Origin of the sequence: Mycobacterium sp. IS-1556, assembly GCF_001499985.1 — a bacterium.
Taxonomy (GTDB): domain Bacteria; phylum Actinomycetota; class Actinomycetes; order Mycobacteriales; family Mycobacteriaceae; genus Mycobacterium.
In genome coordinates this window covers 172,789-229,843 of sequence record NZ_LQIM01000038.1, presented here as the reverse complement: position 1 = coordinate 229,843, position 57,055 = coordinate 172,789, and the positions used below count along the sequence as shown (strand labels likewise).

Sequence of the window (57,055 nt, the reverse complement as noted above, 5' to 3'; positions counted from 1 at the left end):
CGCCGGTCGACCACCTCGGCGATGCGAACCCGTTCCTCGTCGGTGGTCAGCCGAAGCGAGGACCGCAGGCATTGCTTGACCGCGGAGTCGCACCCGGCGCGCGAGAAGATGAACGTGATCGCCGGCAACAGCCCTTCGCGGTCCAGCGTGCCGATCACATCGGGGCGCGACGGCGGGCGGTACATGCTCGGCCGATCCCGGTAGCGGCCGCGGCCGCGTGGCTGCCAGTCGACCAGGCGGTCGGCTTCGCGCCGATGTGCGATGTGTCGCAACAACTCCGGGTCGACGAGCAACTCCCGGCCCTCTGCTCTCGATGCGCGGGATGCTCGCGTGGCGCGGTAGTCGAACAGGTCGAACAGGCGCCTGCCAACCAACACGTGCTGCCACAGCGGGACGGGCCGGTGCTCGTCGACGACCACCGTGGTGTCGCCGCGCACCGTCTGGATCCAGCCACCGAACTCCTCGGCGTTGCTGACCGTCGCCGACAAGCTCACCAGCCGCACCTCGTCGGGCAGATGCAGGATGACCTCCTCCCACACCGCACCGCGCATCCGGTCGGCCAGAAAGTGCACCTCGTCCATGACGACGTACGAAAGCCCGTGCAGCGTTGAGGAATTGGCGTAGAGCATGTTGCGGAGCACCTCGGTGGTCATGACCACCACGTCGGCGTCGCCGTTGATCGACTGGTCGCCGGTGAGCAACCCGATCTTGTCCGGCCCGTAGCGGGTCACCAGGTCGTTGTGCTTCTGGTTGCTCAGCGCCTTGATCGGTGTGGTGTAGAAGCACTTGCCGCCCGCGGCCAGCGCGAGGTGCACCGCGAACTCGCCCACCACGGTCTTGCCCGCGCCTGTCGGTGCGCACACCAGCACGCCGTGCCCGTTCTCCAGCGCCTCACACGAGCGGCGTTGGAAGTCATCGAGCGCGAACGTCAGCTGCTCGGTGAAACGGGCTAGCTCGCAGCCCAATTCACTAGGTGGCATCGTCATCGACCACGTGCCGCGCCGACGTCGGCACGGTGCTGGGCGCCTCGACGGGCTCGGCGGGTCCGATCGGCGCCGCGACGTCGTCGGGCACATCCTCGAGCGCGGCGCGGCGGGCCTTGCGCCGGTCGTGAAGCCGCGCGATCTGGATCGCGAACTCGAGCAGCACCGTCAATGCGAACGCCAGCGCCAGCATCGAGAACGGATCCGACCCGGGGGTGAAGAGCGCGGCGAACACGAACATCGCGAAGATGAGCCCGCGCCGCCACGCCTTGAGCCGCTCGTAGGTCAACACGCCGACCGCGTTGAGCATCACGATCAGCAGCGGGAACTCGAAGCTGAAGCCGAACACCAGCAGCAGGTTGATCAGGAAGCCGAAGTACTGGTCGCCGGACAGCGCGGTGACCTGCACGTCGCTGCCGACGGTCAGCAGGAAGCCCAGTGCCGTGGACAGCACGATGTAGGCGAGCACCGCGCCGGCGATGAACAGCGCGGCGCCGACGGTGACGAACGCGACCGCGAACCGGCGCTCCTTCTTGTACAGGCCGGGGGTGATGAACGCCCACAACTGGTAGAGCCACACCGGGCAGGCCAGCACGATGCCGGCGGTGAGACCGACCTTCAGGCGCAGAAGGAACTGATCGAACGGCGAGGTTGCCAACAACCGGCACGCCCCGTCGGCGGTGATGTCCGCGCGGGCCGAGGCGGGCAACTCGCAGTACGGACCGCGCAGCCAGTCGCCGAGGCTGGGCAGCCCCAAGACGCCGTGGGTGTACCAGAGGAAGCCCAGGATCGTGGTGACCACGATCGCGGCCGCCGAGATCAGCAGCCGGGTGCGCAGCTCGTGCAGGTGTTCGACCAGCGACATCGTGCCGTCGGGGTTGACGCGGGAGCGCCGCCGGCGAGGATCGAGTTTCTTGAGGAGTCCTGGAGTCTGCACGGCATGCCTACTGACGCGGCAGCGCGGCCGCGGCTAGGTGATCGGTGACGATCAGGCCGGACGTTTGTCCGACGGCTGCTCGGTCTCCGGCGCCGTCTCGACCCGCTCCGAGGCGATCGGCGTCGGCGGAGCCGTTCGGCCGGCGGCATCGGACTCACGCGTGTCCGATTTCGAATCGGCCTGCATCTCCTTGATCTCCGATTTGAAGATCCGCATCGACTTACCGAGCGAGCGCGCCGCGTCCGGGAGCTTCTTGGCACCGAAGAGCAGCACGAACACAGCGATAACGATCACCCAGTGCCAGGGTTGTAGACCACCCAATTTGGTCACCTCCAGACGTCGCGGCCAGTCTACTCGTTCACCCCATACTCGCTCAGCGCCGCGGCGGCCGAGTCGCGCACCCGGGCAGCCAGCCCGGCGGGCTCGAGCACGCGCACGGCCGAGCCGAAGCCGAGCACGAACCGGGCCATCCAGTCGTCGGAGGCATACGTCATCGCGGCCTCGCAGGCGCCGTCGGGCAGTTCCCGGAGGACCCGCAACGGGTAGTAGTCGAACATCCAGGCCGCCGAGCGGTCGATCAGCAACGTCGCCGACGGCAGCGAGGGGTCGGCGTCGAACAGCGAGGTGTCCGGTTCCGCCTGCACGGCCGGAGGCGGCGGCGCCGACGGCTCGTCGAGGACGTGCGCGTCGACGATGCGGTCGAATCGGAACAGCCGCACTCCCTCCGCCGACCGGCACCAGGCCTCCAGGTAGCTGTGGTCGCCGACCAGCACGACGCGGATCGGGTCGACGGCCCGGCTGGTCAGCATGTCGTGCGACGCCGAGTAATACTCGATCGACAGCGCACGTCCGTCGCGCACCGCCTGCCGCACCGCCGCGGCGGCCTCGCTCTCCACGGGCGCCGGCTCGTCGACCGCCGCGCCGCCGTGGCCCACGGTCCCGGCGGCCGACTCGATCTTCGCGATCGCGCTGCGCGCGGCCTCCGGGTCGACCATGCCCGGTATGTCGGCCAACGCCCGCAAGGCGACCAACACGCCGGTCGCCTCCGGCGAAGTCAGCCGCAGCGGGTGGTCGATACCCGCGGTGAACGTCACTTCGATTGTGTCGCCGGAGAATTCGAAGTCGATCAGGTCGCCGGGTCCGTAGCCCGGCAGGCCGCACATCCACAGCTGGTTGAGATCGTCGCGCAACTGCTTGACGGTGACGCCGAGGTCCGATGCAGCCTCGGCGTAGGTGATCCTGGGGTTGGCCTGGAAGTACGGCACCATGTTGAGCAGCCGCACCAGCCGTGTCGACACGGTTGTCATGCGCTATCCGCCTGGGCTCGCAACCTGGCCAGCACGTCCTCGCGTAGCGGCTCGGGCTCGAGCGCCACCGCGTCGGGCCCGTAGCTGGCGACCTCGCGAGCCAACCGGTCGAACATGCCGATGTCGATGGTGATGACCTCGCCGGCCCGTCCGTTGTGCGTGTGCGGAGCGACCGAGACGGCCCGTCGCCGCAGCGCAGTGCCCCTGCCCTCGGCGATCCAGACCCGGGCCTGCCCGCCCGACGGCCAGTCGCCGACCGCGCGCCCGACGATCTCGCGCAGATCGACGTCGGGCGGGCGCCGTACCGCGCCGGGCGGCCCGATGGCCGCCACCTCGCCGATCCGGGAGAGCCGAAACGTCCGGGTGGCGTCGCGGTCGCGGTCGTGTCCGACCAGATACCAGCGGCCCTTGTCGGTGACGACGCCCCAGGGCTCCACCGTGCGGGTGGTGTAGGGCTCGCTTCGCGAGGGTCGGTGCGAGAACTGCACTGCTTGTCCGGAATCGATGGCCGACAACAGGATTCCCAGTACCTCCTCCGAGCCGCGCAATCCCGGCAGCGTCGCGGTCGACGTGATCGCGGGCGCGGCGTCGACGGCGTCGATGTCGATGCCGGCCGCGCGCAGTTTCAGCAGCGCGCCCTGGGTGGCGGTGATCAGTTCGGGCGACTCCCACAGCTGGGTGGCGACGGCGACGGCTGCCGCCTCGTCGGGCGTCAATTCGACCGCGGGCAGCGCGTAGGCGTCGCGGTTGATCCGGTAGCCCTCGGTGGGATCGAACTGCGAAACGCGGCCGGTTTCCAGCGGGATGCCGAGGTCGCGCAACTCGTTCTTGTCCCGCTCGAACATGCGCGAGAAGGCCTCGTCGCTGGGGCTGTCGGAGTAGCCGGAGACCGTTTCGCGGATGCGCTCGGCGGTGATGAAGTTCCGCGTCGACAGCAGCGCGATCACGAGGTTCATCAGCCGCTCGACTTTGGAGATCGCCACTCGGCTCAGCCTAGTGTGGGTGGCCCACGGCGAGCGCTCACCCTGGTACGGATTTTCGCGCCGAAACCGTACTTGGTTGAGCGCTCATGCGGCCATCGTTCGCGTGAGCTGGACACGAATGCGGCGGACCATCACATCGGGCTGCCTCCGCACATCGTCGCTGACGATCGACATCACCCCCCAGTCGATCTCCTCGAGGGCAGCCCGCTTTTGGCGGTCCTTGCGTAGCGATTCTCGCGAACTGTGGTAGTCGAATCCGTCGAACTCGACGGCAACCTTGCGATCCGGCCAGGCGAAGTCGACCCGCCACAATCGACCGTCTCGGTCGACGATCTCGTGCTGCAGGGCCGGATGTGGTAACCCGCCATCGATCATGACGAGACGGGCCTCGCTTTCCATCGGTGACTCGGCTTCAGGCCGGGCCAGCGGTATGAGCTCTCGGACGGTCACGACGCCGCGCCGGCCGGCCTGTGCTTGAGCGGCTGCCAGCAGGTCGAGGCGATCGCACGTCTGACTGCGCAAGGCGGCATCGAGCGTCGCCAAGGCCCGAGGGCGGTGCAGGCTTCGCGCCACCTCGACCGCAGTCCAACCCGGCGCGGTGAGCGGACGGCCACGGTAGCTGGTAAGGGGCGCGCCCTGCCTCCGATGCACTCGAAGGCCCGGCTGGTCCCGCAGAAGGCGGCTCTCCGGGTTGAGGACATGCAGGTCGGTGACGTTCTCGGTGTCGAAACCGAAAAGCGCCGCGGCGGTGCCCAGACACACCGCAACCCGACCACCGCAGCGCAGGTCCAACCCGTGCAGACGAGTAAACGCATCGGGTGCACCACGGCTGTAAATACCAGGAAAGATCTTGACCAGTTCGGCGGTCCTCAGTAAGCGCTGCAAACCGCGACGGCTCAGGTGATCCAAGATCTGCGAATAGGTTGCGACTCCGCCCTGCGCAGCGAAGACGGCGCAGAGCTCTGGCGGCATTTGCGCATTGTGTGTTGAGCCGCCACGAAATCGCCAGCAGGGCCTGTGGATAACTGCCGAGCGCTCACCCTGGTACGGATTTTCGCGCCGAAACCGTACGTGGTTGAGCGCTCGAGCTAAATGGCTGAAGACCTACATCGAGGCGATGAGTCGCTTCACCCGCTCGTCGACCGAGCGGAACGGGTCCTTGCACAACACCGTGCGCTGAGCCTGGTCATTGAGTTTCAGGTGCACCCAGTCCACGGTGAAGTCGCGACCAGCCTCCTGCGCGGCGCTGATGAACTCCCCGCGCAGCTTGGCCCGCGTGGTCTGCGGCGGCGTGTTGACCGCGGCCTCGATGTCCTCGTCGGTGGTGATCCGCGCGGCCAGTCCCTTGCGCTGTAACAGGTCGAACACGCCGCGACCACGCTTGATGTCGTGATACGCCAGGTCCAGCTGGCTGATCTTCGGATCGGACAGCTCCATGTTGTAGCGGTCCTGGTAGCGCTGGAACAGCTTGCGCTTGATCACCCAGTCGATCTCGGTGTCGACCTTGGCGAAGTCCTGACTCTCCACGGCATCCAGTTGGCGTCCCCACAGGTCCACGACCTGCTGGATCTGCGTATTCGGCTCCCGCGTCTGCACGTACTCCACCGCGCGGGAGTAATACTCGCGTTGAATGTCGAGCGCGCTGGCCTGCCGGCCGCCGGCGAGCCGCACGGGGCGCCGGCCGGTCAGGTCGTGGCTGACCTCGCGGATCGCCCGGATGGGGTTGTCCAGCGAGAAGTCGCGGAACGCGATCCCGGCCTCGATCATCTCCAGCACCAGCGACGCCGTGCCGACCTTGAGCATCGTGGTGGATTCGCACATGTTCGAGTCGCCGACGATGACGTGCAGTCTGCGGTACTTCTCGGCGTCGGCGTGCGGCTCGTCGCGGGTGTTGATGATCGGGCGCGACCGCGTCGTCGCAGACGACACCCCTTCCCAGATGTGCTCGGCGCGCTGGCTCAGGCAGAACGTCGCCGCCTTCGGCGTCTGCAGGACCTTGCCCGCGCCGCACAGCAGCTGACGGGTGACCAGGAACGGCAGTAGCACATCCGAGATGCGCGAGAACTCGCCCGCGCGCACGATCAGGTAGTTCTCGTGGCAGCCGTAGGAGTTGCCCGCCGAGTCGGTGTTGTTCTTGAACAGGTAGATGTCCCCGCCGATGCCCTCGTCGGCCAACCGTTGCTCAGCGTCGATGAGCAGGTCTTCGAGCACCCGCTCACCCGCCCGGTCGTGGGTGACCAACTGGCTCAGGCTGTCGCACTCGGCGGTGGCGTACTCCGGGTGGCTGCCCACGTCCAGGTAGAGCCGGGCGCCGTTGCGGAGGAAGACGTTCGAACTGCGGCCCCACGACACCACCCGCCGGAAGAGGTAGCGGGCGACCTCATCGGGGCTCAGCCGCCGGTGGCCGTGGAACGTGCAGGTGACACCGAACTCGGTCTCGATGCCCATGATCCGTCGCTGCACCTCATCGAGACTACTGGTTGCCCGGCGGCCACGTCGGGCAAGCCGCGCCGAAGATCGCGGCGGACATCGGCGTTGACAGGGCGTTGACACTGTCGGCGCGGTCCGTCACGGCCGGCCCTGTGGATAACTTCGGCACGGTTGGCCCCGGTTCTGTCAGCATGAGCCATGGGGGAAATCGTTGAGGTCGACGTGTCGCAGCTGCGCACCGTCGCCGACAGAGTCATGACCGCCGCCGAACGGATCGCCGAGACACCGTGGCCCGAATTGGATGCAGACGCCCTGCCCGGTTCAGCCGTCGGAAACGTCACGGCACCCACGCTCGGCGCGGCGCGGCTCGCCGGGGTGGTCGCCGACATGCGCCGATGGGCCCTGGCGGCCGAGAAGTCGGCTGATGCGTTCGAGCGCGCAGAAGAACGCAACGTCGACCGTCTCGGACGGTGACGCGGCCGACCATCGGCCAGGCCGAAGCCTGGCGACCCGACGCGCTGCACGTGTTGGCAGCGGAATGGGACCGCCACGCCCGGCTCGTGTCGGCTCATGCCGACACCCTGGCCGCCGAGTTCGGCTTCTGGTCCGGCGCGGCCGCCGACGCGGCTCGCATGCAGGCGAAAACCATTGTGGCAACGGCCGATACGGTTGCTCGCGCCCTTGTGTTGGGGGCCGCCGCGGCGCGCGACGGAGCGTCTCAGATCGCCTCGGCGCGCGCCGAGGTCATGGCGTTGGCCTCCGCGGCCACCGCTGACGGGTTCGCCGTCGACGACGCCGGATCGGTGTCCGTGCAGGCGGACCCCTCGGAGCTGCTGGTCGCGTTGTCCGGTGGCGTCCCGGCCGTCGCGGTGGAGATGCTCACTGTGCGGGCGGCCGAACTGACCAGCCAGCTCGGTCAGGCGCTCGATCGCCTGGACGCCGCGGACGCCGACGCCGCGAACGACATCGTGGAGGCGTTCGCGATGCGGGCCGCCGGCGACGTGGGAGCGGAAGCCGACGTCGTCGCCGCGTGGCCGACCTCGAGCCAGGACCGGATCGCCGACCAGATCACGACGATGACGCCCGAGCAGCGGCAGCAGTTGGTCGACGCGTTCCCTGCGCAGGTCGGCAATACCGACGGCGTGCCGTGGGAGATGCGGATCGAGGCCAACCGGACGAACGTCGCACAGGCTGTGCTGCGTGAACCCGATCCCGACCGCCTTGCGCTGTACCGGGGCCTGTTAGCCGAAATCGACGATCCGGCAGGCGAACACGGCCGCATCGACCGCCAGCTGCTCGCGTTCGACCCGGCCCGGGCGTCGCTGGTGGAACTGCACGGCGACGTCGCGTCGGCGTCGAGCGTCGCGGTGCTGGTGCCGGGTTTGAACACGACGATCGCCGGTTCGGCGGCGAACGCGCGGACCGCGCGCCGGTTCGTCTCGGCGACCCGCGGCGACACCGCGACGATCACCTATCTCGGTGGCCCGTTTCCGCGCGGCGACAATCCGGCGAGCGCGCTGGCGGCTGCGGCCGATCCTCGGTACGCGCTCGCCATGGCGCCGCGACTGGTCGCGTTCAGCGAGGACGTCGACCGCACCGTGGACGCGACCGGCCGCCGGGTGCCGGTCACGGTCATCGGCCACTCCTATGGCGGGTCGATCGTGGGCACGGCGGAATCGTTGGGACTGACCTCCGACCGCACGTTGTACGTGGCGGCCGCCGGCGCGGGTGTCGGGGTAGACGATCCCGGTGACTGGCACAACCGCAACCCGGATGTGGTGCGCTTCTCGATGACGCCGCCGGGCGATCTCATCGCGCTGGTGCAGGGCGTTCCTGGCGGCCCGCACGGCGCCGACCCCGACGAGATGCCCGGTGTGATCCGGTTACCGACCGGACGTTACGACGACGGGCGGCCGATGGCCGGTCCGGGTGCCCACTCCGACGTGCTCAACGCGCCATCGGACTCATGGCGGGCGATTCTGGGGGTGATCACCGGCGATCTCGGAAGGGATGGCGCAACCGCGCAACAAGCGGGTTGACATCCGGCCAGAATGAGCCGATGTGGTCCCGTAGCTCTCCTGTCGACGGGTTCCGGCTCGCCTACGACCGGTTCGGCATCCGGGGCGCGCCGCCAGTGGTTCTGCTGCACGGTTGGCCCGGCAACCGCCAGGACTACCGCCGGGTGATACCGCTGCTCGGTGATGCCGCCGATGTCGTCGTGCCGGACCTGCGCGGGTTCGGCGGCTCGGACAAACACGCGGTCGCGATCCGGCATTTCTACAGCGCCACCGCGCAGGCGGGCAGCGTCATCGGCCTGATCAAGGATCTGGAGCTGTCGCAGGTGGTGCTCGCCGGCTACGACGTCGGCAGTCGAGTCGCGCAGAGCGTCGCCCGCATGCAGCCGGATCTGGTGCGCTCGCTGGTGCTGTCCCCGCCGCTGCCCGGCGCAGGGGACCGCGTCCTGACGGCGAAGGCGCAGAGCGAGTTCTGGTACCAGGCGTTTCATCAGCTGCCGTTGGCGGCGCAGTTGATCGACGGCAATCCCGACCTCGTCCGCGACTACCTGCGGCACTTCTGGACGCACTGGTCGGGTCCGGACTTCACTGTCTCCGATGATGATCTGGAGCGGCTGGTGTCCGACTACGGCCTGCCCGGCGCGTTCACCGCCTCGATCGCGTGGTACCGCGCGGGCGCCGGCATGATCGCCCAGTCGTTGACCGAACTGCCACCGGAACGAGCCATCAAGATCCATGTGCCCACCGATGTGGTGTGGCCGCGCCATGATCCCCTGTTCCCGGTCGAGTGGTCGGACCGGCTGGGGCACTACTTCACCGATGTGGAGCTGCACTTCGCTTACGATGCAGGGCATTTCACCCCGCTCGAGTGTCCCGAGCAGTTCGCCGAGCTTATCCTCATTCGGGCTCGACCCGCACCGGCCGCGGGTTGACCGCGTCGGTACGAGTAAAGAGTTACTCGCCCGAGCTCTCGGACGTCTCCGAAGACGCCTCGGTCGGGAGCAGCGATTCCAGTGCGGCGCCGGTGATCCGGCGGAATGCCCGGCGCGGCCGGTTGGCGTCCAGAATGGCCACCTCGAGCGTCGACGGCCCCAGCGTGCGCTGTTCCGAGCCGCCGTTGCCATCGACCTTCAGTGCGTCGACGGCGATCTTCACCGCGTCCTGCAGCCCGGCGTTCTCGGTGTAGGACTCCTTGAGCGCCGCGGTGATCGGATCAGTCGTACCGCCCATCACCACGAAGTGCGGTTCGTCGGCGATCGACCCGTCGTAGGTGATGCGGTACATCTCGGGCGGTTTCGTTTCGCCGTAATGGGCGACCTCCGCGACGCACAACTCGACCTCGTAGGGCTTGGCCTGCTCGGTGAAGATGCTGCCGAGCGCTTGGGCATACCTGTTCGCGAGCTGGCGGCCGGTGACGTCCCGACGAGAATAGGCATAGCCCTGGGTGTCGGCGAGCTGAATGCCGCCGCGGCGCAAGCTGTCGAACTCGTTGAACCGCCCGACGGCCGCGAAGCCGACCCTGTCGTAGAGCTCACTGACCTTCTGCAGTGAGCGAGACGGGTTCTCGGCGACGAACAGCACGCCGTCGGCGTACGCCAGCGCCACCACGCTGCGTCCCCTGGCGATGCCTTTGCGCGCGAGCTCGGAACGCTCGCGCATCGCCTGCTCAGGCGAGATGAAATAGGGAAAGCTCACGAATCTCCCCGCGCGTCGGTCGAACGGTGGACGGCGTCCGGGCCGAAGGTGTCAGAGCGCGAACGGTTTTCGATCACCTGCCGGGCGAACTCGGCGATGCGCTCCTCGGACACCTCCTCGGCGCCGTCGGCACCGATGATCACCGCGGTGGGATAGATGCCGCGCACCAGGTCGGGCCCGCCGGTCGCCGAATCGTCGTCGGCGGCGTCGTACAGCGCCTCGATGGCCACCCGCAGCGCCGAATCCCCGTCGGTCACCTGCGAATACAACTTCTTCATCGACGACTTCGCGAAGATCGAGCCCGATCCCACCGACTGGTAACCCTCTTCCTCGATGTTCCAGCCGCCGGCCGCGTCGAAGGACACGATGCGCCCGGCCGCCTCGGGGTTCGCGTCGTCGAGGTCGTAGCCCGCGAGCAACGGCAGCGCGACGAACCCCTGCAGGGCGGCGCCGAGGTTGCCGCGCACCATGGTGGCGAGTCGGTTGACCTTGCCGGAGAAGGTCAGCGCGACGCCTTCGAGTTTTTCGTAGTGCTCGAGCTCGACGGCGTAGAGCCGGGCGAACTCGACCGCGATCGCCGCGGTCCCGGCGATGCCGGTCGCGGTGTAGTCGTCGGTGATGTAGACCTTCTGCACATCGCGGCTGGCGATCATGTTGCCCTGGGTGGCGCGGCGGTCACCGGCCATCACCACGCCGCCGGGGTACTTCAGCGCGACGATCGTGGTGCCGTGCGGCAACGCATCCGTGGCGACGGCGTGCTCGTTGACGGGCAGGAGTTCGGGCGCCTGTCGGCGCAGCAGTTCAGAAAAGGACGACAAGTCCACGGGTACGGAGAAAGCTCCTGGTAGAGGTGTGGGAAAGGCCAGCTGATCGCGGTGCGGCCAGGTCACTGTCCACCTTTCTGGACGTACGCGCGGACGAAGTCCTCGGCGTTCTCCTCGAGAACGTCGTCGATCTCGTCCAGCAGGTCGTCGGTTTCCTCAGCCAGCTTCTCGCGACGCTCCTGCCCGGCGGCCGTGCTGCCGGTGGGGTCGTCGTCATCGCCGCCGCCACCGCCACGCTTGGTCTGCTCCTGAGCCATCGCTGCCTCCTGCGTATGTCATCGGCGGCTCACTGCTGCCCGCCGTCACTCCACATTACCGGTCGCCGCGCGGAATTCCTGCGATAGCGCGCTCAGGTGGTGAGCTGTTCCACCAGCTCGACGGCGCTGTCCACCGAATCCAGCAGCGCCCCGACATGGGCCTTGCTGCCGCGCAGCGGCTCCAGCGTCGGGATTCGGACGAGCGAATCACCACCCAGGTCGAAGATCACCGAGTCCCAGCTGGCCGCGGCGATATCGGCCCCGAACCGGCGCAGGCACTCGCCGCGGAAGTAGGCGCGGGTGTCGGTCGGCGGGTTGTCGACCGCGTCGAGCACCTGCTGCTCGGTGATCAGCCGCTTCATCGATCCGCGCGCCACCAGCCGGTTGTACAGGCCCTTGTCCAGCCGGACGTCGGAGTACTGCAAATCGACCAGGTGCAGCCGCGGCGCCGACCAACCCAGGTTCTCCCGGTGCCGGAAGCCCTCGAGCAGCCGCAGTTTGGCGGGCCAGTCCAGCAGCTCCGCGCATTCCATCGGGTCGCGCTCCAGCAGGTCGAGCACATTCGCCCACGTCTCGACGATGTCGTTGGCGCGGGGGTCCGGGTCGCGGCTGTCCACGAGCTTGGCCACCCGGTCGAGGTACATGCGTTGCAGCGCAAGGGCGGTCACTTCGCGGCCGTCGGCCAGTGCAACGGTGGCGCGCAGCGACGGATCGCGACTGATCACATGGACGGAGTGCACGGGACGGGCCAGCGCGAGATCGCTGAGCTCCATGCCCTCCTCGATCAGATCCAGCACCAGCGCCGTCGCGCCGAGCTTGAGGTACGTCGAGGTTTCGGACAAGTTCGCATCGCCGATGATCACGTGCAGCCTGCGGTACTTGTCGGCGTCGGCGTGCGGCTCGTCGCGGGTGTTGATGATGCCGCGCTTGAGCGTCGTCTCCAGGCCGACCTCGACCTCGATGTAGTCCGCGCGCTGCGACAGCTGGAACCCCGGCTCGTCGCCCGAGGGACCGATGCCCACCCGGCCCGAGCCGGTGATCACCTGGCGCGACACCAGGAACGGGGTCAGGCCCGCGATCACCGCGGAGAACGGGGTCTGCCGGCTCATCAGATAGTTCTCGTGCGACCCGTACGAAGCGCCCTTGCCGTCCACGTTGTTCTTGTACAGCTGCAGCCTCACGGCGCCGGGCACGCTCGCGACGTGCCGGGCGGCGGCCTCCATCACCCGTTCGCCGGCCTTGTCCCAGATCACGGCGTCGAGCGGGTCGGTGCACTCCGGCGCGGAGTACTCCGGATGGGCGTGGTCGACGTACAGCCGCGCGCCGTTGGTGAGGATCATGTTCGCCGCGCCGACCTCGTCGGCATCGACCACCGGGGGCGGGCCGGCCGACCGGCTGAGGTCGAATCCGCGGGCGTCGCGCAGCGGTGATTCCACCTCATAGTCCCAGCGCGTGCGCTTGGCCCGCTGGATCCCGGCGGCGGCGGCGTACGCCAGCACCGCTTGGGTGGACGTGAGAATCGGATTCGCGGTCGGGTCGGACGGCGACGAGATGCCGTACTCGACTTCCGTTCCGATAATCCGTTGCATGTCGCCAAGCGTAGGTGACGGCGCGAAGTAGCCTGCGACCGTGCCTTCCGATGGGGCTAATCCTTCATTGGTCGACGCGGCGCAACGGCGCGCGGCCGACCGCTGGTTCCTCGCGCACGGGCTGCCGGCGGTGCTGCGGCCGGGCCGCCTGGTGCGCCGGCTGTGGTCCCGGTCGGCGCCGGCCCTGGCAGGCTTCGCCGTTCTGATGGCGACCTCCGTGGTGGTCGTGGCGGTGACCGGCAAACACGCCGTGGACATCGACGGCAGGCCGACGCGTGCCGAGTGGTTCGTGCTGGCGCTGCTGGTGCTGGTGCTCCCGGTCGCGGCGGCCGTCGGCTGGTGGGTGTCACGGATCGTGTCGCAGAGCGGTCGCTTGCTCGCCTCGGCGGGCGCCGTGGGCGTTTCGGTCGTCGGCGCTGTCTTCGGCGGCCCGAGTTCGTACCTGTCGAGCAATCTGGTGCTGGTGGCGGTTTCGGTCGCAATCACGTTGGCGCTCACCGCATCCGGGGTCGGCTCGATTCTGGGTTGGGCCGCTCACGTGACGCTGAGCCATCTCGCTGCGGCAGGGTCACTGCTGCTGCGCGCGCTGCCCGTGCTGCTGCTGACCATCCTGGTCTTCTTCAACTCGCCGGTGTGGCTGATGGCGGCGACGGTGTCGCGTACCCGGCTGTGGTTGGCGCTGTGGTTCCTCGGCGCTGTCGCGGTGGCATTCGTCGTGTCGGTGACGGTCGACCGAATGCGGCCGATGATCAACGCGGCCGAACCCGACACGCGACACGTCGCGAAGCTCGACGACACCCCATTCGCGGGGATGCCGGATCCCACGGAGGTCAAGCCGCTGGGCCGCGCCGAGCGGTTGAACGTGTACTTCGTGCTGGCGGTGTCACAACTGGCCCAGATCCTGGTGGTGGCGGTGGTCACGGCGTTGTTGTTCTTCGTACTGGGTTTGATCCTGCTCTCCCCCGAACTGCTTGCGGCGTGGACGCGCAACGGGTCCAGCGATGGCCGGTTCCTCGGGATGACCATCCCGGTGCCCGAGGCGCTGATTCAGGTCACGCTGTTCCTCGGCGCCTTGACGTTCATGTACGTCAGCGCCCGGGCGGTCGGCGACGACGCTTACCGCGACCGTTTCGTCACTCCGCTGATCGACGGACTACGGCTCACGCTGACCGCCCGCAACCGGTACCGGGCGGCGGTACCGGCGCGGTAACCGCACCGACCATGTGTGTGTGCGGAACTTCCGACGGGGTCTTTACGCCTGCAGTGAGTAACTGTTGGCCAGATCGTCCTGCGTCACGCAGGCGGCCTCGGTGGCGGTGTCCACAACCAGCGGCGATGTGAGCATGCGCGGTTGGTAGGACCATCCCGCGGGCAACGACAGCCGCTCGGCCAGGCCGGCGAGGTCGGTCAAGGACAGGGCCGGGTCGACGGTCTGGCTGTACGTCTGCATGACCCACCGCCTGCCGTCGGGGCCGACGAGTTCGTAGATCTCACGTCCGGCATCGAAGGTGAAGACCGCCTTGCGGTCCACCCGGTTCAGTTGGTACGGCGCCGGGTTCATCGCAGCGAGCTTGACGGTGGCCTGCCGCAGCATCTCGATTCCGCCGAAACTCTTGCGCTCCAACGTGTCTCGACCACGCTTGCCGATACTGCTCATCAACCAGTGCCGCGGCCCGTTGAGCAGTGCGGCGACGGCGCCGGTTTCCGCGGCGATGGCTTGCGGGTCGAGTGCATTCCACAGGTCCGCCGGGCAGTCGTTGAGCGGGAACGTGTTGTACACCGTGGCCTCGGGTCCGGACGGTGTGGAAGCGACGAGCAGCACTTCGCCGTAGCGCTTGCCGAACACATCGCCGGTCACTGACAAGTCCCCGGACATGTGCGCACTACAGGTACTGGCCCAAGTTGCTCTCGGTGTCAATGGCACGGCTGGCCGACGAGCTCTTGCCGGTGACCAACGTGCGGATGTAGACGATCCGCTCGCCCTTCTTGCCCGAGATCCGTGCCCAGTCATCGGGATTGGTGGTGTTGGGCAGGTCCTCGTTCTCGGCGAACTCGTCGACGATCGAGTCCAGCAGGTGCTGGATCCGCAGCCCTCGCTTGCCGGTCTCCAGCACGGACTTGATCGCGTACTTCTTGGCCCGGTCGACGACGTTCTGAATCATCGCGCCGGAGTTGAAGTCCTTGAAGTACATGACCTCTTTGTCGCCATTGGCGTAGGTCACCTCGAGGAAGCGGTTGTCGTCGATCTCGGCGTACATCCGGTCGACGACCTTTTCGATCATCGCCTTGATGGTCAGCGACCGGTCGCCGCCGAACTCCGCGAGATCGTCTTCGTTGACCGGTAGTTCCTCGGTGAGGTACTTGCTGTAGATGTCTTGCGCCGCTTCGGCATCCGGCCGTTCGATCTTGATCTTCACGTCGAGGCGGCCGGGCCGCAGGATCGCCGGGTCGATCATGTCCTCGCGGTTGGAGGCGCCGATGACGATGACGTTCTCCAGGCCCTCGACGCCGTCGATCTCCGAAAGCAGCTGCGGCACAACCGTCGTCTCCACATCCGACGAGACGCCGGTGCCGCGGGTGCGGAAGATCGAGTCCATCTCGTCGAAGAACACGATCACCGGCGTGCCTTCGGACGCCTTCTCCCGGGCGCGCTGGAAGATCAACCGAATGTGACGCTCGGTTTCGCCGACGAACTTGTTCAGCAGTTCCGGGCCCTTGATGTTGAGGAAGTAGCTCTTCGCCTCTCGGGCGTCGTCACCTCGGACCTCGGCCATCTTCTTGGCCAGCGAGTTGGCCACCGCCTTGGCGATCAGCGTCTTGCCGCAGCCGGGCGGACCGTAGAGCAGGACACCCTTGGGCGGACGCAGCGAGTACTCCCGGTACAACTCCTTGTGCAGGAAGGGCAGTTCGACCGCGTCGCGGATCTGCTCGATCTGCCGGCCCAGGCCGCCGATGTCGTTGTAGCTGACGTCGGGCACCTCTTCGAGCACCAGATCCTCGACCTCGGCCTTGGGGATGCGTTCGAACGCATAACCGGCCTTGGTGTCGACCAGCAGCGAGTCGCCAGGACGCAGCTTGCGGGGCCGGCTGTCGTCGAGGTCGTCGTCGTAGCCCTCGGGCAGGTGTTCGGCCGCGACCAGCGGCTCGGCCAGCCAGACGATGCGCTCCTCGTCCGCGTGGCCGACCACCAGCGCGCGGTGCCCGTCGGACAGGATCTCGCGCAGCGTGCTGATTTCGCCCACCGCTTCGAAGTTGCCGGCCTCGACGACCGTCAGGGCCTCGTTGAGTCGGACGGTCTGGCCCTGCTTGAGCGCCTTGGCATCGATGTTCGGTGAGCACGTCAGCCGCATCTTGCGCCCGGAGGTGAACACATCGACCGTGTCGTCGTCCTGAACGCCCAGCAGCACCCCGTAACCACTCGGCGGCTGTCCGAGTCGATCGACCTCTTCGCGCAATGCGAGCAGTTGCTGACGGGCCTCCTTGAGCGTCTCCATCAGCTTGGCGTTGCGGGCGGCGAGTGAGTCGATCCGTGCCTCGAGCTGGTGGACGTCTCGGGCGCTGCGCAAACCACTTTGCGGGCCGACCGCGTTCTCCAACTGCTCGCGCAGAATTGCGGCCTCGCGGCGGAGCTCTTCGAGCTCGGCCGCGTCCTCGCTGGACATGCCTGATTCGTGGGTGTCGAAGCCTTCTGGGTAGGCTTCAGAACGCTCTGATTCACTCATGTTGCGCCCCTCCCCGCACCGAGAGTTGGTGCAGTAACAACATCAACGCTACCGGCGATTCAGCCATTGTGTGCGGTGTAGCAATTCGACACACCAGCACCACTTGTTAACCTCTCTGCTGAGTTGGGCCCATCGAAAGGAAAATCGTGACCCTGAAATCCCTCGTTACCGGCGTCGCAGCGGTCGCTGTCGTCGGCGGTGCCGCGGCAGGTGTGACATCCATTGCATCCTCCAATGTCGCCTCCGCACCGGCCGTCACCCCGGTCGTGTGGGACATTCCGATGCCGCAGACCCCGGCCCCCGAACTCGAAGGCCCGCTGGTGCAGACCCTGCAGGCGCTCGGCTCGGGCGGCACCTCCGCCGGCAAGGCGCCCTACGTTCAGGGTGGCATCGGGCGGATCGAGGGCAGGCTCGCCGACAGCAAGCTTCGTGAAGCGGCCGCCGAGGGCAAATTCCCGTTGACCTTCTCGGTGGCGAACATCGACCAGAACGGGGCCGTGGTGTCGGCCGACGTGACCGCGACCGCTGCCACCGGCGGCACGGCCAGCCAGAACATCCAGTTCGTACCCGGGCCGAGCCCGACCGGCTGGCAGATGTCCAAGCAGTCGCTCATGGCGCTGCTGTCGTCCGTCCGCTAGGAGCCCGGTGCAGCGCACCGCCCGTGCCGCAGTCCTGAGCGCCGTCGCGATCGCGACGGCGCTCGGGCTATGCGCGTGTGGTGCCGACGAGCCGCGTACCGAGCCGGCGCCAGTGGTGCCGCCGACCACCGAGGCGTCGCCGGTGCCGGCCGCGCAGCCGCCGTCGACGATCGCGCCGCTGCCGCCTCCGAACGCGCTCACCGACGTCCTCGCGCGGCTCGCCGACGCCAACATCCCGGGCCCCGAAAAGCTCGACCTCGTCGAGAACGCCACACCCGCCGACGGCGCGGCGATGGACAAGTTCGCAACGGCGTTGCGCGATGGGGGCTACGCTCCGGCCACCTTCGAGGCGAAGGACCTCGCATGGGCCGACGGCGCGAACGGCGTCGTGCTGGCGACCATCACCGTCAAGGCCGCCGATCCGCAGGCGGGCGACTTCACGTTCCCGATGGAGTTCCGCCTCGCCGACAACCACTGGCAGCTGACACGCGGGACTGCCGACGCGCTGCTGCACCTCGGCGAGAATCCCACGCCTACGCCGACCCCCTGACCCGCCGATGTGGATCGGCTGGATCGAATTCGACCTGCTGCTGGGCGACGTGCGGTCGCTCAAACAGAAGCGCTCTGCGATCCGCCCGGTGATCGCCGAACTGCACCGCCGGTTCGCCGTCTCGGCGGCCGAGACCGGCGCTCAGGATCTGCATCGGCGCGCGAATGTCGGCGTCGCCCTGGTGGCCGCCGACCGCGGCCACGTCGTCGACATCCTCGACGCCGCCGAGCGGTTGGTGGCGGCGCGGCCCGAAATCGAACTGCTCTCTGCACACCGCGGCCTGCGCCGCAGCACCGACTGAGCGGACCTAGCGCCGAAACCGACGCTTTGGTCGTTTCCGCGCGCGGATTTCGACCATAGCGTCGGTCTGGCGATCGCTACTAGATTCCGATCTGACGCTTGCGTCGCGCCGGCATCGGCGCCACCGCGCCCGGCGCCAACTTTCGCGCGCTGATGAGAAACGCGGTATGCCCCCGCATCGTGTGCTGTGGACGCACCGCCAGGCCGACGACGTGCCAGGCGCGCTGCATGCTTTCCCACGCCCGGGGCTCGGTCCAGCACTGCTGTTCGCGCAGCGCCTCCACCGCACGCGACAGCTGGGTGACGGTGGCGACGTAGATCATCAACACGCCGCCGGCAACGAGCACGTCGGCCACGGTGCCGAGCACCTCCCACGGCGCCAGCATGTCGAGCACCACGCGGTCGACTTCCGGACCCGAGTATTCGGTGAGATCCGCCACGACCAGCTCCCAATTGGCCGGTCGCGCACCGAAGAACGTCACGACATTGCGTTCGGCGTGTTCGGCGTGGTCCGCGCGGACCTCATACGACACCACCCGCCCGTCGGGGCCGACGGCCCGCAGCAGCGAGCACGTCAGCGCACCGGAACCGGCACCCGCCTCCAGCACGCGCGCGCCCGGAAAGATGTCGCCCTCGTGCACGATCTGCGCCGCGTCCTTCGGATAGACGACCTGCGCGCCGCGGGGCATCGACATCACGTAGTCGACCAGCAGCGGACGCAATACCAGGAACTGGTCACCGCTGGTGGACTTGACCACGCTGCCCTCGGGCAGCCCGATCACCGTGTCGAGCGCGATGATGCCGCGATGGGTGTGGAACTCCCCGCCCGGGGTCAGCACCATCGTGTAGTGGCGGCCCTTGGCGTCGGTCAGTTGCACCCGATCGCCGACGGCGAACGGACCGGTTCTTGGCACAGCCCATCAGCCTGCCAGTTGACGCGCCGCCGCTGGTGCGCGGGGTTGTCAGGACCCCGTCCTAGGCTGCCCCTATGACCGACGAGCGAGAAGCCGAAGGCGGATCGCGCATGAGCGACGAGCGAGAAGCCGAAGGCGGATCGCGCATGAGCGACGAGCGTGGTGAGCCGACGCGGCGGCGCCCGGCGCTGTCACCGTCGCGGGCCGCCGACTTCAAGCAGTGTCCGCTGCTCTACCGCTTCCGCGCCATCGACCGGCTGCCGGAGCCGGTGTCGATCGCCCAGGTTCGCGGCTCGGTCGTGCACGCCGTGCTGGAGAAGCTCTATGCGTTACCCGCCGCAGAACGCGGACCCGCAGCAGCGCTGACGCTGGTCGACCCGGCCTGGGACACGGTGGTCGCCGAACAACCAGCCGTCGCCGATGAGTTCGCGCCCGAGGTGCGGGCGGCACTGCTGGCCGAGGCGCGGGCCCTGTTGGCCGGCTACTACCGGTTGGAGGATCCGACCCGCTTCGACCCGCAGGGCTGCGAACAGCGCGTCGAGGTCGAGCTCGAGGACGGGACGCTGCTGCGCGGGTTCGTCGACCGCATCGACGTCGCGCCGACCGGTGAACTGAGGGTCGTCGACTACAAGACCGGCAAGGCGCCGCCGGAGGCTCGGGCGCTGGCCGAGTTCAAGGCCATGTTCCAGATGAAGTTCTACGCCGTGGCGCTGTTCCGTTCGCGCGGCGTGCTGCCGGCGCGGCTGCGGTTGCTGTACCTGGCCGACGGCCAGATCCTCGACTACACCCCGGACCTCGAGGAACTGATGAGGTTCGAGAAGACCCTGACCGCGATCTGGCGGGCCATCCAAAATGCCGGCGCCACAGGTGATTTCCGGCCACATCCGTCTGCGCTGTGCGACTGGTGCGCACACCATGCCCACTGCCCGGTGTTCGGCGGCACACCTCCGCCGTATCCCGGTTGGCCCGAGGCGCCCGACGAAGGATCGGATTCCGCCGAGGAGCCGGTGCTGAACGCTACGACGGAGCCGGCTGCGTGATCGACTGCCACTACCGGCGCGTCGGCGCCGAGGGCGAGTTCGCCGTCTTCGAGTCCACCGACGGGACCCGCAGTAACTGGGATCCAGAGATTCAGCACGGCTCACCGCCGCTGGCACTGATGACGAAACGGATCGAGGAAATGGCCGGCGATTCGGGTCTGCGCATCGGCCGGTTGACTCTCGACATCCTCGGCGCGATTCCGGTCGCCCGGGTGCGGGTGCGGGCCTGGGTCGACCGCCCGGGCGCACGGATCTCGCTGATGGTGGCGGAGATGTCAGCGGACAGGTCGGGCGGCGGACAACGGGCGGTCGCCCGCGTCACCGCCTGGCTGTTGAAAACGAGTGACACCGCCGATGCGGTGACCGACCGCTATCCCCCGCTGATCGAGGGCGAATCTGTGCCGGTGCCGCACGACTGGGTGGGCGCGACGGGGTACCTCGAGACGGTGAGCTGGCGGCGCCAGCCCGACACCGGCGAGGCCGGAAACGTGGTCTGGATGAGTCCCCTTGTCCCGCTGGTTGATTCGGAGCCAACGACGGATCTCCAGCGGCTGGCGATGGTGGTCGACAGCGCCAACGGTGCGGGCGCGGCACTGGATCCGCAGCGGTTCGTGTTCATGAACACCGACACCGCCGTCCATCTGCACCGCCTGCCGGTCGGCAACGACTTCGCGGTGCGCGCTCGTGGCTCGATCGGACCCGACGGCATCGGCGCGACGACCGCGGACCTGTTCGACCGGCAGGGGTTCATCGGCACCTCGGCGCAGACTTTGCTGGTGCAGCGCCGCCCGTGAATCTCGCATTGCGCGAGAGCGTTTGGAGTAAGTCGGGTAGTTCTACCTACCCGCTTCGTCGCCGGAGGTTGCAGGCTGGCGACATGAACACACTCAACAACCCGCGCAACACCGCCGCCTACTTTCTGCAGGCGCCATCGCCTTCGGCGTGAGCTTGCTCGGCATGCTCGGCGGAATCCTCTTCCTGCCGCTCGACTCCTGGCAACGGCTGTTCCTCGGCATGACCGCCCTCTTTCTGGTCACCAGTTCGTTCACGCTGGCCAAGGTGATCCGCGACCAGCAGGAAGCCGCCACCATCAGGGTTCGGCTCGACGAGGCCCGCATCGAGAAGCTGATCGCGGAGCACAACCCGTTCACGACGGCCACCTGACCAACGACAATATGTGTTTGCGTCTATATAGATGTAGTGCTATACTAGCCGTATGGACGTCTTCGAAGCGGTCGCCGAACCCAGCCGCCGGGCGCTGCTCGACGAACTGATCGACGGCGAACGCACCGCGGGTGAACTCGTTGCGACGTTGCCCGAGTTGACCCAGCCGACGGTGTCACGGCACCTGCGGGTGCTGCGCGAGGTCGGACTCGTCGAGGTCCGACCCGACGCGCAACGTCGCATCTATGCGTTGCGCGCCGACGGGCTCGTCGCCATCGACGCCTGGATCAACCGGTACCGCCGCTACTGGACCGATCACCTCAACGCTCTCGAGCGGCACCTGGAACGCACGCACAAGGAGTCACAGTGACCGAACTCGACGGCCGGCTGACGGTCGACGGCGACCGCGCCGTGTTGAATTTCGAACGCCACCTGCCCTTTCCGATCGAAGCGGTGTGGTCGGCCATCACCGATCCAGCGCAACGGGCGCAGTGGTTCGGCGAGACGACGCTCGATGCCCGGGACGGCGGTTCGATCGAGATGGTCGCGACCGATCCGCCGCTGCCCCCCGAACGTAAGCGGATGACCGGGCGCATTCTGGTCTGGGATCCACCGCGCGTGTTCGAACACGAGTGGAAGCAGCCCATCGTCGAGGACGGCGTGGTGCGTTACGAGTTGACGCCCGACGGCGAGGGCACGCTGCTGCGATTCAGCCACCGCGGCCTCAGCGTCCGCAACGCGTCGGGCTTCTACGGTGGCAGCCACGCCTACCTCGACCGCCTGGCCGCCTATCTGGCGGGCACCGAGTTACCGGACTGGGAAACCCGTCGGCTGGAAGTGAACAAACTCGCGCGGCAGGGAGCGAACTAAGATGTCTCACAACGGATCCGATGTCGCCGCGCCTGCGATTACGATCGCCTATCACTCCGGCTTCGGTCACACCGCCACGCTCGCCGACGCGGTGGCCGCTGGTGCGCGCGAAGCCGGCGCCGCGGTCACGATGCTGCCCGTGGACCAGATGACCGACGCGGATTGGGACGTTCTCGACGGGGCGGACGGCATCATCTTCGGCAGCGCCACATACATGGGTAATCTGTCGGCCGGCTTCCAGGCGTTCGCCGAGAAGACCGGGCGGCGGTGCGCCAACGGCGACTGGCGCGACAAGGTCGCGGCGGGGTTCACCAACTCCGGCGCCAAAAGCGGCGACAAGCTCAACACACTGGTGTCGATGGCGGTCTTTGCGGCCCAGCACCATATGCATTGGGTCAGTTTGGGTTTGGGGCCAGGATGGAACAGTTCCGGCAGTAGTGACAGCGATCTCAACCGGCTGGGCTTCTGGCTCGGCGCCGGCGCGCAGACCGACGTCGACGCCAACCCCGACCAGGTGCATCCGTCCGATGTGCAGACCTGCCGGCACCTCGGCTGGCGGGTGGCGATCGTGACCCGCCAACTCAAGGTCGGCCGGTCCGCCACTCCAGCGGCTTCGTCTCCTGCAGTTTCGTCGGCGGCTCACTGATGCTGACCACCGCGTACGTCGTCGTCACGGTGGTCACCGCCAGCGTCAACCTCGCGGCGGCCGTCGCGGACTTCGCCCGTGCCCAATTCGTGCTCGACAACGCTGCCGCAGTGCACCTCTCGGACCGCTCCATCGCTCCGCTGGGTGTGCTCAAAGCCGCCGGAGCGGCCGGCCTGATCGTCGGGTTGCTCGGTGTCCCGATGATCGGCCTCGCGGCGGCGGTCGGCCTCGTACTGTTCTTCATCGGCGCGGTCGCTTTCCACGTCCACTATCGGGTGTTCGGCAACATCGCCTACCCGGCGGCCTTTCTCGCGCTGGCGGTGGCGACACTCGCGCTTGACTTGGCGCGGCTCTAATCGAGCGGCGTCATCTCCTGCAACATCGTCGGCACCAACTCGCTGACCGTCGGATGGATGTGCATCGTGCGCGAGATCGCGGTGTAGGGCTTCTTGGCGGTCATGATGTCGAGGATGGCGTGGACCACCTCGTCGCCACCCACTCCGAGGATCGCCGCGCCGAGGATCTGCTCGGTCTCCGCGTCCACGACCACCTTCATGAAGCCGTGGGTCTCCCCCTTCTCCACCGCACGGCCCACCCTTGTCATGGGGCGCTTGCCGACCAATGCCTTTCGGCCCGACTTGCGCACTTCGGCCACCGACATCCCGGCCCGTCCCAGCGGCGGGTCGATGTAGAGCGCATAGGTGGTGATCCGGTCACTGACGCGGCGTGGGTCGTCGTCGAGGAGGTTGGCCGCGACGATCTCGAAATCGTTGTACGACGTGTGCGTGAACGCTCCCTTGCCGTTGCAGTCGCCCATCGCCCAGATGTGCTCGACGTTGGTGCGTAACTGGTCGTCGACGGCGATATGACCGCGGGCGTCGGTCTCGATGCCGGCCTTGTCGAGCCCGAGGTCGTCGGTGTTGGGCGTGCGCCCGACCGCGATGAGCGCATGGCTTCCCGCAATCGGCGCCGCACCGTCGGCGGGGACCACCTCGAAGCCGTTGTCGGTCTTGTTGAATCGGATCGCGTCGGCGTCGAGTACCACATCGATGCCTTCGCTCTCCAGGATGTCCTTGATCGCGGCGGATACGTCCTCGTCCTCGCGAGAGGTCAACCTGGGGCCCTTCTCGAGCACGGTGACACGGGCCCCGAAGCGGCGGTACATCTGCGCGAACTCGAGTGCGATGTAGCTGCCACCGACGATGACGAGATGCTCAGGGACCGTGTCGAGTTCGAGCATGCCGACGTTGGTCAGGTAGTCGATGTCGGAGAGGCCGGGCAGGTCGGGTACCACGGCGCGGCCGCCGACGTTGAGGAAGATCCTGTCGGCGCGCAGCACCTGGTCGTCGACGCGAATCGTGTGCGGGTCCTCGAAACGCGCGTGGCCACGGATGAACGTGCACCCGTCCATGCCGTTGAGCCAGGATTCGACACCGTTGCGGTCGCCGAGCACGATCTTGTCTTTGCGTGCCTTGACTCTTGCCATGTCGATGCTGACTTCGCCTGTGCCGACACCGTATTCGGCGCCGCGGCGGGCCAGATGGGCGGCGTGCGCGCTCGCGACGAGCGTCTTGGTCGGTATGCAGCCGTAATTCACGCAGGTGCCGCCGACGAGTTTGCGCTCGATCACAGCGACCTTCTGGCCCGCCTGGGTGAGCCGGCCGGCCAGTGGTGGCCCTGCCTGACCGGCGCCGACGATGATCGCGTCGAATCGCTGTGTCACAGTTCCGTTCACACCAGGCTGGCCAGGAACGCGATCAGGAAGCCCCCGCCGACCGCGACGATGTCCTCGATGATCGCGCCCGGACGGTCCTGCCCCTTGCGGGCGTCGGCGAAGCGTCGGCGTGCCGCCGCCCCGGCCAGCGTGCCGAGCACCGCACCGATCATGCCCGCGCCCATCGCGCTGAACGTGTGGAAGTGCGCGCTGCCGATGACTGCTCCGGCGAATGCGCCCATGATGAGCCGGGTGATGAACTGCGGCGCGGTCCTGCGGCTCGGCAATGTGGGCAGCTGGTCGGTCACGAGTTCGACGAGCAGGAAAATCGTCAGCACCGCCACGGTGATCGGGTGTGCCATCCACTCCGACCACTTGCCGTCGACGTCGATCCAGCCGAGCGCGGCCCCCCAGGCGACCACCGCGGGGGCCGTCAGCGCGCGCAGACCGGCGATCACACCGATCAGCAGGGCGAGCAACAGAACGAACGCTAGCGTCATGCCGGGACGCTAACACGCCTGCGCGGCCACTTCCGGTTGAATCAGAAGCGGCAGAACCGGATGTCGGATGCCAGGATCGCCTTCGCTCCGATGGCGGCGAGTTCGTCCATGATCGCGTTGACATCGCGCCGGGGCACCAACGCGCGCACCGCGACCCACGCCGGGTCGGCGAGCGGAGCGATCGTCGGTGACTCCAGTCCGGGGGTGACCGCGGTCGCCTCGTCGAGCACACTGCGCGGGCAGTCGTAGTCGAGCATCAGGTACTGCTGCCCGAACACCACACCTTGCACGCGAGCCACCAACTGGCCGCCGGTCGGGCTGTCCGGGGCGCCTTCACGCTCGATGAGCACCGCCTCCGAGTCGCACAGGGAATCACCGAACGCCATCAGGTTGTGCAGACCGAGCGTGCGGCCGGAGCCGACCACGTCGGCGATCGCATCGGCGACACCGAGTTGCACAGATATTTCCACTGCACCGTCGAGCCGGATCACCGTCGCGTCGATGCCATGTGCCGCAAGGTCTTTGCGGACGAGGTTCGGAAACGCGGTCGCGATTCGTTTGCCCGCGAGGTCCTCGACGCGCCACTGATGTCCGGCCGGCGCCGCGTACCGGAACGTCGACGATCCGAAGCCCAGCGCGAGCCGCTCCCGCACGGGTGCACCCGACTCGGCGGCCAGGTCGCGCCCGGTGATGCCGAAATCGAGCTGCCCCGAGCCGACATAGATCGCAATGTCCTTCGGGCGCAGAAAGAAGAATTCGACGTTGTTCGCGGGGTCGACAACGGTCAGGTCCTTCGGATCGGTGCGGCGCCGGTAACCCGCTTCGGACAGGATCTCGCTCGCCGGTTCAGACAGCGTGCCCTTGTTCGGGACGGCGACGCGAAGCACGCGGTTCGGCGATGAGCCGCTCGGGCGAAGAGCAGACATCACAGCTTCTCGTAAACGTCGTCGAGGGTGAGGCCGCGCGCGATCATCAACACCTGCGTCCAGTACAGGAGCTGACTGATCTCTTCAGCCAGGGCCTCGTCGCTCTCGTGTTCGGCGGCCAGCCACACCTCGCCGGCCTCCTCGAGGATCTTCTTGCCGAGCCCGTGCACACCGCCGTCCAGCGCGGCGACGGTGCCGCTGCCGGCGGGGCGGGTCCGGGCGCGTTCGCCGAGCTCGGCGAACAGGGCGTCGAAGGTCTTCACGGCACGCGATTGTGTCACGGTTTCGCCCGCCGGGTCACGCCGGTTTGTTGAGTTCGGTTCGCGCAACGCCAGCTAGCGTCGGCGCGGGCTCAGACCGGCTCCTGCTGATGCGGAACCTCGCTGCCCATGTCCTCGAGGTGCTTGCCCTTGGTCTCGGAGACGAACCGCCACACGAACAGCAGCGACAGCACTGCGCAGACGGCGTAGAAGCCGTACGCGATACCCAGCGAAAAATCACCAAGTGCGGGGAATGACGCGGTGATCGCGCAGTTGGCCACCCACTGCGCGGCGGCGGCGAGGCCGAGCGCGGCACCGCGGATGCGGTTGGGGAACATCTCGCCGAGCAACACCCAGACCACCGGGCCCCACGACATGCCGAAGGAGACCACGAACAGGTTGGCGGCGACCAGCGCGATGGGCCCGGCCGCCCCGGTGAGGTGTGGCTGGCCGTCGATCACCGGTGCGGTGCCGAAGACGATCGCCATGGTGCCCAGCGTCACGGCCATGCCGGTCGATCCGAACAGCAGCAACGGCTTGCGGCCGACCTTGTCGATCAGCGCGATCGCGATCAGCGTGGTGACGATGTTCGTCACCGATGTGATCACGGTGATGATGAACGCCTGGCCTTCACCGAAACCGACGGCCTCCCACAACACGTTCGAGTAGTAGAAGATCACGTTGATGCCGACGAACTGCTGAAACACCGACAGCAGCACACCGACCCACACGATGCCGTAGAGCCCGCCGGTGGGCTTGCGCAGATCGCGCCACGACGGCGGCTTCTCCGACTTCAGCGATTCCTTGATGCGGGTGATCGTCAGCTCGAGGTTCTTCTCCCCCAGCAACTTGTTCAGCACCCGCCGCGCCTCCGGAATCCGGTATGTCGCAACGAGATAGCGGGGAGACTCCGGGATCGTGAACGCCAGACCGCCGTAGACCACCGCGGGCACCGCCATCACGAGGAACATCCAGCGCCAAGCCTCCATGCTCAGCCACAGTTCTTCCCGCGACCCGCCCGCGAGATGCGCCAGCAGCGCGTCGATCGCCAGCGAAACGAAGATCCCGGAGACGATGGCCAATTGTTGCAGCGAGCCCAGCCGGCCGCGGATCCGCGGCGGCGAGGTCTCCGCGATATACGCCGGAGCGATCACAGATGCCACGCCGACGCCCAGGCCGCCGACGATGCGGAACATCCCGAACATCCAGACGTTGACCGCCAGGCCGGTGCCGAAGGCGCTGATGAGGAACAGCAGCGCGGCGATCTTCATCACCGACAGCCGGCCGATCTTGTCCGCCAGCCGACCCGCGACGACCGCGCCGAGGGCCGCACCGATCAGCGCGGCCGCGACGGCGACGCCCGTCACGGTCTTGCTGATCTGGAAGTGGTCCTCGACCGCCGATACCGCCCCGTTGATGACCGCGCTGTCATAGCCGAAAAGCAGACCGCCCAGGGCCGCTACGGAGGCGATCCGGACCACGCGGCCACTGTGTTCGGATTCTTCGTAATCCAAACCTGACGAGGGCTCACCGACGGGACCATGGGCCATGTGACACCCTTCCGCAGATTTGGGTGATGGACGTCACATTCAATCACAGACGGGGTTCACGCGCTGCGGTCTTCCCTGCCCGTCGTCAGCTCGCAATGAACGGTGCGTAGATCGGCCGTCCGCAGTCCCACAAGCGAGGAAACGTGGCGTCGCCGCGGCCCGTCGGGCACCGCTACATCGTTGGGCACCACCAGTACCGGGCATCCGGCGCTCTCGGCGGCCGCCGTGCCGGTGACCGAATCCTCGATCGCGAGGCATGCGGCCGGCCCAAGCCCCAGCAACTCCGCCGCTTGCAGATACACGTCGGGGGCGGGTTTGCCGCGGGCCACCTCGTCTCCGCATACGGTAACCGAAAAGTAATGTCGCCCAATGCTGTTCAAAGCGCGGTCGGTCAACGCGCGCTGGGTGTTGGTAACCAGCGCCATCGGAGTTCCTTCGGCGGCAAGGGCTTCCAACAATTCGCGGGCACCGTCGCACCACGGCAGCCCGCCGTCGAACAACTCCGCGGTGTAGTCGTGCAGCCAGCGGTTGGCCTCGGCCACGGCCGTGGGATCCGGATCGAGACCGAGGTCGGCATACACGGTCGCGATGGTGTTCTCGGCCGAGCTGCCCACCAGTGATGCACGCACCTCGGGGGTGAGCCGACCGCCGTGGTGGTCGTACAACGCCGCCAGCGAGATGTCCCAGAGCTTTTCGGAGTCGACGAGCGTGCCGTCCATATCGAACAGGACCGCACGCATGACCCCGATTCTGTCAGAGGGCGCACGTACGGTGAAATCATGACGATTCTTGTGACCGGAGCCACTGGAAACATCGGCCGCCTCGTAGTGGACGAGCTAATTCGTCTGGGCGGCAGTGACATTCCGGACATCCGCGCGCTGACCAAGAACCCCGCAAAGGCGAACCTGTCGGACGAGGTCGCTGCGATCACCGGTTATCTCGGCGACCCGGACACGCTGCCCGCCGCGCTGGAGGGGGTGGAGCGGATGTATCTGGCCCCGTTGCCGTCGACGTTGGACGTCACCCTCGACCTGGCCAAGAAGGCCGGTGTGCAGTACGTCGTCGCGCTGTCCGGCGGCGCGCACTGGCAGGAGCACACGGACACCATCGCCGCATCCGGCCTCGTGAGCACGCAGCTGGGGCCGGGCGAGTTCCTGGAGAACTTCGCCATGTGGTCCGAGCCGATCAAGGCCACCCGGACCGTGCGAGAGCCCTATCCGGAAGTGGTCGAGGCGCCGATTTCGATGTACGACATCGCCAGAGTGGCGGCCACGCTGCTGGTCAAACCGGAGCAGGTGCACTTCGGTCAGACCTACGAGCTCACCGGTCCCGAAGCGCTGACCCGCGCGCAGATCGCCGAACAGATAGGGGCGGGCATCGGCGCCGAGGTGAGGTTCGAGAAGTGCAGCTTGGACGAGGCGCGTGACCGATTGCGGCCGTTGATGGGCGATGAGGTCGACTGGTATCTCAAGCTGATGAAGGACGCCGAGGCGCAGCAGGCCAACCAGCTGGTCGCCGAGCTCACCGGGACGCCCGCGGAGTCGGTCGCCCGCTGGGCCGCCCGCAACGCCGAGTTGTTCCGCTCCTGAACCGACGTGAGGCTCAGTCCTCCGGGTTGTAGCTGAGGTTGGAGCTCAGCCAGCGCTCGGCTTCCTTGAGTGTCCAGCCCTTGCGCTTGGCGTAGTCGGCGACCTGATCCTGGGCCACCCGGCCGACCACGAAGTATTGCGACTGCGGGTGCGAGTAATACCAGCCGCTGACCGCAGCGCCGGGCCACATCGCCATCGACTCGGTCAGTTCGATGCCGGTCCGCCGATGGACGTCCATCAACTCCCAGAGCGTGGCCTTCTCGGTGTGTTCCGGGCAGGCCGGATAGCCGGGGGCCGGGCGGATCCCCACGTACTTCTCGGCGATGAGTGCGTCGTTGTCGAGCTGCTCTTCCGGCTGGTATCCCCAGAACTCCGTGCGGACCCTTTGGTGCATCCGTTCGGCGAACGCTTCCGCCAACCGGTCGGCGATCGACTCCAGCAGGATCGCGCTGTAGTCGTCGAGCGCCGCCTTGAACTCCATGATCTTGTCCTGGCTGCCGAGCCCCGCGGTGACCGCGAAGGCGCCGACGTAGTCCCGGAGGCCCGTTTCTTTGGGGGCGATGAAGTCGCCCAGCGACCGGTTCGGGATGCCGTCGCGGTGCTCGCCCTGCTGGCGCAGGTTGTGCAGCGTGGTGAGCACCTCGGTCCGGGTGTCGTCGGTGTACACCTCGATGTCGTCGCCGACCGCGTTCGCCGGGAAGAACCCGATCACGCCGTTGGCGGTCAGCCACTTCTCCTTGATCAGGGTGTCCAGCATCTCCTGGGCATCGTCGTACAGCTTGCGGGCGGTCTCGCCGGTGGCCGGGTTGTTGAGGATGTCGGGGAAGCGGCCCTTCATCTCCCAGGCGTTGAAGAACGGCTGCCAGTCGATGTACTCGCGCAGTTCGGCGAGGTCGTAGTCGAGAAACTCGCGTACGCCGAGGCCCTGCGCGGGTACCGGCGGCGTGTAGCCGTCCCACTCGATCGGCGTCCGGTTGGCGCGGGCTTTCTCCAGCGTCAGCATCGGCCGCTCGTTCTTCTGGGCGTGCCGTTCGCGAAGGGCGGCGTAGTCCTTCTCGGTGGCCTCCAGCAGCGCCGGGCGCTGCTTGTCGTCCAGCAGCGCGGCAGCGACCGGCACCGAACGGGACGCGTCCTTGACCCAGACCACCGGACCGCTACGACGCGGCGATATCTTTACCGCCGTGTGCGCGCGCGACGTGGTCGCGCCACCGATCAGCAGCGGGATCTCCAGGCCTTCGCGTTCCATCTCGACCGCGAAGTTGGACATCTCGTCCAGCGACGGCGTGATCAGGCCGGACAGCCCGATGATGTCGGCGCCGTGTTCCTTCGCCGCGTCCAGGATCTTCTGCGCGGGCACCATCACGCCGAGGTCGATCACGGAGTAGTTGTTGCACTGCAGCACGACCCCGACGATGTTCTTGCCGATGTCGTGAACGTCGCCCTTCACCGTCGCCATCACGATGGTGCCGTTGGACCTCTCGGCATCGCCCGGCTGCTTCTCCGCCTCGATGTACGGAAGCAGGTACGCCACGGCCTTTTTCATCACCCGCGCCGACTTCACGACCTGGGGCAGGAACATCTTGCCCGAGCCGAAGAGGTCTCCGACGACGTTCATGCCGTCCATCAGCGGGCCCTCGATCACCTCGATCGGGCGACCTCCTGCCGCGGCGATCTCCGCCCGCAGCTCCTCGGTGTCGGCGTCGACGTGGGCGTCGATGCCCTTGACCAAGGCGTGGGTGATCCGCTCGCGGACCGGCAGGCTGCGCCATTCGGCTGCCTTCGGATCCTCCGACTTGTCCGTGTTGTTGAACCGTTCGGCGATCTCCAGGAGCCGTTCAGCGGCATCCTCGCGACGGTTCAGCACGACGTCCTCGATGCGGTCCCGCAGCTCGGGGTCGATCGAGTCGTAGGGCACCAACGCGCCGGCGTTGACGATGCCCATGTCCAGCCCGGCCTTGATGGCGTGGAAGAGGAACACCGCGTGGATCGCCTCGCGGACGGGGTTGTTGCCCCGGAACGAGAACGACACGTTCGAGATGCCGCCGGAGATGTGCACCCCAGGCAGGTTCTCTTTGATCCAGGCGCAGGCCTCGATGAAGTCGATGCCGTACGTCGCGTGCTCCTCGATACCGGTGGCCAGCGCAAAGCAGTTCGGGTCGAAGATGACGTCCTCGGCTGGGAAGCCGACCTCTTCGGTCAGGATCCGGTAGGCACGCCCGCAGATCTCTTTGCGACGCTCCAGGTTGTCGGCCTGCCCCTGCTCATCGAAGGCCATCACGACGACGGCGGCGCCGAACTTGCGGCACAGCCGTGCCTCGCGGATGAACTTCTCCTCGCCCTCCTTCATGGAGATCGAGTTGACGATCGGCTTGCCTTGCACGTTCTTCAGGCCCGCCTCAATGACCTCCCACTTGGAGGAGTCGATCATCACCGGGACGCGGCTGATGTCGGGTTCGGAGGCGATCAGCTTGGTGAACCGGTCCATCGCGGCGACGCCGTCGATCATGCCCTCGTCCATGTTGATGTCGATGACCTGCGCACCGACCTCGACCTGCTGCAGGGCCACCGACAGCGCGGTGTCGTAGTCCTCGGCCTTGATCAGGTTGCGGAACCGGGCGGAGCCGGTGATGTTGGTGCGCTCACCGATGTTCACGAACAGGGAGTTGTCGTCGATGTTGAGCGGTTCCAGGCCCGACAGCCGGGTGGCCACGGGGATCTCGGGCACCTGGCGCGGCGGCTTGCCCTCGACGGCCTTGGCGATTTCGGCGATGTGCGCCGGCGTCGTCCCGCAGCACCCACCGACCAGGTTGACGAAGCCCGCCTCGGCGAAGTCGGCGACGTATCCGGCCTGCCGCTCGGGGGTTTCGTCGTATTCGGCGAACGCGTTGGGCAGGCCGGCGTTCGGGTAGCAGGAGACGAACGTGTCCGCGATGCGCGACATCTCGGCGATGTAGGGCCTCATCTCCGGTGCGCCCAGGGCGCAGTTGAGTCCGACCGCGAGCGGTTTGGCGTGCCGGATCGAGTTCCAGAACGCCTCGGTGACCTGTCCGGACAGCGTCCGCCCGGAGGCATCGGTGATGGTGCCCGAGATGATCACGGGCCAGCGGCGCCCGCGGTCCTCGAACAGCGTCTCGAGCGCGAACACCGCGGCCTTGGCGTTCAGCGTGTCGAAGATCGTCTCGACGAGGATGATGTCGGCGCCGCCGTCGACCAGGCCGTTGGCCGCTTCGAGGTAGGCGGCGACCAGCTGGTCGTAGGTGACGTTGCGGGCTCCCGGGTCGTTGACGTCGGGCGAGATCGACGCGGTCCGCGTCGTCGGCCCCAGCGCCCCGGCGACGTAGCGGGGCCTGTCAGGGGTGCTGACCTCGTCGCAGGCTGTACGGGCCAAGGCCGCGCCGGCGTAGTTCAGCTCGTAGCCGAGCTCTTCCATGCCGTAGTCGGAGAGCGAGACCGCGTTCGCGTTGAACGTGTTGGTCTCGATGATGTCGGCGCCGGCGTCGAGGTACTCGCGGTGGATCGCCTCGATGATCTGGGGCTGTGTCAGGTTGAGCAGGTCGTTGTTGCCCTGGACATCGCTCGGCCAGTCCTTGAACCGCTCGCCGCGATAGCCGGCCTCGTCGGGCCGGTCGCGCTGGATCGCCGTGCCCATCGCGCCGTCGATCACCACGATCCGTTGGCGCAGCGCAGCCGTCAGTTCGTCTGTGCAGTCCGGGCGGATGTTGGGCTCAAAGGCGTTCACGCGCGCTCCTTCCGTAATGGAAGGCGTCCTTGAATCTGCCGAGCGTGGCGGATACCGGCGGAAACCCGGAACCGTTGCAACGCCTCTCGACCAGAAAAGTCTACGTCGTCACCCGATCGACGTCTGGACGCCCGCCTCGTCGCGGCGATCGAAACCGACCCGACCGGCAATCGCGGCGCCGTTGAGCGGCAGCTCACGGACCCTGTCGGCAGTGTCGTCGTCACCAAGGCTAACCAGATTGCAGCCGTACGTATTTCGTCTCGATGAGATCGGCGGCCTGTAACTGTGTCTTCAGCGCGCGGTCGCCGACCATCACCCTGGTCGACGCGGCCCCGAGCAAATCGGTGTCGCCTGCGCGATCGCCAGCATCAGCCACGCATACAGGGTAGTCGCCGCATCAAATCACCCCGTGTGGCGATGGCGCTCGAACCCGCCGCACAGGGCTTACGCTGGCGTTGTGACCTCTTCGGATGCGAGCGGCATGCCAGATGGTCTTCGCGCAAGCGGCTCATCTGAAAACCGCCCGGGCCTGCCCGAACTGAACGACGCGATCGTCGTCGCAGCTTTCGAAGGCTGGAACGACGCCGGTGATGCGGCCAGCGATGCTCTGGAGCACCTGGACGCCATCTGGGAGGCCGACACGATCGTCGAGATCGACGACGAGGCGTACTACGACTACCAGGTGAACCGGCCGGTGATCCGGCTGGTCGACGGGGTGACCCGCGAACTGGTGTGGCCGTCGATGCGGATTTCGCACTGCCGCCCGCCCGGATCCGACCGCGACATCGTGTTGATGCACGGCGTCGAGCCCAACATGCGCTGGCGCACCTTCTGCGCCGAGCTGTTGGCGATCGCCGACAAGCTCAACGTCGCGACCGTGGTCATCCTCGGCGCCCTGCTGGCCGACACGCCGCACACCCGCCCGGTGCCCGTGTCGGGAGCGGCCTACTCGTCGGACACCGCCAAGGTGTTCGGGCTGGAGGAGACGCGGTACGAAGGGCCGACCGGCATCGCCGGGGTGTTCCAGGATGCCTGCGTGCAGGCGGGTATCCCCGCCGTGACGTTCTGGGCCGCGGTGCCGCATTACGTCTCCCAGCCACCGAACCCCAAAGCAACCGTGGCGCTGCTTCGCCGTGTCGAGGATGTGCTCGACATCGAGGTGCCGCTGGCCGATCTGCCGTCGGCGGCCGAGGAGTGGGAGCAGGCGGTGTCGGAGATGACCGCCGAGGACGACGAGATCGCCGAGTACGTGCATTCACTGGAGGAACGCGGCGACGCCGAGGTCGACATGCACGAGGCGCTCGGCAAGATCGACGGGGACGCGCTGGCCGCGGAGTTCGAGCGCTACCTGCGTCGTCGAGGTCCCGGCTTTCGCGGCTAACCCCGCTTTTCCAACGCTTCGGTGCGTGCGCTCATCGAACGGCCGAGCGCGGCCACCTCCGCATCCATCTTCGGCAACAGTTCGGGCACCGACTTGAGAGTGGCGCGCTCCCCCAGCCGCGACGACAACACCGGCTTGAGGAAGCGCAGCAGGCCCACGAAACGCGGGCAGTTGATCTGTCGTTTGCGCTCCTCGATGCCCTTGACGAACAGCTCCCCGCACTTCTGCACCGAGGTGGTCTTGCCCAGCGGCCCGGGTAGCGAGTCCAGCATCTCGCGGGCGCTCGCCAGATCCGCCTTGCTCTCCTGCACCAGCGGCGTGTCGATCCACAGCATGTGCGCCGACCCGACGTCGACACCCTGATGCGCCACCTCCAGACGCAATGCGTTGGCGAAATGCTCGACAGCGGCCTTGGAAGCGTCGTAGGGCGCCATGCCGGCAGACGCCGCGTAGGCCGCCGCCGAGGACACGATCAGCACGTAGCCGCGTCTGTCGATGACGGACGGCAGCGCGGCCCGCACGGTGTGGAACACGCCGACGACATTGACGTCGATGAGCGTCCGAAATGCCTGGGGGTCGACCTGCAGCACCGAACCGTAGGTCGCGATGCCCGCATTGGCCATCACGATGTCGATGCCGCCGAACCGCTCGACGCCCTCGGCGACGGCGGATTCCATCGCGGCCAGATCGCGCACGTCGGCGACGACGGTCAGCACGCCCTCGTTGCCGAGCTTGGCGGCGACCTGCGCCAGCCTGTCACCGTCGAGGTCGGTCAGCACGAGCTTGGCGCCCTTGTGGTGCAGGCGGCGCGCCACCTCTTCCCCGATCCCGTTGGCGCCACCGGTGATCAGCGCGACTTTCCCGTTCACAGAACCCATGGCCGTCAACGTACCCGGGACGGCGCCGCGGCGGGCGGGGTCTCGGCGGTTCTACAGCCGGATGCCGAGCAGCGCGTCGACGGCGGTGGCCACCGTGCCGCCCGCATCGGGATCGTGGCCGCCGTAAGTCAACGCGTCGGTGCTCCAACCATCCAGAGCCGCAAGCGCTTTCGGGGTGTCGAGATCGTCGGCGAGATAACGGCGCACCCGGCCGACGACGTCGGTCGCGTCCGGCGCGGCGGGCAACGCCACCGCGGAGCGCCAGCGGTCCAGCCGCTCGACGGCCTCGGCGAGCACCGCGTCGCTCCAGTACCTGTCGGAGCGGTAGTGACCGGCGAACAGCCCCAACCGGATCGCCGAAGGGTCGACGCCGTCGGCGCGCAGCCGCGACACCAGCACCAGGTTGCCCCGGCTCTTGCTCATCTTGTGGCCGTTCCAGCCGATCATCCCGGCATGGACGTAGTGACGGGCGAATCTCCGTTCGCCGGTGAGGGATTCGGCGTGAGCGGCCGAGAACTCGTGGTGCGGGAAGATCAGGTCGCTGCCGCCGCCCTGGATGTCGAGGCCCGTGCCGATCCGGCTCAGCGCGATCGCGGCGCACTCCACGTGCCAACCGGGGCGGCCCGGCCCGAACGGCGACGGCCAACTCGGCTCCCCCGGTCGTTGCGCCCGCCACAGCAGCGCGTCGAGTTCGTCGCCCTTTCCGGGACGGTCGGGGTCGCCGCCGCGCTCGGCGAACAACCGCCGCATGGTGTCGCGGTCGTAGCCGGACTCGTAACCGAACTGGGCGGTGGCGTCGGCGCGGAAATAGACGTCGGGGTATTCGGCGTCCTCGACGACGTAGGCCGCACCCGAGGCCAGCAGCTTCTCGACGACCTCGATGACCTCGGCGATGGCATCGGTGGCCGCGACGTAGTCGTGCGGGGGCAGCACCCGCAGCGCCGCCATGTCCTCACGGAACAGGTCGGTCTCCCGGTCGGCGAGCTCACGCCAGTCGACCCCGTCGCGCTGCGCGCGCTCGAACAGCGGATCGTCGACGTCGGTGATGTTCTGCACGTAGTGCACCCGGTGGCCGGCGTCCAGCCAGATGCGGTGCACGAGGTCGAACGCAAGGTAGGTGGCGGCGTGGCCGAGGTGGGTGGCGTCGTACGGCGTGATGCCGCACACGTACATGGTGGCCGTGTCGCCGGCGCTGACGGGGCGCACCTGCCGGTCGGCGCTGTCGTAGAGGCGTAGCTGCGGGCCGCGGCCCGGCAGCGCCGGGACGACGGGTGCCGGCCACGGATTCATAGCCTCGACTCTAAGCATCGCCGTGATCGACAAGGGCGGCGCCTGTTTCATTCCCGGTTCAACCCCTCCCGCGGCTCCGATACGCCGAGAGAATGCCCTCGAGCAGCGGTTCACTCAGTTCCGGCCGACACATCAGCAGGTCGGGCAGGTAGGGGTCGCGCCGGTTGTAGATCAGCTCGGAGCCGTCCAGCCGCGACGCATGCAGGCCGGCCGCCTGCACGACCCCGGCCGGTGCCGCCGAATCCCACTCCCACTGGCCGCCGGCGTGCAGGTAGGCATCGACGTCGCCGCGCACCACGGCCATCGCCTTGGCCCCCGCGGACCCGATCCGCACCAGCTGGATGTCCATCCGATCTCGCAACCACCACAACACCGGCGGCGGCCGGTTGGCGCTTGCCGTGATCAGGATCGGGCCGTCGGCGCGTGGCGGCGGCGGTTCCACGGTGTCGCTGCGGTAAACCTCGTTGCGAGCCGGCAGCGCGACGGCCGCGTCGGTGATGCGGCCGTTGGGGCTGCCGTCGCGTTGCCAGAGCGCGATGTGCACCGCCCAGTCCGTGCGGCCCGGCAGCGAGAACTCCCAGGTGCCGTCGACGGGGTCGACGATCCAGACCCGGTCGGCGTGCACCCGCGACACGTCGTCGACGGCCTCCTCGGAGAGCACCGCATCGTCGGGTCGACGTTCGCGCAGGCGCTGCAGGATCAGCTTGTTGGCCTGCATATCGCCGGCGTCACCGAGGTCGTACGGGTCGTAGAAACCGAGCTCCTCACGCACCTGCAGCAGCAGTTCGCCTGCCTCAACGGCCACCTCGGCGGCCAGCGCCGCATCGGTCTGGGTCATCGATCAGAACGCCGGCCACGGGATGGGGCGGTGCCGGTCGGGCGTCGGCATCACCGGATCGTCAAGTAGCGCAATGGTTCTCGCGAGCAGCGCGGCGACCTCGCGTTCGGTGATGTGAACGCACAGCTGGTCGGCGAGCCCGTCGCGCAGTTGATCGCGCAACGCTGCCACCGCCTCCAGCGTCTGGTCGTCGACGGGTTTACCGGCCCAGCCCCACAACACGGTGCGCAGCTTGTCCTCGACGTGCAGCGTGACCCCGTGGTCAACGCCGTACACGCGCCCGTCCACCTCGCACAGGATGTGGCCGCCCTTGCGGTCGGCGTTGTTGACCAGCACGTCGAACACCGCCATCCGGCGCAACCGGTCGTCGTCGGCGTGGACCAGCACGACCTCGCCGCCCGCGTAGTCGTAGGCCTGCAGGATGGGCAGGAACCCCGGAGGGACCCTGCCGGCGGGCAACAGATCGATCAGCTCGCGCCCCGTCGGCTTTTCGTCTTCGATCTCGTCGCCCGGCTGGTCCACCCACAGCTGCACCATGCCCTCGCCGGCGGGCCCGGGCCGAATAATGGTGTGGGGCACCAGGTTCCAACCCAACGCCGCCGACACCAGGTACGCGCCGCGTTCTCGGCCGGCCAGCGTGCCGTCGGGGAAATCCCACAGCGGCGCCTCGCCGGCGATCGGCTTGTAGACGCAATGCACTTGCTGCTCACCGAGATTCGCTTCGCACAGGAACGTCGCGTTGCTCGCCGAGCGGATGCGCCCGATGACGGTGAGCTCGCCGCGCTGCAGGACGTCTTCGCAAGCGGCGTCGGGCCCGCGGTCAGATGTCGACGTCATCGTCGGACTCGGCGAAGGCGCCGCGCCGGTAGCCGTTGGTGCGCACGCAGATGTGACCGTCGGGGTCCAGCGGCTCGTCACACAACGGGCAGGGCGGTCGGCCTGCCGAGATGACCCGGTTGGAGCGCGTCGCGAACTCGCGTGCGGATTCGGGCGTGAGGAAGACGCGCACGGCGTCGGGCCCTTCCTCCGCGTCGTCGAGCACCACCGATGCGTCGAATTCGGTTTCCGACACCGCGAGCAATTCGACGACGACGGTCTGCGCCTCGGAGTCCCAGCCCAGTCCCATCGTCCCGACCCGGAACTCGGCATCGACCGGGGTGATCAACGGGCTCAGGTCCTCGACCTCACCGGTGTCCGGCGGGATCGGGGTGCCGAACCGGCGGTTGATCTCGAGCAGTAGCGCGGCAATCCGCTCGGCGAGCACGGCAACCTGCTGCTTCTCCAGCACCACCGACACCACGCGCTTGTCGTGAACGGCCTGCAGGTAGAAGGTGCGGTTGCCGGGCTGGCCGACGGTCCCGGCCACGAAGCGGTCGGGTGTGCGGAAGACGTGAATTGCGCGGGCCATGGCACTTTCCAAAATACCGGTTAGGGCTTGTCAGCCGTAATCGCGACTAGCCGGTCGACCCGCCCACGACGGCATCCTCCGGAGGCACCTCCCCCTCTCCGGAGTCGGCCCGGCCGTCGGTCTGGGCCGGTTTGGGGCGCAGCCCGGCCGTCAGTTGGTCACCGGTGTGGTTGACGTGGATCACAAACGGTCGCACCGCCGTGTACCGGATCACGCTCATCGACCCGGGGTCGGCGGTGATGCGCTGGAAGCTGTCGAGATGGGTGCCGAGCGCGTCGGCGACGACGGCTTTGATCACATCGCCGTGGGTGCAGGCCAGCCACAGCACGTCGCCCTCGTGTTCCTCCGCCAGCCGACGGTCGTGCTCGCGTACCGCGGCGACCGCGCGGGCCTGCACCTGCGCAAGGCCCTCGCCGTCCGGAAAGACAGCGGCGCTCGGCTGGTGTTGCACCACCGTCCACAACGGCTCCTTGACCAGATCGGCGATCTTGCGGCCGGTCCAGGCTCCGTAGTCGACCTCGGCGATGCGGTCGTCGACGATCGGTGTCACGCCCAGCGCAGCGGCCAGGGGTTCCACGGTCCGTTCGCACCGCAGCAACGGCGAGCGCACGATCGCACGGATCGGCAGCGAGCCGACCCTGGCCACAACCGCCTGCGCCTGTTCACGCCCCTTGTCGTCGAGGTCGACGCCCTCGGAGCGGCCCGCCAGCGTGTGCGCGGTGTTCGAGGTCGAGCGGCCGTGCCGCAACAGGATCACCGTCATGTCGCGGCCACCACTCCGGTGCCCAACAGGGCCAGCACCACCGCGCCCAGCACCACGCGGTAACCGACGAACCAGTACATGCTGTGCCGGACCAGGAACCGCAGGAACCATGCCACCGCCGCGAACCCGACGACGAACGCGATCACCGTCGCTACCAGCAACTGGGGCCCGCTGGCGCTCATGCCCTCACCGACGGGATGGAAGGCGTCGGGCAGCGAGAACAGCCCGGAGGCGAACACCGCCGGGATGGCGAGCAGGAAGCCGAACCGGGCCGCGAGTTCGCGGTTGAGGCCGAGGAAAAGGCCCGCGCTGATCGTCGCGCCCGAGCGGGACACGCCGGGCAGCAGCGCGAGGCACTGCGTGAGGCCGACGACGATGCTGTCCTTCCATGTCAGCTGCTCGACGTTGCGGATCTGCCTGCCGAAGTACTCGGCGGCGGCGATGACGGCCGAGAACACGATCAACGCGATCGCGATCGCCCAGAGATTGCGTGCGCCCGTGCGGATTTCGTCTTTGAACAACAGCCCGAACACCCCGATCGGGATGGTGCCGATGATCACGTACCAACCGAGCCGGTAATCGGCGGTGCGCTGGGTGGCGACGAAGAGCCCGTGGAACCAGGCCTTGATGATGCGGCCGATGTCTTTTGCGAAGTACAGCAGCACCGCGAACTCGGTACCGAGCTGGGTCACGGCGGTGAACGACGCCCCCGCGTCGTCGGCGAAGAACACGCGCGAGGCGATCGCGAGATGCGCCGAGGACGAAACGGGCAGAAATTCGGTCAGCCCCTGCAGTACCGCGAGAACGACCACCTGCACCCACGACATCGCCGGCACGTCCGTCACGACGACGACCGTACCGTGGGCGGCTGTTAGCGCCCGGCGCGCGCCACCGGCTGGGCCGCGGCCACCGCATCCCGGACCGCGGCACCCACGCTGCGCTGGTCGGTGAGGTCGATGTCGGTCAGCTTGCGGGTCGACGTCGCCACCACGTCCTCTGCGCCCGGGACGGGCCCGGTCAGCCGGGGACGATAGATCTCGACGACGAGATTCTGGCGCTCGACGTGGAACGAGAAGCTGCGGCCGTCGCCGAGTTGGCCAAACCCGCTGGCGTGCACACCAGTGGTGATGTCCTCTATAGCAAACTCTTGGGCACCCAAATCACGGTCTGCGGCGAGGGTCATGTTCGCACCATACCTCCGGCCCGCCCGCTACTTGGGAGGGCACGGCGAGCGGCTGGAAACTCCTGGCGAGCCGGCTGCCTAGACTGGCCATTCAGTCGATGTCCCGTACCCACGACCGAGAGCTACCCCTTGCCGCCGTTCATAAACGCCTCGAATCAGCTGGTTCGCGGGATCGTGGTGTCGCTGGCAATTGTCGTGGCCGTCGGCGTGGTCAGTGGCTGTTCGTCCGAGCCCGCGGAGGTGGCACCGCCGACCATCGCGCCCGCGTCGGCCGCTGAGTCGCCACCGGTCACCGGCGGGCCGGACGGCGTGGTGTGGCCGCTGGCGGGCCATGCGCAGGCGGCGATCGTCGACGCGGCGAGCAGCTCGTTGGCGGTGCTGGCCCCGGGCCCGGCCGGCCAGTCGCAGGTCACCGTGTTCTCGAGGGCGGGCGACGTCGTCGCGACGGTGCCGCTGCCCGCCGCCGCGACCGCGTTGACCGGCGACGACGGCGGGCACGCCTATGCCGCGACCCGCGGCGGCTATTACCGGATCGATCTCTCGACGGGTAACGCGACCAGGTCCGACGTCGGCGGACAACCCGACACCGAGTTCACCGCGATCGCCCGACGCGCGGACGGGCGGCTGGTTCTCGGCAGCGCGGACGGTGCGGTGTACACGCTGGGCTCGGACGGCTCGGTGGCCGCACAGCTGAAGATCTTCGCTCGCGTCGATGACCTTGTCACGCAAGGTAATACAGCCGTCGTACTGGATCGCGGGCAGACGTCGGTGACGGCGTTGTCCGACAGCGGCACCGAGCAGGAGCAGGCACTGCGGGCCGGTGAGGGGGCGACGACGATGGTCGCCGACCCCGCCGGCCGGGTGCTGGTCGCCGACACCCGCGGCGACGGACTGCTGGTCTTCGGCACGAACCCGCTGATCCTTCGGCAGCGCTATCCGGTGCCCGAGGCCCCCTACGGCCTGGCCGGGTCATCGACGCTGGCCTGGGTGTCGCAGACGGCGGCGAATACGGTCGTTGGCTACGATCTGGCCACCGGGATCCCCGTCGAGAAGGTGCGATATCGAACCGTGCGGCAACCGAACTCCCTGGCTTATGACGAATCCTCTGGCACGCTGTACGTCGTGTCCGGAGTGGGAGCGGGTGTGCAGGTGATCACCGACGCCGCGGGTGGGCGCCCGTGAGTGCCATTCACCGCGGTCGCCTGCCTGCAGGCTGGGATCAGGACCTCTCCGACGATTACGAATGGATTCCGCTGCGGCTGCCGCCCGATGTGACCCGCGTCAGCGCGTCGACCCGATTGTCCATCGAGGCCGAATACCGGGGGTGGGAACTCACCCGCGTCCGGCTGTACACCGACGGCTCGCGGCGGGTGTTACTGCGGCGCAGGAAGACCGCGGCCGACCGGGTAGGCGTTCCCGAGCAGCCCGCGCTGTGACTCGATGATGTACGGCGCGCTGCGGCGGGCGTTGTTTCTGGTTGCGCCCGAACGGATTCACACCTGGGTGTTCGCCCTCTTGCGCGCCGCCACCTACCTGCCGTGGCCGCGACGCGCGCTGAAACGCTGGTTGGTACCGCGGGATCCGGTGCTGGCTTCCACCGTGTTCGGGGTCAGGTTTCCCGGTCCGCTCGGCCTGGCCGCCGGGTTCGACAAGAACGGCAGCGGGCTCGACACCTGGGGGGCACTTGGCTTCGGGTATGCCGAGATCGGAACCGTGACTGCGCAAGCTCAGCCCGGCAATGACAAACCGCGGATGTTCCGGCTGCCGCAGGATCGCGCGCTGCTGAACCGGATGGGTTTCAACAACCACGGCTCCGGCGAACTTGCCGTGAAGCTGACGCGTCACGTGCCCGACGTGCCGATCGGCGTGAACATCGGCAAGACCAAGGTCACCCCGCCGCAGGAGGCCGTGCAGGACTACGCCACGTCCGCCCGGCTGCTCGGCCCGCTCGCGTCGTTCATCGTGGTCAACGTCAGCTCGCCGAACACCCCCGGATTGCGCGATCTGCAGGCCGTGGAGTCATTGCGGCCGATTCTGACGGCTGTGCTGGCGGAGACGTCGACACCGGTCCTGGTGAAGATCGCGCCGGACCTGTCCGACCAGGACGTCGACGAGATCGCCGATCTGGCAACCGAACTCGGCCTGGCAGGCATCGTCGCAACCAACACCACAGTGTCGCGCGACGGGCTGGCCACGCCTGGCGTCGACGAACTCGGTCCCGGCGGCATCTCCGGACCTCCGGTCGCGCAACGCTCGACGGAGGTGCTGCGCAGGCTCTACCGGCGCGTCGGTGACCGCCTGGTGCTGATCAGCGTCGGCGGCATCGAAACCGCCGACGACGCCTGGGACCGCATCACCTCCGGCGCCTCGCTGCTGCAGGGCTATACGGGCTTCGTATACGGCGGCGGGCTGTGGGCCAAGCGCATTCACGACGGCATCGCCCGCCGCCTACACGAGGGCGGCTTTGCGTCCTTGACCGACGCGGTGGGGTCGGCGGCCTAGCCGGCGCGCTTGCGCTTGCGGATGAACTCACCCGCCTCGGCTTCGCGCTGACGCTTCTCAGCGCGCCGCTCCTTCAGGGATCGTTCGGCCTTCTTCGGGTTCTTGCCCGGTTTCTTGTCAGCCATTGTCGCTCCTTAAGCAGAAGTGGCAATCACTCAACCGCGACCATACGTCAGTTCCCGGGAAAAGCCAGTCATGCAGGTAATCGAAGCGCGCAGAGCGGATTTCGCTACTTATGCGCTACTTCTGCGCTACTTCTGCTCATAAGTGCCATGGATCAGCGCCCGCGCGATCGCGTGTTGGAAAAGGTTGAAACCGAGATAGGCCGGCGTCGCATCCTCGGGCAGATCGAGTTTTTCGACGTCGACGGCATGCACGGCGACGAAGTAGCGGTGCACACCATGCCCGGGCGGCGGGGCGGCGCCGATGAAGCGCTTGAGCCCGGCGTCGTTGCGCAGCGTGAGCGCATCGCCCGGGAATCCGCTACTGCTGCCGTCGCCCACACCGGCGGGCAGTTCGGTCACGGTGGCGGGCAGGTTCGCCACCGCCCAGTGCCAGAAGCCGGAGGCGGTCGGGGCGTCGGGGTCGTACACGGTGACGGCGAAGCTGCGGGTCTGCTCGGGGAAACCCGACCACGTCAGGTGCGGCGATACGTCGCTGCCTCCGGCGCCCATGATGCCGCTGACCTGGTCGTTGCCCCACGCCTGGCCGTCGTTGAACGTGTCGGAAGTGAGCGTGAACGACGGCAACTCGGGGAGGAACTCGTACGGGTTGTAGTCAAATGCCATGACTCGTCCTTTCTGGGTCAGCAGTGCAACAGGAAGTGCTCGAGGACCTGGGTACCGAACTTCAACGCGTCAACGGGTACCCGTTCGTCGACGCCGTGGAACAACGCGGTGAAGTCCAAGTCCGGCGGCAGTTGCAGCGGCGCGAAGCCGAAGCAGCGGATTCCCAACTGCGCGAACGCTTTTGCGTCCGTGCCACCGGAGAGCATGTACGGCACTATGCGGGCGTCGGGATCCACCGACAGGATCGCACCGTTCATCGCGTCGACCAGGTCGCCGTCGAAGGTGGTCTCATACGACGGCAGCTCGGTGATCCATTCGCGGGTGACGTGGGGCCCGATCAGCTTGTCGACCTCCCGCTCGAAGGCGGCCTGGCGGCCCGGCAGGATGCGGCAGTCCACCACCGCTTCCGCGGACGCCGGGATGACGTTGGCCTTGTATCCCGCCTTGAGCATCGTCGGGTTGGCGGTGTCGCGCAGCGTGGCGCCGACAACGCGCGCGATCGGGCCCAACTTGGCGATCGCGCCGGGCAGATCCGGCGAGTCGATGTCGAACGAGTACCCGGTCTCCTCGGTGACTGCCTGCAGGAACTGGCCGACGGCGTCGGTCATCACCAGGGGGAACTCGTGGCGGCCCAGCTTGGCGACCGCCTCCGCGACCGCGGTGACGGAGTTGCTGTCGTGGATCATCGAGCCGTGGCCGGCGTGGCTGCGCGCGGTCAGCTTCATCCACATCATCGACTTCTCGGCCGTCTCGACCAGGTAGAGGCGTCGCTCACCACCGTCTTTGCGTGGCACGGTCAACGAGAAGCCGCCGACCTCGCCGACCGCCTCGGTGACGCCCTCGAAGAGGTCGGGCCGGTTGTGCACCAGCCAGTGCGAACCGAACTTGCCCCCGGCCTCCTCGTCGGACAGGAACGCGAAGATCAGGTCGCGCGGAGGAGTGATTCCGGCGCGCTTGAAGTGCCGTGCGATCGCGATCAGCATGCCGCACATGTCCTTCATGTCGACGGCGCCGCGGCCCCACACGTAACCGTCGGTGACGGCGCCGGAGAACGGGTGCACACTCCAGTCGGACGCCTCGGCCGGCACCACGTCGAGGTGGCCGTGCAGCAACAACGCGCCACGCGAACGGTCGGCGCCCTCCAGCCGGGCGAACAGGTTGCCGCGGCCCGGAGCTCCCGCCTCGACGTACTCGGTCGCGTATCCGACTTCCTCGAGTTGCTCGCCGACCCAGCGCGCGCATTCTGCCTCGCCCTTCGTGGTGGCGGGGTCGCCGGTGTTGGACGTGTCGAACCGGATCAGCGTGCTGACGAGGTCGACGACCTCGGCCTCGGCATTGACAGGACCAGTCACAGTGCTAATGGGTAGTGCTCCTCTCGTCCGCCACCATTCGTACCATTGACGTGGCTGCTGGGTTTGGGTCCGGCCTCGGTGATCCGATAGCCTTAGCTGCCCACAACAGGTCCGAGTGGCGGAATGGCAGACGCGCTAGCTTGAGGTGCTAGTGCCCTATTAACGGGCGTGGGGGTTCAAGTCCCCCCTCGGACACACGACTGAGTCGAGCGATATGGATGCTCGCATTCATATCCGAACCGATGAGTGTGTTGAGCGAAGCCGCGATCACGCCAGGTCAGTACACGTCGCGGACGTAGCGCTTCTCGGCGACCAGTTCGCGTTTGTAGTCGTGGGCCTGCTCGTGCGACATCCCGCCGTGTCTCTCGATGATCGTGGTCAGTGCGGCGTCCACGTCGCGGGCCATGCGGGTGGCGTCGCCGCAGACGTAGAAGTGCGCCCCGTCGTCGAGCCAACGCCAGATCTCGGCGCCGCGGTCGAGCATTCTGTGCTGGACGTACACCCGCGACTTCTGGTCACGCGAGAACGCGAGGTCCAACCGGTCCAGGAGGCCGTCGCGGGCCATGTCCTCGAAATCGTCGCGGTAGTAGTAGTTCTGGCTGCGGTGCTGCTCACCGAAGAACAACCAGTTGGGGCCGCGGTGGCCGAGGGCGCGTCGTTCCTGCAGGAACCCGCGGAACGGCGCCACCCCCGTGCCCGGGCCGACCATGATCATCGGGACCGCGCCGTCCTCCGGCGGGCGGAAGTGCGGGGAGCGTTGCAGAAATACCGGTGCCGACGAGGCGCGGTCGGCGAGGAACGTCGAGCAAACCCCACCGCGCCGGCCGCCGTGGACGCTGCGGTAGCGCACCACCGACACCGTCAACTGCACTTCGTGCGGGCTGACCAGCGGGCTAGACGAGATCGAATAGCTGCGCGGGGTCAGCCGGACCAGCACCTCGCGCCATTCGTCCGGGTCGGCGTGCACGACGAACTCCTGGACGAGGTCGAGCCCGTTGCGGCCCCGCAGCCACTTGTCCAGCTTGGCTCTGGGCGCCAGCAACGATTTGGCGTCGCGGCTGTGTTCGGCGATGAAGCGCAGCAGGTCCGGTGTGACGCGGCAGAAGTCGTAGTGCGACAGCAGCGCATCGCGCAACGGCTGCTCGGTGCCGTCCACCTCGACCACGTGCTGACCCGGCATCCCGGTGGCCGCCAGCCACGCGTCGACCACCAGGGGATCGTTGGTGGGGCACACTCCCAGCGAATCTCCCGCGGCATAGCTGATCTCGTGCTGGGAAATGTCGAAGCCCAACTGGCGCACTTCTTTCCGCGATGCCGATCCGGTGAGGACCGCGTTCCTCGACAGCGGGGCGACGATGGGCCGCGCGCGGGTGAACGGCTGCGCGATAGTGGCGGGCCGCGCGAGGATCGAGACACTTCCGGCGGCGGGTGACGGTGTGATGCCGGGGTTGAGCAACGCGGTCAGGTCGTCGGCCCATCGCTGCATGGGCTCGTCGTCGTAGGCCTCGCACTCGGCGCGGTCGAGCAGGCGGGTGGCGCCGAGGTCGGCCAGCTTGGCGTCGAGCGCCCTGGCGTGCCCGCAGAAGTTGTCATACGACCGGTCGCCGATGCCCAGCACCGCGTACCGCACACCCGTCAGCGCGGGCGCCTCCGTCCCCTCCAGGCGGTGCCAGAAGCTCGCGCCGTTGTCGGGCGGCTCACCGTCGCCGAAGGTACTCGTGACGACCACCACGTCGTGGGCCGCGGCCAGGTCGGCGGGCGCCATGTCGTCCATGTTCACCAGCTGCGCCCCGTCGAGCCGGTCGGCCAGGCGCGCGGCGAAGTCCTGCGCGGTTCCGGTCTGCGAGGCCCACAGCACGAGCGGCCCGTCACCCGAGTGCGGCCGCACCGGATCCTCGGCCGGCCGGCGCGACTGCGTGGCGAGCAGACCATTGATCCACTGGCGCGCCTCGGTGCTCAACGGCGCAGAAACCGGCAGTGTCGGCACATCGGACTGAGCCTCGGTCAGGCCACTGAAGAACCCGGCGACATAGAGCGATTCGTGTTCGGTGAGTGTCGGCGAAGGGACCGGCCGCAGGCTGACCGCGCAGGCTTTGAACTCCGGCTGCAGCGAGTCGGGGTCGACGGCGTCGTTGGTCAGCGCGTTGACGGTGAGATCCACGCCGTGGTCGTCGTTCCAGTGGAACGGCGCGAAACAACTACCCGGTCGCACCCGGTCGGTGACGACTGCGGGCAGCACCGCACGGCCGCGCCGCGACGCGAGCTCGACGCGCTGACCGTCGTCGATGCCGAGCGTCAGCGCATCGTCGGGGTGGATCTCGACGAACGGTCCGGCGTCGAGCTTGTTGAGGGTGTCGACCAAACCCGTCTTGGTCATGGTGTGCCATTGATGTTGCAGCCGACCTGTGTTGAGCACCAACGGATAATCGTCGTCGGGCAGTTCGCGCGGGTCCATGTGCGGTCGGGCGTGGAACACGGCGCGGCGCGACGGCGTCGGGAACGCGAGGCGCGGAGCGTTTCCGTGCTCGTCGACGAAGTACTCCTGGCTGACCCCGTCGTTGAGGTAGCGCACGGGGTGCCGGTCCGCCTCGTCGTCCGGCGGGCAGGGCCACTGCACCGGTGTCTGGCGTAGCCGTGCATAGCTGACGCCGCGCAGGTCGTATCCGGTCTTGGGGTTCCAGAACCGTCGGATCTCGTCGAAGATCTGCTCGCTGGACGTGTAGGAGAAGTGGTCGCCGAACCCCATGTGCGCGGCCACCTGACAGATCAACTGCCAGTCCGGGCGGGCCTGTCCCACCGCTGGAATCGACTGTTGCAGCAACGTCAGGTTGCGTTCGGAGTTGACCATCACCGCGTCGGACTCCGCCCACAGCGCGGCAGGCAGCACGATGTCGGCGTAGGTGTTGGTCGCCGTCGTGCGGTAGGCGTCCTGGGTGACGACCAGATCGGCCGCCTCCAGCCCGGCGATCACGGTCGACCGGTTGGCCACCGTGGCAACGGGATTGGTACAGATGATCCAGCACGCCTTGACTTCGCCGTCGGCGAGCTGACGGAACATGTCGATGGTGCCGGGGCCGACGTCGGAACGGATGGTGCCGGGCGGCAGGTTCCACTGCTCCTCGACGAATGCACGATCCTCTGCCGAGGTCACCGAGCGCTGGCCGGGCAATCCCGGTCCCATGTAGCCCATTTCGCGTCCGCCCATCGCGTTGGGCTGTCCGGTCAGCGACATCGGTCCGCTGCCCGGTCGGCAGATCGCGCCGGTGGCCAGGTGCAGGTTGCAGATCGCGTTGGTGTTCCACGTGCCGTGGGTGCTCTGGTTGAGTCCCATGGTCCAGCAACTCAGCCACTCCCCCGCATCGGCGATCATGCGTGCGGCGGTCCGGATGTCGGCCTCGGCGAGGCCGGTGCTGGCTGCGACGCGTTCGGGGGTGTAATCGGCGAGGAACGCCGGCATCGTGTCCCAGCCGTCGGTGTGCTCGTTGATGAAATCCCGGTCGATGTCGCCGTTCTCGACCAGTAGATGCAGCAGGCCGTTGAGCAGCGCCAGGTCAGTGCCGGGTTTGATCTGGAGGAACAGGTCGGCGCGTTCGGCGGTGGTGGTCCGGCGGGGGTCGACGACGATCAGCTTGGCTCCGGCCTTGAGCCGGTCGACCATCCGCAGGTACAGGATGGGGTGGCAGTCGGCCATGTTCGAGCCGATGACGAAAAACAAGTCGGTGCAGTCGAAGTCGCTGTACGACCCCGGCGGGCCGTCGGCACCCAGCGATTGCTTGAACCCGGTGCCCGCGCTCGCCATGCACAGCCGTGAATTCGACTCGATGTGCACGGTGCGCAGGAAGCCTTTGGCCAGTTTGGTCGCCAGATACTGAGCCTCGATGGACATCTGCCCCGACACGTACAGCGCGACGGCGTCCGGCCCGTGCTCGTCGGCGATGGCTCGCAGCCGCCGACCCGCCTCGGCGACCGCGTCGTCGACGGGCGTGGGAACCAGTTCCTCGTCCCGGGTGGGCCGCAGGAACGCCGATGTCAGCCTGCCAGCATCGGCGCGCATCATCTCGGCGTGGGTGGCGCCCTTGGTGCACAACCTGCCGAAGTTGGCCGGGTGCAACTTGTCTCCGGCCACTCGCGCGATGACTGGTCTGCCGGTCTCGCGGTCGGTCGTGGTGTGCACCTCGATACCGCAGCCAACGCCGCAGTAGGAGCACGCCGTCCGGGTCACCATGGGCGTCAGGCCGGCACCGGCGATGCCGCGCTGTCGAACTGCTCGCCGGCGCGGGCCCGCGGGGTTTGCATGCGTAGGAACACGAACCAGGTGACGATCGCGCAGATCACGTAAAAGGCGAGGAACACCCAGAAGGCGTTGGTCGCGGACTTGGCATCGCTGACGTAGGAGGCGCGCAGCACGACGTTGATGAACACGCCCCCGAGAGCGCCGATGGCCCCGGCGAAACCGATCAGCGCGCCGGACATGCTGCGGGACCAAGCGGCTTTCTCGTCGCGGCTCCAGTCATCGCGGCCTTGCGCCTTGGCCTCGAAGATCGACGGGATCATCTTGTAGGTCGAGCCGTTGCCGAGTCCCGAGAGGATGAACAGCAGGATGAATCCGATGACGTAGGCGATCATCTGACCGCTTGACGGAGCTCCAGTGGCGCCGTCATCCAGGGTCCCCGCGGTCACCAGGACGCCGGCGGCGAAAATCATTGCCACGAAGGTGTAGAGCGTGATCTTGCCGCCGCCGATTCGGTCGGCCAGCTTGCCGCCGAACGGCCTGCAGATCGAGCCGAGCAGCGGGCCGATGAACGCGATCTCCGCGGCGTGCAGCGACGCCTCAGCCGGGGTGTCGCCGGCGGCGAGGAAGTTGATCTGCAGCACCTGACCGAACGCGAACGAGAACCCGATGAACGAGCCGAACGTGCCGATGTAGAGGAAGCTCATCACCCAGGAGTGCTTGAACCGCAACGCCTCTGCCATTGCGCTGATGTTCGACCGTTGGTTGCCGAGGTTGTCCATGAACAGCGCGGCGCCCAGGGCGGCGAGCCCGATCAGCACGAGGTAGATGGCGCAGACGACTTCGGCTGCGGTGTTGCTGACAGTGGCGATCACCAGCAGGCCGACGAGCTGCATGACCGGGACGCCGATGTTCCCGCCGCCTGCGTTCAGGCCGAGCGCCCAGCCCTTGAGCCGCTGCGGGTAGAACGCGTTGATGTTGGTCATCGACGAGGCGAAGTTGCCGCCGCCGAAACCGGCGAAGGCCGCGACGATCATGAACGTGGTGTACGAGGTGTCGGGGCGCTTCATCGCCCACAGCGTCAGCAGCGCAGGGATGAGCAGCAGCAGGGCGCTGACGATGGTCCAGTTGCGGCCGCCGAACTTGGCCGGGGCGACGGTGTACGGGATGCGCATCGCCGCTCCCACGAGCGTGGGCACTGCGACCAGATAGAACTTGCCCGCGGCGTCGATGCCGTAGACGTCCTGCGGCATGAACAGCACCATCACCGACCAGATCGACCACACCGAGAAGCCGACGTGCTCGGCGAAGATCGACCAGATCAGGTTGCGCTTGGCGATCTGCTTGCCACCGGATTCCCACGCTTCGACGTCTTCGGCGTCCCAGTTTTCGATCGTGCGGCTGCGGCGCAAAGTCTTCACGGGCACCAGAGTCGCGTGAGCCCATTCCGCATCCGTTGCACGGTCGTGTCGGAAACGTCAACACCCCCTCACATAGGCACCGCATGCACGTCGGGACCGCTGAAACGCACCGGAAACAAATGTGGCGTGGGTTACGTCGGCTGACAGGCGATCAGAACGGTGGCGGGTCCGCGGCATAGCGTGCGGCGTTGATCGCGCGCTCCCGTTGGATGCGATACGCCCGCTCTTGGGCGCGGGTGCGTTTTCGCTTTGGCATCGCCACACCACGCCACTCACCTGGCGGCGGACCGGTACTCAGGGTGAGGGCGCCGGTGGGCGCCGCGAGTTGCGAGAACAACTGCGCGCCCAGCGGTTCGGTGAGGTGGACTCGGCCGCTGGGCGAAGTGTAAACGATTGTGCCATCAGGTAACTGTTGCTCGCTCCATCCACCGGGTCCACAGTGGAAGGTCTTCATCAGGTGGTGAAAGCGGCAATAGCAGGCGTTGTTCGACGGATGTGTCAGTCCTGACGGGTAAGGCACGGTGTGGTCGATGTCGGCTTTCCAGGCCGGCTTGTCGCATCCGGGCCATCTGCAGGTCAGATCACGGCAGCGGACGAAGTCGGCCAACGCGGCCGACGGCCGGTATCGAGGTTCGGCGACCGAGTCCTTCGGCACGCTCAGGGGTTTGAGCTTGGCGGTCGCGGCCATTTCGCGCACTAACGGCGCCGGCACCGGACCGAAGTTGGCCACATACCCGGGGGTGTCCTTCTCACCGGTGAGCGTCGCGGCCTCGGCGATCACGTGAATCACCACACCCGACGACCCGGCCGGGCCGTCGGACGCGGCGGCACACCGCTGCTTTTCGCACCTGCACGCCATGGTGGTCTCTCCGGCGACCAGGGCCATCACCGCATCCGAGCGGCGTTGCCGCGCGGTGCGCGGATCGTCTCGGCAGACTGTGGTCGCCAGCTGGTTGAGTTTCTCGTCCAGGGCGGCGCCGTCGGCAACGCGCAGCTTGCCCTCGAGATTGGCCGTTCCGTACTGATCGGGGGTGATCTCGATATAACGGTCGTCGTCGCGCTCCTTGGCAACGCGCAACGCTTCGGGATCGACATCGAGCACCATCCAGTCGACCAGCTGGGCAATTTTGGCGTCGGACAACTTGTTCCACGACGACGCCTGATGCGCCACCATCTCGTCGATCGCGGCGATGGCCTGCTCATCGATGATCAATCCGCACCGGAAGTCGATGATCCTGATCACCCGGAAATCCACCCGCCCCGCGAGGAAGACCTCGCCCAGCCGCGGCATCTCCTCGATAAGCGTTCGGCCGTAATCGATCAGCGAGGACGCGCGTCGACGGGTCACTCCGAGTTCGGCCGCGACTTCGGAAGCGATGACATCCCAGTCGTCGATGCACCAGTTCTCGTGCGTATTGCCCATCGCGGCGAAGCGCTGCAAACCGAACCGGCCTGCGGCGAAAATCTTTCGAGCGATGGCGACGCGTTCGGCATGCTGGGCATCCCGTATCGCGTCGAGCAACCCCGCATCGCTCTCGGATTCAAACATGTGTTCGAGTGTATCTGGACCCACCGACGTCCGGTCAGGGTTGGCGAGCAGCCTCCTGCGCCAGCGCCACACGCGAGGTGAGTCCCAGCTTGGCGTACACATGCGTCAGATGGGTCTGCACCGTGCGGTGCGAGACGAACAGACGCGCGGCAATGTCCTTGTTCCCCAGCCCTTCGGAGACCAACCGGACGACGTCTAGCTCCGTCGGGGTCAATGATGCCCAACCGCTGGACGGGCGCTTGCGCTCACCGCGCCCGCGTTGCGCATACGCAATCGCCTCTTCGGTCGAGAGAGCCGAGCCCTCGTCCCACAGCGCGTGAAACTCGTCCTCTCCCAGAGCTTCACGAAGATGCGTGACCAACGCCGTATAGGCAGTGTCATACACCGGGAATCTGACCAGACCCGTTCGCTGCCGCATGGCGTAGGCCGCGCCCAATAACCGCGCGGCTTCACGGTGATCGCCCGTCTTGCCCGTCACTTCGCCCAGAATTTCGAAAGCCTCGGGAGCGATTTGGTACGCCTGGTGGCCGGCGGCGCATGCGAGCGCCTGATGTAGATCACTCTGTGCCAACTCCAACTCGCCCTGCGCGCTGGCAACCCGAGCACGCGACACCAACGCTTTCGCGAGATGCCAGCCCATCATCACGGCCACATTGGCGTCGGCCCACTTCCTGGCCGCGGGCAAGTCCCGTCGCGCGAGTTCGAGCTCCGCCAGCGGAAGAACGTTCGCGATGGCCGTTTCGGGTTGGGCACTGATCCGTTGCCACGCCAACTCGCACGCCTCTGCGGCGGCGACCAAGTCTCCTTCGGCGAATGCCGCGAGCGCCAGCGGCGCATAAGCCCACGGTTCAAGATAGGGCCCCAGTCTTGGCGTTGCTGCCACGGCCTCTTCCGCACGGGCGCGACCACCGGCGATGTCTCCCCTTATGACCTGTAGGTGTCCGAGGCCGATACGCGCGAGAAAGCCGTGTATGACATCTCCGGAGGCGTCTGCTTCAACGAGGATCGATTGAAGTTCGGCGGAACTCCGGTCTGGATCGCCTTGTTGGAAAGACGCCATGGCCGGACCCCAGTACCGACAGAAACGCGAGATGAAACGGTCACCGACGGCGTCGGCCAGTAGGTAGCCTTCATCCCCCGCAGCGCGGGCGGAAATCGAGTCACCCGCGAGAGTCGCGATGTACGCCTTCCACCCGAGGATCTGACCGAGCCGCCAGTCATCGCCCAACGCCCGCGCCAATTCGAGGGCCCCCTCGATATGTGGGCGCGCTGCCTCGGCATCGAACGAGGCGGCCCCGATACAGGCTGTGAGTACGCGAACCAACAGGACAGGATCATCAACTTCTCTCGCTATCGCAAGGGCCTGTTCAGCAGTGCCGATGCCGCCGGTTGTGACAGCCCACGAACCCAATAAAGCCTGATCGGCGAGAGCGCTGGCATGGGTGACAGGCGACAGTTCAACGCCGCCGGCCACGTACTCCGCGAATCCTTGGTCGAACCATGCCAAGCCCTCTTGCACTCGACCCCGCATGAGCCAGAGCGGTTGTAGCGAGCAGGCGAGTCGTAATGCAGAGTCGACGTCAGCGCGCTCCAAGCTCCATGTGAATGCGGCGCGCAGGTTGTCGATCTCGATTTCGGCGCGTTGCAGCAACCCATCGCGGTCGGCGGTCGTAGGCGTTTCGAGCTGCACGGCCATGGCCGTGTAGTGGTCGCGGTGCCGGTCGCGGACGGTGTCGGCCTCACCTGATTCGCTCAGCTTCTCCAGCGCGTACTGGCGGACGGTCTCCAAAAGCCGATACCGCATCAGTCCGCTGGTGCTGTCGGCTGATACGAGCGACTTATCGACAAGGAGTGTGAGGAGGTCGAGCACCTGAAAGGAGGCCACCTCGCCACCGTCGGCGACAGACTGTGCAGCTTCGAGATCGAACCCGCCCATGAACGCCGCGAGCCGCCGGAACAGCACGGCCTCGGGTTGCGTCAACATTGCGTGCGACCAGTCGACGGACGCCCGCAACGTCTGCTGGCGTCGCACCGACTTTCGCGATCCTCCGGTTAACAACCGGAATCGATCGTGGATGCCGTCGAGAATCTCCGACACCGATAAGGCTCGTGCCCGGGCGGCGGCCAGCTCGATCGCAAGCGGCATTCCGTCAAGGCGCTTGCAGATTTCGCCGACGAGAACGATGTTGTCGTCGGTGGCAGTGAAGTCCGACCGCACGTGTCGAGCACGGTCGTAGAACAACTCGATGGCTTCGTCCCGCAGTGACAAGGACGGAACTCGCCACGTGAGTTCGCCTGCGACCCCGATGGGTTCGCGGCTGGTCGCCAGAAGCGTCAGCTCCGGGCACTGCTCCAAGAGAGCGACGATCAGCTCGGCACTCGCGTCGAGCAGGTGTTCGCAATTGTCGAGCAGCATCAAGCCGAGCCGTCCCACGATGGATTCGAGAATGGTCTCCAGCGTCGAGCGCCCAGGCTGATCGGGCAAGCCCATGGCGCGAACGACCGCTACTGGCACTACATCTGGGTCAGTGATCGGTGCAAGGTCGACGTACCAGATCGCGCCGGTGCTCATTGACTGCGCAACCTGTACCGCCAGGCGGGTCTTCCCGACTCCACCGGAGCCTGTCAACGTCACCAATCGGTTGTCAGCCAGAGCCTGTCGAATGTCGTCGATCTGTTTCTCGCGGCCAATGAAGCGAGTCAGTTGAGTGGGCAGGACTCGCTTCTCGACGCCATCGGCTGTCCGCAGCGGGGGAAATTCGTTTCGTAGATCGGGATGGCACAGTTGGACGACCCGTTCGGGCCGCGGGAGATCTCGCAGCGGATGGCTGCCCAGCTCGCGGAGCCACGCGTCGGCCGGCAGGTGGTCGAGCACCATCGACTCGGTCGCACTCGACAGCACGGTCTGGCCACCGTGCGCGAGATCGCGTAGCCGGGCGGTCCGATTGATAGTTGGCCCAATGTAGTTGTCCTCGTCGCGCAACTCGATCTCGCCGGTGTTGATTCCGATGCGCATCCGGATCGGCGCCAGCGGTGCCCGCTGTAACGCCAACGCGCATGCCACCGCATCGGTAGCCCGCGCGAAAGCCAGCACGAAACTGTCGCCCTCGCCTTGTTCAACTGGTCGCACGCCGCGATATGCGGCGACGAGATCGGCCAAGGTCTCGTCGAGCCGCGCGACCGCCGCCCTCATGTCGTGGGGTTGCGTCTCCCAAAGCCGCGTGGAAGCCTCGACGTCCGCCAACAGCAACGTCACCGTTCCGGTCGGAAGTCCACGCACACCAAGCTCGCTCCACTCAGTTGCGCTCATGCTAGCCAGCATGCGACGCCGTATCCGGCAAAACATCAGCGCATGCGCGTATATCTACGGCCCAATGCTCATACTCGGCGCCTGAGCCGGTCGCGGTACGACCGCCCGTCGGGGTCGTACATGAACCGGTATGCAGGCTCAGCCCACAGCCGCGTCAGCAGCCCGAGCCGTTCGGCTTTGTTCGGACGCAGCCGACCCGGCGGCCTCGGCCCCCTGCGGCCGGACGCGTGCCACGCTTCCAACGCCTCGGCGGCGGCGACGATCTCGTCTACCGCGCTGACCGGATCGACCAGTCCCCCGTCCTCGCTGCCGTCCTCGGCTCGGTCCAAGTGCTCGCGCAACAATCGCAACCTGAAGTCACGGGCGAAGACACCGTCCTCGTCCAGCACCGCGCAGGACAGTTCGCTGTCGTGCGTCCAGGACCGCCGGTTGAAGTTGTCGCTGCCCGAACACGCCCACACGTCGTCGATCACACATACCTTCGCGTGCACGTAAACCGGTGTGCCTTCGTGGTTCTCGACATCGAAGACGTGCAGCCGATCGGGGCTTGCCTGACGGCAGGTCTCGATCGCCTGCCAGCGGCCAACCTGGTTGGGCGGCAACGCCAGCCGACCGTCCACGTCGGGGTAGCGCGGCACGACCGCGACCAGATGCAGATCGGGGTTCTCGCGCAGGGCTCGCGCGAACAGCTCGGCCACCCGCTTCGACCACAGGTACTGGTCCTCCAGGTAGATCAGCCGGCGGGCGCGCGGCACCGCCTTGCTGTAGGCGCGGGCGATGCTGCGTTCGCCGTGCGGCGCGAAGTCGTACGCGAAGTGTGCGTCCGGGTAGGTGCGCAGCACCTGGACAAGGTGGGTTCCACACGGCGGCGGATCCGGCGGCTGTTCGGGCAGCGTGTCGGCGGTCATGTCGGCTCCGCCGAACTTGTCCCGAAGCCATGCCAGCGGGTTCAGCATGTCGAGCGACGCCGGGTCGTTCCACCGCTCACGAAACGTCATGTCGAGTGCGCCGACGACCGG

At 67.4% G+C, this 57,055-nt stretch carries 56 protein-coding genes, 1 tRNA gene and 1 pseudogene (2 of these 58 running past the window's edge); 20 read left to right on the top strand and 38 right to left on the bottom strand.

What is annotated here, in order from left to right; genetic code table 11:
* The 7 genes from AU187_RS19410 to pafA form a co-directional block, all read right to left on the bottom strand.
* Positions 1–980 carry the 5' end (the start) of a DEAD/DEAH box helicase gene (locus AU187_RS19410; protein ID WP_502687777.1) on the bottom strand. Its footprint begins 1,792 nt before the window's first position, so the window shows 980 of its 2,772 coding nt (coding positions 1–980); its start codon is at positions 978–980; the stop codon falls past the left edge of the window.
* The gene (tatC, locus tag AU187_RS19405; RefSeq protein ID WP_059102166.1) at positions 970–1,920 is read right to left on the bottom strand and encodes a twin-arginine translocase subunit TatC; all 951 of its coding nucleotides are present in this window, start codon (positions 1,918–1,920) and stop codon (positions 970–972) included. The genes AU187_RS19410 and tatC overlap by 11 nt, the downstream gene beginning before the upstream one ends.
* 51 nt (positions 1,921–1,971) lie before the next feature.
* Positions 1,972–2,241 carry a Sec-independent protein translocase subunit TatA gene (gene tatA, locus AU187_RS19400; protein ID WP_059102320.1) on the bottom strand — a complete coding sequence of 90 codons (270 nt, stop codon included), beginning with the start codon at positions 2,239–2,241 and terminating at the stop codon, positions 1,972–1,974.
* 29 nt (positions 2,242–2,270) lie between these two features.
* The gene (locus AU187_RS19395) at positions 2,271–3,227 is read right to left on the bottom strand and encodes a helix-turn-helix transcriptional regulator (RefSeq protein ID WP_059102165.1); all 957 of its coding nucleotides are present in this window, start codon (positions 3,225–3,227) and stop codon (positions 2,271–2,273) included.
* On the bottom strand, positions 3,224–4,210 hold the full coding sequence (locus AU187_RS19390; protein WP_059102164.1) for a helix-turn-helix transcriptional regulator: 987 nt from the start codon (positions 4,208–4,210) through the stop codon (positions 3,224–3,226). The genes AU187_RS19395 and AU187_RS19390 overlap by 4 nt, the downstream gene beginning before the upstream one ends.
* Positions 4,211–4,294: 84 nt before the next feature.
* Complete coding sequence (locus AU187_RS19385; protein ID WP_059102163.1) at positions 4,295–5,182, bottom strand: type IV toxin-antitoxin system AbiEi family antitoxin; 888 nt, start codon at positions 5,180–5,182, stop codon at positions 4,295–4,297.
* A 132-nt stretch (positions 5,183–5,314) separates the two neighbouring features.
* Positions 5,315–6,673, bottom strand: a complete 1,359-nt coding sequence (gene pafA, locus AU187_RS19380) for a Pup--protein ligase (RefSeq protein ID WP_156425392.1) — start codon at positions 6,671–6,673, stop codon at positions 5,315–5,317.
* A 165-nt stretch (positions 6,674–6,838) separates the two neighbouring features.
* Here pafA and AU187_RS19375 point away from each other — a divergent pair, with 165 nt between their 5' ends.
* From AU187_RS19375 to AU187_RS19365, 3 genes are read left to right on the top strand one after another with little or no spacing between them, the layout of a single operon-like run.
* A complete protein-coding gene (locus tag AU187_RS19375) occupies positions 6,839–7,114 on the top strand; it encodes a DUF7162 family protein (RefSeq protein ID WP_059102162.1) in 276 nt (91 codons plus the stop codon).
* A complete protein-coding gene (locus tag AU187_RS19370) occupies positions 7,111–8,679 on the top strand; it encodes an alpha/beta hydrolase (RefSeq protein ID WP_059167198.1) in 1,569 nt (522 codons plus the stop codon). Before AU187_RS19375 ends, AU187_RS19370 begins: the two co-directional genes overlap by 4 nt.
* A gap of 20 nt (positions 8,680–8,699) precedes the next feature.
* On the top strand, positions 8,700–9,587 hold the full coding sequence (locus AU187_RS19365) for an alpha/beta fold hydrolase (RefSeq protein WP_059167197.1): 888 nt from the start codon (positions 8,700–8,702) through the stop codon (positions 9,585–9,587).
* 22 nt (positions 9,588–9,609) lie between these two features.
* On the opposite strand, the gene prcA is transcribed toward AU187_RS19365, so the two are convergent.
* The 4 genes from prcA to dop all read right to left on the bottom strand — a co-directional run bounded on the left by prcA (position 9,610) and on the right by dop (position 13,020).
* On the bottom strand, positions 9,610–10,350 hold the full coding sequence (gene prcA, locus AU187_RS19360; RefSeq protein ID WP_059167196.1) for a proteasome subunit alpha: 741 nt from the start codon (positions 10,348–10,350) through the stop codon (positions 9,610–9,612).
* The gene (prcB, locus tag AU187_RS19355) at positions 10,347–11,240 is read right to left on the bottom strand and encodes a proteasome subunit beta (protein ID WP_059102158.1); all 894 of its coding nucleotides are present in this window, start codon (positions 11,238–11,240) and stop codon (positions 10,347–10,349) included. The genes prcA and prcB overlap by 4 nt, the downstream gene beginning before the upstream one ends.
* Positions 11,237–11,431 (bottom strand): ubiquitin-like protein Pup, encoded by a 195-nt coding sequence (locus AU187_RS19350; RefSeq protein WP_059102157.1) that lies wholly within the window; start codon positions 11,429–11,431, stop codon positions 11,237–11,239. The genes prcB and AU187_RS19350 overlap by 4 nt, the downstream gene beginning before the upstream one ends.
* Positions 11,432–11,523: 92 nt before the next feature.
* On the bottom strand, positions 11,524–13,020 hold the full coding sequence (dop, locus tag AU187_RS19345; protein ID WP_059167195.1) for a depupylase/deamidase Dop: 1,497 nt from the start codon (positions 13,018–13,020) through the stop codon (positions 11,524–11,526).
* 40 nt (positions 13,021–13,060) lie between these two features.
* On the opposite strand from dop, the gene AU187_RS19340 reads away from it, so the two are divergent.
* Entirely contained in the window at positions 13,061–14,230 is a 1,170-nt protein-coding gene (locus AU187_RS19340; protein WP_286132066.1) for a hypothetical protein, read from the top strand.
* Between the two features lie 42 nt (positions 14,231–14,272).
* On the opposite strand, the gene AU187_RS19335 is transcribed toward AU187_RS19340, so the two are convergent.
* Both AU187_RS19335 and arc read right to left on the bottom strand, forming a co-directional pair.
* A complete protein-coding gene (locus AU187_RS19335; RefSeq protein ID WP_059167193.1) occupies positions 14,273–14,896 on the bottom strand; it encodes a hypothetical protein in 624 nt (207 codons plus the stop codon).
* A gap of 7 nt (positions 14,897–14,903) precedes the next feature.
* Positions 14,904–16,742, bottom strand: coding sequence for a proteasome ATPase (arc, locus tag AU187_RS19330; RefSeq protein ID WP_059102153.1), 1,839 nt, complete (start codon positions 16,740–16,742; stop codon positions 14,904–14,906).
* Positions 16,743–16,888: 146 nt separating this feature from the next.
* Here arc and AU187_RS19325 point away from each other — a divergent pair, with 146 nt between their 5' ends.
* Genes AU187_RS19325 through AU187_RS19315 form a run of 3 tightly spaced genes read left to right on the top strand, consistent with a single transcriptional unit; the run spans position 16,889 to position 18,231 of the window.
* A complete protein-coding gene (locus AU187_RS19325) occupies positions 16,889–17,380 on the top strand; it encodes an MTB12 family secreted protein (protein ID WP_059167192.1) in 492 nt (163 codons plus the stop codon).
* Between the two features lie 7 nt (positions 17,381–17,387).
* A complete protein-coding gene (gene lppK / locus AU187_RS19320) occupies positions 17,388–17,930 on the top strand; it encodes a lipoprotein LppK (RefSeq protein WP_059167191.1) in 543 nt (180 codons plus the stop codon).
* 7 nt (positions 17,931–17,937) lie between these two features.
* On the top strand, positions 17,938–18,231 hold the full coding sequence (locus tag AU187_RS19315; protein WP_059102150.1) for a DUF503 domain-containing protein: 294 nt from the start codon (positions 17,938–17,940) through the stop codon (positions 18,229–18,231).
* Between the two features lie 79 nt (positions 18,232–18,310).
* Here AU187_RS19315 and AU187_RS19310 read toward each other — a convergent pair whose 3' ends face one another.
* Positions 18,311–19,144, bottom strand: a complete 834-nt coding sequence (locus AU187_RS19310) for a tRNA (adenine-N1)-methyltransferase (protein WP_059102149.1) — start codon at positions 19,142–19,144, stop codon at positions 18,311–18,313.
* 146 nt (positions 19,145–19,290) lie between these two features.
* Here AU187_RS19310 and AU187_RS19305 point away from each other — a divergent pair, with 146 nt between their 5' ends.
* The 7 genes and pseudogenes from AU187_RS19305 to AU187_RS19275 all read left to right on the top strand — a co-directional run bounded on the left by AU187_RS19305 (position 19,291) and on the right by AU187_RS19275 (position 23,220).
* Entirely contained in the window at positions 19,291–20,184 is an 894-nt protein-coding gene (locus AU187_RS19305; protein ID WP_059167228.1) for a RecB family exonuclease, read from the top strand.
* Positions 20,181–20,978: a thioesterase family protein gene (locus tag AU187_RS19300; protein WP_059167190.1), complete on the top strand. Its 798-nt coding sequence runs from the start codon at positions 20,181–20,183 to the stop codon at positions 20,976–20,978. Before AU187_RS19305 ends, AU187_RS19300 begins: the two co-directional genes overlap by 4 nt.
* Before the next feature lie 83 nt (positions 20,979–21,061).
* A pseudogene (locus tag AU187_RS19295) lies at positions 21,062–21,348 on the top strand (YiaA/YiaB family inner membrane protein).
* 52 nt (positions 21,349–21,400) lie between these two features.
* Positions 21,401–21,718 carry an ArsR/SmtB family transcription factor gene (locus AU187_RS19290; protein WP_059102146.1) on the top strand — a complete coding sequence of 106 codons (318 nt, stop codon included), beginning with the start codon at positions 21,401–21,403 and terminating at the stop codon, positions 21,716–21,718.
* The gene (locus AU187_RS19285) at positions 21,715–22,218 is read left to right on the top strand and encodes an SRPBCC family protein (protein WP_059167189.1); all 504 of its coding nucleotides are present in this window, start codon (positions 21,715–21,717) and stop codon (positions 22,216–22,218) included. The genes AU187_RS19290 and AU187_RS19285 overlap by 4 nt, the downstream gene beginning before the upstream one ends.
* A gap of 1 nt (position 22,219) precedes the next feature.
* Positions 22,220–22,864, top strand: coding sequence for a flavodoxin family protein (locus AU187_RS19280; protein ID WP_172800310.1), 645 nt, complete (start codon positions 22,220–22,222; stop codon positions 22,862–22,864).
* Positions 22,864–23,220: a DoxX family protein gene (locus AU187_RS19275; RefSeq protein WP_353612201.1), complete on the top strand. Its 357-nt coding sequence runs from the start codon at positions 22,864–22,866 to the stop codon at positions 23,218–23,220. The genes AU187_RS19280 and AU187_RS19275 overlap by 1 nt, the downstream gene beginning before the upstream one ends.
* Here AU187_RS19275 and AU187_RS19270 read toward each other — a convergent pair.
* From AU187_RS19270 to AU187_RS19245, 6 genes are all read right to left on the bottom strand, one after another.
* The gene (locus AU187_RS19270; protein WP_059167225.1) at positions 23,217–24,587 is read right to left on the bottom strand and encodes an FAD-containing oxidoreductase; all 1,371 of its coding nucleotides are present in this window, start codon (positions 24,585–24,587) and stop codon (positions 23,217–23,219) included. The genes AU187_RS19275 and AU187_RS19270 overlap by 4 nt on opposite strands.
* An 8-nt stretch (positions 24,588–24,595) precedes the next feature.
* Positions 24,596–25,078 carry a DUF4126 family protein gene (locus AU187_RS19265; protein ID WP_059167188.1) on the bottom strand — a complete coding sequence of 161 codons (483 nt, stop codon included), beginning with the start codon at positions 25,076–25,078 and terminating at the stop codon, positions 24,596–24,598.
* Positions 25,079–25,119: 41 nt separating this feature from the next.
* Positions 25,120–25,965, bottom strand: a complete 846-nt coding sequence (gene hisG / locus AU187_RS19260) for an ATP phosphoribosyltransferase (RefSeq protein WP_059167187.1) — start codon at positions 25,963–25,965, stop codon at positions 25,120–25,122.
* 38 nt (positions 25,966–26,003) lie between these two features.
* The gene (locus AU187_RS19255) at positions 26,004–26,285 is read right to left on the bottom strand and encodes a phosphoribosyl-ATP diphosphatase (protein WP_059102142.1); all 282 of its coding nucleotides are present in this window, start codon (positions 26,283–26,285) and stop codon (positions 26,004–26,006) included.
* A 71-nt stretch (positions 26,286–26,356) separates the two neighbouring features.
* The gene (locus AU187_RS19250; protein WP_059102141.1) at positions 26,357–27,814 is read right to left on the bottom strand and encodes a sugar porter family MFS transporter; all 1,458 of its coding nucleotides are present in this window, start codon (positions 27,812–27,814) and stop codon (positions 26,357–26,359) included.
* Between the two features lie 56 nt (positions 27,815–27,870).
* Positions 27,871–28,554: an HAD family hydrolase gene (locus tag AU187_RS19245; RefSeq protein ID WP_059167186.1), complete on the bottom strand. Its 684-nt coding sequence runs from the start codon at positions 28,552–28,554 to the stop codon at positions 27,871–27,873.
* A 39-nt stretch (positions 28,555–28,593) separates the two neighbouring features.
* Here AU187_RS19245 and AU187_RS19240 point away from each other — a divergent pair, with 39 nt between their 5' ends.
* A complete protein-coding gene (locus AU187_RS19240; RefSeq protein ID WP_059167185.1) occupies positions 28,594–29,403 on the top strand; it encodes an NmrA family NAD(P)-binding protein in 810 nt (269 codons plus the stop codon).
* 13 nt (positions 29,404–29,416) lie between these two features.
* On the opposite strand, the gene metH is transcribed toward AU187_RS19240, so the two are convergent.
* Both metH and AU187_RS25545 read right to left on the bottom strand, forming a co-directional pair.
* Positions 29,417–33,142, bottom strand: a complete 3,726-nt coding sequence (metH, locus tag AU187_RS19235) for a methionine synthase (protein WP_156442389.1) — start codon at positions 33,140–33,142, stop codon at positions 29,417–29,419.
* Between the two features lie 229 nt (positions 33,143–33,371).
* On the bottom strand, positions 33,372–33,518 hold the full coding sequence (locus AU187_RS25545) for a hypothetical protein (RefSeq protein WP_156442388.1): 147 nt from the start codon (positions 33,516–33,518) through the stop codon (positions 33,372–33,374).
* A 105-nt stretch (positions 33,519–33,623) separates the two neighbouring features.
* On the opposite strand from AU187_RS25545, the gene AU187_RS19230 reads away from it, so the two are divergent.
* Positions 33,624–34,523 (top strand): PAC2 family protein, encoded by a 900-nt coding sequence (locus AU187_RS19230; protein ID WP_059102314.1) that lies wholly within the window; start codon positions 33,624–33,626, stop codon positions 34,521–34,523.
* Here AU187_RS19230 and AU187_RS19225 read toward each other — a convergent pair.
* The 8 genes from AU187_RS19225 to AU187_RS19190 are packed head-to-tail and all read right to left on the bottom strand — an operon-like array spanning position 34,520 to position 40,883.
* Positions 34,520–35,401: an SDR family oxidoreductase gene (locus AU187_RS19225; protein WP_059167183.1), complete on the bottom strand. Its 882-nt coding sequence runs from the start codon at positions 35,399–35,401 to the stop codon at positions 34,520–34,522. The genes AU187_RS19230 and AU187_RS19225 overlap by 4 nt on opposite strands.
* A gap of 51 nt (positions 35,402–35,452) precedes the next feature.
* A complete protein-coding gene (gene mshC, locus AU187_RS19220; protein WP_059167182.1) occupies positions 35,453–36,691 on the bottom strand; it encodes a cysteine--1-D-myo-inosityl 2-amino-2-deoxy-alpha-D-glucopyranoside ligase in 1,239 nt (412 codons plus the stop codon).
* Between the two features lie 58 nt (positions 36,692–36,749).
* Positions 36,750–37,529: a 3'(2'),5'-bisphosphate nucleotidase CysQ gene (locus tag AU187_RS19215; RefSeq protein WP_059167181.1), complete on the bottom strand. Its 780-nt coding sequence runs from the start codon at positions 37,527–37,529 to the stop codon at positions 36,750–36,752.
* Between the two features lie 3 nt (positions 37,530–37,532).
* The gene (locus tag AU187_RS19210) at positions 37,533–38,366 is read right to left on the bottom strand and encodes an SCO1664 family protein (protein WP_059167180.1); all 834 of its coding nucleotides are present in this window, start codon (positions 38,364–38,366) and stop codon (positions 37,533–37,535) included.
* Complete coding sequence (locus tag AU187_RS19205; RefSeq protein ID WP_059102133.1) at positions 38,350–38,937, bottom strand: DUF3090 domain-containing protein; 588 nt, start codon at positions 38,935–38,937, stop codon at positions 38,350–38,352. Before AU187_RS19205 ends, AU187_RS19210 begins: the two co-directional genes overlap by 17 nt.
* 46 nt (positions 38,938–38,983) lie before the next feature.
* A complete protein-coding gene (locus AU187_RS19200; RefSeq protein WP_059167179.1) occupies positions 38,984–39,700 on the bottom strand; it encodes a histidine phosphatase family protein in 717 nt (238 codons plus the stop codon).
* Positions 39,697–40,527, bottom strand: coding sequence for an undecaprenyl-diphosphate phosphatase (locus tag AU187_RS19195; protein WP_059102313.1), 831 nt, complete (start codon positions 40,525–40,527; stop codon positions 39,697–39,699). The genes AU187_RS19200 and AU187_RS19195 overlap by 4 nt, the downstream gene beginning before the upstream one ends.
* Positions 40,528–40,571: 44 nt before the next feature.
* Complete coding sequence (locus AU187_RS19190; protein ID WP_059102131.1) at positions 40,572–40,883, bottom strand: hypothetical protein; 312 nt, start codon at positions 40,881–40,883, stop codon at positions 40,572–40,574.
* Between the two features lie 183 nt (positions 40,884–41,066).
* Between AU187_RS19190 and AU187_RS19185 the strand changes: the two genes are divergently transcribed.
* Genes AU187_RS19185 through AU187_RS19175 form a run of 3 tightly spaced genes read left to right on the top strand, consistent with a single transcriptional unit; the run spans position 41,067 to position 43,385 of the window.
* Positions 41,067–42,065, top strand: a complete 999-nt coding sequence (locus tag AU187_RS19185; protein ID WP_502687776.1) for a YncE family protein — start codon at positions 41,067–41,069, stop codon at positions 42,063–42,065.
* Positions 42,062–42,319 carry a DUF5703 family protein gene (locus tag AU187_RS19180; protein ID WP_059102130.1) on the top strand — a complete coding sequence of 86 codons (258 nt, stop codon included), beginning with the start codon at positions 42,062–42,064 and terminating at the stop codon, positions 42,317–42,319. The genes AU187_RS19185 and AU187_RS19180 overlap by 4 nt, the downstream gene beginning before the upstream one ends.
* A gap of 7 nt (positions 42,320–42,326) precedes the next feature.
* Positions 42,327–43,385: a quinone-dependent dihydroorotate dehydrogenase gene (locus tag AU187_RS19175; protein ID WP_172800320.1), complete on the top strand. Its 1,059-nt coding sequence runs from the start codon at positions 42,327–42,329 to the stop codon at positions 43,383–43,385.
* Here the strand turns inward: AU187_RS19175 and AU187_RS26045 are convergent.
* From AU187_RS26045 to AU187_RS19165, 3 genes are all read right to left on the bottom strand, one after another.
* Positions 43,382–43,510 carry a hypothetical protein gene (locus tag AU187_RS26045; protein ID WP_286132064.1) on the bottom strand — a complete coding sequence of 43 codons (129 nt, stop codon included), beginning with the start codon at positions 43,508–43,510 and terminating at the stop codon, positions 43,382–43,384. The genes AU187_RS19175 and AU187_RS26045 overlap by 4 nt on opposite strands.
* 126 nt (positions 43,511–43,636) lie before the next feature.
* The gene (locus AU187_RS19170) at positions 43,637–44,173 is read right to left on the bottom strand and encodes a YbhB/YbcL family Raf kinase inhibitor-like protein (RefSeq protein WP_059102128.1); all 537 of its coding nucleotides are present in this window, start codon (positions 44,171–44,173) and stop codon (positions 43,637–43,639) included.
* Between the two features lie 17 nt (positions 44,174–44,190).
* Positions 44,191–45,534: a M20/M25/M40 family metallo-hydrolase gene (locus AU187_RS19165; protein ID WP_156442387.1), complete on the bottom strand. Its 1,344-nt coding sequence runs from the start codon at positions 45,532–45,534 to the stop codon at positions 44,191–44,193.
* Between the two features lie 100 nt (positions 45,535–45,634).
* Here AU187_RS19165 and AU187_RS19160 point away from each other — a divergent pair.
* A tRNA-Leu gene (locus AU187_RS19160) sits at positions 45,635–45,720 on the top strand.
* A gap of 82 nt (positions 45,721–45,802) precedes the next feature.
* On the opposite strand, the gene AU187_RS19155 is transcribed toward AU187_RS19160, so the two are convergent.
* The 5 genes from AU187_RS19155 to AU187_RS19135 form a co-directional block, all read right to left on the bottom strand.
* On the bottom strand, positions 45,803–49,750 hold the full coding sequence (locus AU187_RS19155) for a bifunctional nitrate reductase/sulfite reductase flavoprotein subunit alpha (RefSeq protein WP_172800309.1): 3,948 nt from the start codon (positions 49,748–49,750) through the stop codon (positions 45,803–45,805).
* A 5-nt stretch (positions 49,751–49,755) separates the two neighbouring features.
* Positions 49,756–51,186, bottom strand: a complete 1,431-nt coding sequence (locus AU187_RS19150; protein ID WP_082683732.1) for a nitrate/nitrite transporter — start codon at positions 51,184–51,186, stop codon at positions 49,756–49,758.
* Positions 51,187–51,328: 142 nt separating this feature from the next.
* Positions 51,329–52,726: an HNH endonuclease signature motif containing protein gene (locus AU187_RS19145; RefSeq protein ID WP_059102125.1), complete on the bottom strand. Its 1,398-nt coding sequence runs from the start codon at positions 52,724–52,726 to the stop codon at positions 51,329–51,331.
* A 34-nt stretch (positions 52,727–52,760) separates the two neighbouring features.
* The gene (locus tag AU187_RS19140) at positions 52,761–56,048 is read right to left on the bottom strand and encodes a helix-turn-helix transcriptional regulator (protein ID WP_059167175.1); all 3,288 of its coding nucleotides are present in this window, start codon (positions 56,046–56,048) and stop codon (positions 52,761–52,763) included.
* A 56-nt stretch (positions 56,049–56,104) separates the two neighbouring features.
* Positions 56,105–57,055, bottom strand: partial view of a phospholipase D family protein gene (locus AU187_RS19135; protein ID WP_059102310.1) — the 3' portion only. Its footprint extends 591 nt past the window's final position; only the last 951 of its 1,542 coding nucleotides appear in the window; its start codon lies beyond the right edge, outside the window; its stop codon occupies positions 56,105–56,107.

Coding starts and splice junctions, on each gene's coding strand:
- AU187_RS19395 (WP_059102165.1), bottom strand. CDS start 3,227: ATGACAACCGTGTCGACACGGCTGGTGCGGCTGCTCAACATGGTGCCG.
- AU187_RS19385 (WP_059102163.1), bottom strand. CDS start 5,182: ATGCCGCCAGAGCTCTGCGCCGTCTTCGCTGCGCAGGGCGGAGTCGCA.
- AU187_RS19375 (WP_059102162.1), top strand. CDS start 6,839: ATGGGGGAAATCGTTGAGGTCGACGTGTCGCAGCTGCGCACCGTCGCC.
- AU187_RS19365 (WP_059167197.1), top strand. CDS start 8,700: ATGTGGTCCCGTAGCTCTCCTGTCGACGGGTTCCGGCTCGCCTACGAC.
- AU187_RS19350 (WP_059102157.1), bottom strand. CDS start 11,431: ATGGCTCAGGAGCAGACCAAGCGTGGCGGTGGCGGCGGCGATGACGAC.
- dop (WP_059167195.1), bottom strand. CDS start 13,020: ATGCAACGGATTATCGGAACGGAAGTCGAGTACGGCATCTCGTCGCCG.
- AU187_RS19335 (WP_059167193.1), bottom strand. CDS start 14,896: ATGTCCGGGGACTTGTCAGTGACCGGCGATGTGTTCGGCAAGCGCTAC.
- arc (WP_059102153.1), bottom strand. CDS start 16,742: ATGAGTGAATCAGAGCGTTCTGAAGCCTACCCAGAAGGCTTCGACACC.
- AU187_RS19315 (WP_059102150.1), top strand. CDS start 17,938: ATGTGGATCGGCTGGATCGAATTCGACCTGCTGCTGGGCGACGTGCGG.
- AU187_RS19305 (WP_059167228.1), top strand. CDS start 19,291: ATGAGCGACGAGCGTGGTGAGCCGACGCGGCGGCGCCCGGCGCTGTCA.
- AU187_RS19290 (WP_059102146.1), top strand. CDS start 21,401: ATGGACGTCTTCGAAGCGGTCGCCGAACCCAGCCGCCGGGCGCTGCTC.
- AU187_RS19280 (WP_172800310.1), top strand. CDS start 22,220: ATGTCTCACAACGGATCCGATGTCGCCGCGCCTGCGATTACGATCGCC.
- AU187_RS19275 (WP_353612201.1), top strand. CDS start 22,864: ATGCTGACCACCGCGTACGTCGTCGTCACGGTGGTCACCGCCAGCGTC.
- AU187_RS19265 (WP_059167188.1), bottom strand. CDS start 25,078: ATGACGCTAGCGTTCGTTCTGTTGCTCGCCCTGCTGATCGGTGTGATC.
- AU187_RS19250 (WP_059102141.1), bottom strand. CDS start 27,814: ATGGCCCATGGTCCCGTCGGTGAGCCCTCGTCAGGTTTGGATTACGAA.
- AU187_RS19245 (WP_059167186.1), bottom strand. CDS start 28,554: ATGCGTGCGGTCCTGTTCGATATGGACGGCACGCTCGTCGACTCCGAA.
- AU187_RS19240 (WP_059167185.1), top strand. CDS start 28,594: ATGACGATTCTTGTGACCGGAGCCACTGGAAACATCGGCCGCCTCGTA.
- AU187_RS19230 (WP_059102314.1), top strand. CDS start 33,624: ATGCCAGATGGTCTTCGCGCAAGCGGCTCATCTGAAAACCGCCCGGGC.
- AU187_RS19225 (WP_059167183.1), bottom strand. CDS start 35,401: ATGGGTTCTGTGAACGGGAAAGTCGCGCTGATCACCGGTGGCGCCAAC.
- mshC (WP_059167182.1), bottom strand. CDS start 36,691: ATGAATCCGTGGCCGGCACCCGTCGTCCCGGCGCTGCCGGGCCGCGGC.
- AU187_RS19215 (WP_059167181.1), bottom strand. CDS start 37,529: ATGACCCAGACCGATGCGGCGCTGGCCGCCGAGGTGGCCGTTGAGGCA.
- AU187_RS19210 (WP_059167180.1), bottom strand. CDS start 38,366: ATGACGTCGACATCTGACCGCGGGCCCGACGCCGCTTGCGAAGACGTC.
- AU187_RS19205 (WP_059102133.1), bottom strand. CDS start 38,937: ATGGCCCGCGCAATTCACGTCTTCCGCACACCCGACCGCTTCGTGGCC.
- AU187_RS19200 (WP_059167179.1), bottom strand. CDS start 39,700: ATGACGGTGATCCTGTTGCGGCACGGCCGCTCGACCTCGAACACCGCG.
- AU187_RS19195 (WP_059102313.1), bottom strand. CDS start 40,527: ATGTCGTGGGTGCAGGTGGTCGTTCTCGCGGTACTGCAGGGGCTGACC.
- AU187_RS19190 (WP_059102131.1), bottom strand. CDS start 40,883: ATGACCCTCGCCGCAGACCGTGATTTGGGTGCCCAAGAGTTTGCTATA.
- AU187_RS19175 (WP_172800320.1), top strand. CDS start 42,327: ATGTACGGCGCGCTGCGGCGGGCGTTGTTTCTGGTTGCGCCCGAACGG.
- AU187_RS26045 (WP_286132064.1), bottom strand. CDS start 43,510: ATGGCTGACAAGAAACCGGGCAAGAACCCGAAGAAGGCCGAACGATCC.
- AU187_RS19170 (WP_059102128.1), bottom strand. CDS start 44,173: ATGGCATTTGACTACAACCCGTACGAGTTCCTCCCCGAGTTGCCGTCG.
- AU187_RS19155 (WP_172800309.1), bottom strand. CDS start 49,750: ATGGTGACCCGGACGGCGTGCTCCTACTGCGGCGTTGGCTGCGGTATC.
- AU187_RS19145 (WP_059102125.1), bottom strand. CDS start 52,726: ATGTTTGAATCCGAGAGCGATGCGGGGTTGCTCGACGCGATACGGGAT.
- AU187_RS19140 (WP_059167175.1), bottom strand. CDS start 56,048: ATGCTGGCTAGCATGAGCGCAACTGAGTGGAGCGAGCTTGGTGTGCGT.